The organism is Pseudomonas sp. MH10 (assembly GCF_034353045.1).
Lineage (GTDB): Bacteria > Pseudomonadota > Gammaproteobacteria > Pseudomonadales > Pseudomonadaceae > Aquipseudomonas.
Genome location: NZ_CP133783.1, coordinates 3,618,553 through 3,662,500, shown reverse-complemented (window position 1 = coordinate 3,662,500; position 43,948 = coordinate 3,618,553). Strand labels below are relative to the sequence as shown.

Annotated in this window: 35 protein-coding genes, 3 rRNA genes and 1 pseudogene (2 of these 39 running past the window's edge); 14 read left to right on the top strand and 25 right to left on the bottom strand. The window is 55.3% G+C overall.

Annotation, left to right across the window (positions count from 1 at the left end):
- From RHM59_RS16265 to rrf (RHM59_RS16255), 3 genes are all read left to right on the top strand, one after another.
- Positions 1-1,081: ribosomal RNA gene (locus RHM59_RS16265) — 23S ribosomal RNA — on the top strand; it begins 1,810 nt to the left of the window's first position.
- Between the two features lie 141 nt (positions 1,082-1,222).
- Positions 1,223-1,338, top strand: a 5S ribosomal RNA gene (rrf, locus tag RHM59_RS16260).
- Positions 1,339-1,445: 107 nt separating this feature from the next.
- Positions 1,446-1,561, top strand: a 5S ribosomal RNA gene (gene rrf, locus RHM59_RS16255).
- 68 nt (positions 1,562-1,629) lie between these two features.
- Here rrf (RHM59_RS16255) and RHM59_RS16250 read toward each other — a convergent pair.
- The 5 genes from RHM59_RS16250 to RHM59_RS16230 all read right to left on the bottom strand — a co-directional run bounded on the left by RHM59_RS16250 (position 1,630) and on the right by RHM59_RS16230 (position 8,897).
- The gene (locus tag RHM59_RS16250) at positions 1,630-2,115 is read right to left on the bottom strand and encodes an SRPBCC family protein (RefSeq protein WP_322224745.1); all 486 of its coding nucleotides are present in this window, start codon (positions 2,113-2,115) and stop codon (positions 1,630-1,632) included.
- Between the two features lie 19 nt (positions 2,116-2,134).
- Positions 2,135-5,605 (bottom strand): non-ribosomal peptide synthetase, encoded by a 3,471-nt coding sequence (locus tag RHM59_RS16245; RefSeq protein ID WP_322224743.1) that lies wholly within the window; start codon positions 5,603-5,605, stop codon positions 2,135-2,137.
- Positions 5,602-6,561, bottom strand: coding sequence for a diiron oxygenase (locus tag RHM59_RS16240; protein WP_322166938.1), 960 nt, complete (start codon positions 6,559-6,561; stop codon positions 5,602-5,604). The genes RHM59_RS16245 and RHM59_RS16240 overlap by 4 nt, the downstream gene beginning before the upstream one ends.
- Positions 6,558-7,334, bottom strand: coding sequence for a DUF3050 domain-containing protein (locus RHM59_RS16235; RefSeq protein WP_322166939.1), 777 nt, complete (start codon positions 7,332-7,334; stop codon positions 6,558-6,560). Before RHM59_RS16235 ends, RHM59_RS16240 begins: the two co-directional genes overlap by 4 nt.
- Before the next feature lie 825 nt (positions 7,335-8,159).
- Positions 8,160-8,897, bottom strand: a complete 738-nt coding sequence (locus RHM59_RS16230) for a GntR family transcriptional regulator (RefSeq protein ID WP_322166940.1) — start codon at positions 8,895-8,897, stop codon at positions 8,160-8,162.
- A gap of 319 nt (positions 8,898-9,216) precedes the next feature.
- Between RHM59_RS16230 and lapG the strand changes: the two genes are divergently transcribed.
- Complete coding sequence (gene lapG / locus RHM59_RS16225) at positions 9,217-9,927, top strand: cysteine protease LapG (protein WP_369124691.1); 711 nt, start codon at positions 9,217-9,219, stop codon at positions 9,925-9,927.
- A gap of 13 nt (positions 9,928-9,940) precedes the next feature.
- Positions 9,941-11,887 (top strand): cyclic di-GMP receptor LapD, encoded by a 1,947-nt coding sequence (gene lapD, locus RHM59_RS16220; protein WP_322224740.1) that lies wholly within the window; start codon positions 9,941-9,943, stop codon positions 11,885-11,887.
- A gap of 22 nt (positions 11,888-11,909) precedes the next feature.
- Here lapD and RHM59_RS16215 read toward each other — a convergent pair whose 3' ends face one another.
- The 4 genes from RHM59_RS16215 to RHM59_RS16200 all read right to left on the bottom strand — a co-directional run bounded on the left by RHM59_RS16215 (position 11,910) and on the right by RHM59_RS16200 (position 15,028).
- Complete coding sequence (locus RHM59_RS16215) at positions 11,910-12,248, bottom strand: tryptophan synthase subunit beta (RefSeq protein ID WP_322166942.1); 339 nt, start codon at positions 12,246-12,248, stop codon at positions 11,910-11,912.
- A gap of 255 nt (positions 12,249-12,503) precedes the next feature.
- Entirely contained in the window at positions 12,504-13,511 is a 1,008-nt protein-coding gene (locus RHM59_RS16210; protein ID WP_322166943.1) for an aldo/keto reductase, read from the bottom strand.
- A gap of 190 nt (positions 13,512-13,701) precedes the next feature.
- Positions 13,702-13,977 (bottom strand): hypothetical protein, encoded by a 276-nt coding sequence (locus RHM59_RS16205; RefSeq protein WP_322166944.1) that lies wholly within the window; start codon positions 13,975-13,977, stop codon positions 13,702-13,704.
- Positions 13,978-14,341: 364 nt separating this feature from the next.
- The gene (locus RHM59_RS16200) at positions 14,342-15,028 is read right to left on the bottom strand and encodes an HAD-IA family hydrolase (RefSeq protein WP_322224738.1); all 687 of its coding nucleotides are present in this window, start codon (positions 15,026-15,028) and stop codon (positions 14,342-14,344) included.
- 115 nt (positions 15,029-15,143) lie between these two features.
- Between RHM59_RS16200 and RHM59_RS16195 the strand changes: the two genes are divergently transcribed.
- A complete protein-coding gene (locus RHM59_RS16195) occupies positions 15,144-16,637 on the top strand; it encodes a YdgA family protein (RefSeq protein WP_322184447.1) in 1,494 nt (497 codons plus the stop codon).
- 211 nt (positions 16,638-16,848) lie between these two features.
- A complete protein-coding gene (locus tag RHM59_RS16190; RefSeq protein WP_322166947.1) occupies positions 16,849-17,787 on the top strand; it encodes a LysR family transcriptional regulator in 939 nt (312 codons plus the stop codon).
- Here the strand turns inward: RHM59_RS16190 and RHM59_RS16185 are convergent.
- Complete coding sequence (locus RHM59_RS16185) at positions 17,781-19,136, bottom strand: PLP-dependent aminotransferase family protein (protein WP_322224736.1); 1,356 nt, start codon at positions 19,134-19,136, stop codon at positions 17,781-17,783. The two genes, RHM59_RS16190 and RHM59_RS16185, sit on opposite strands and share 7 nt — an antisense overlap.
- A 99-nt stretch (positions 19,137-19,235) precedes the next feature.
- On the opposite strand from RHM59_RS16185, the gene RHM59_RS16180 reads away from it, so the two are divergent.
- Positions 19,236-20,192 carry a threonine dehydratase gene (locus RHM59_RS16180; protein WP_322224734.1) on the top strand — a complete coding sequence of 319 codons (957 nt, stop codon included), beginning with the start codon at positions 19,236-19,238 and terminating at the stop codon, positions 20,190-20,192.
- A 101-nt stretch (positions 20,193-20,293) separates the two neighbouring features.
- Here RHM59_RS16180 and cysC read toward each other — a convergent pair whose 3' ends face one another.
- Complete coding sequence (gene cysC, locus RHM59_RS16175; RefSeq protein ID WP_322166950.1) at positions 20,294-20,890, bottom strand: adenylyl-sulfate kinase; 597 nt, start codon at positions 20,888-20,890, stop codon at positions 20,294-20,296.
- Positions 20,883-21,581: a sulfotransferase family 2 domain-containing protein gene (locus RHM59_RS16170; protein ID WP_322185264.1), complete on the bottom strand. Its 699-nt coding sequence runs from the start codon at positions 21,579-21,581 to the stop codon at positions 20,883-20,885. The genes cysC and RHM59_RS16170 overlap by 8 nt, the downstream gene beginning before the upstream one ends.
- A gap of 393 nt (positions 21,582-21,974) precedes the next feature.
- On the opposite strand from RHM59_RS16170, the gene RHM59_RS16165 reads away from it, so the two are divergent.
- The 5 genes from RHM59_RS16165 to RHM59_RS16145 all read left to right on the top strand — a co-directional run bounded on the left by RHM59_RS16165 (position 21,975) and on the right by RHM59_RS16145 (position 30,238).
- A complete protein-coding gene (locus RHM59_RS16165; protein ID WP_322224732.1) occupies positions 21,975-23,426 on the top strand; it encodes a DUF3375 domain-containing protein in 1,452 nt (483 codons plus the stop codon).
- 2 nt (positions 23,427-23,428) lie between these two features.
- Positions 23,429-24,064: a DUF4194 domain-containing protein gene (locus RHM59_RS16160; RefSeq protein ID WP_322166952.1), complete on the top strand. Its 636-nt coding sequence runs from the start codon at positions 23,429-23,431 to the stop codon at positions 24,062-24,064.
- A gap of 68 nt (positions 24,065-24,132) precedes the next feature.
- The gene (locus tag RHM59_RS16155) at positions 24,133-27,495 is read left to right on the top strand and encodes an ATP-binding protein (RefSeq protein WP_322184446.1); all 3,363 of its coding nucleotides are present in this window, start codon (positions 24,133-24,135) and stop codon (positions 27,493-27,495) included.
- The gene (locus RHM59_RS16150) at positions 27,492-28,667 is read left to right on the top strand and encodes a Wadjet anti-phage system protein JetD domain-containing protein (RefSeq protein ID WP_322166954.1); all 1,176 of its coding nucleotides are present in this window, start codon (positions 27,492-27,494) and stop codon (positions 28,665-28,667) included. The genes RHM59_RS16155 and RHM59_RS16150 overlap by 4 nt, the downstream gene beginning before the upstream one ends.
- Before the next feature lie 155 nt (positions 28,668-28,822).
- The gene (locus tag RHM59_RS16145) at positions 28,823-30,238 is read left to right on the top strand and encodes an ATP-binding protein (protein WP_322224730.1); all 1,416 of its coding nucleotides are present in this window, start codon (positions 28,823-28,825) and stop codon (positions 30,236-30,238) included.
- A 123-nt stretch (positions 30,239-30,361) separates the two neighbouring features.
- Here RHM59_RS16145 and RHM59_RS16140 read toward each other — a convergent pair whose 3' ends face one another.
- The 8 genes and pseudogenes from RHM59_RS16140 to RHM59_RS16105 all read right to left on the bottom strand — a co-directional run bounded on the left by RHM59_RS16140 (position 30,362) and on the right by RHM59_RS16105 (position 38,539).
- Entirely contained in the window at positions 30,362-31,381 is a 1,020-nt protein-coding gene (locus RHM59_RS16140) for an ABC transporter substrate-binding protein (RefSeq protein ID WP_322224728.1), read from the bottom strand.
- Between the two features lie 124 nt (positions 31,382-31,505).
- A complete protein-coding gene (locus tag RHM59_RS16135; protein ID WP_322224726.1) occupies positions 31,506-32,360 on the bottom strand; it encodes an ABC transporter permease in 855 nt (284 codons plus the stop codon).
- Between the two features lie 43 nt (positions 32,361-32,403).
- Positions 32,404-33,285 (bottom strand): ABC transporter ATP-binding protein, encoded by an 882-nt coding sequence (locus RHM59_RS16130; RefSeq protein WP_322224724.1) that lies wholly within the window; start codon positions 33,283-33,285, stop codon positions 32,404-32,406.
- 16 nt (positions 33,286-33,301) lie between these two features.
- The gene (locus RHM59_RS16125) at positions 33,302-34,198 is read right to left on the bottom strand and encodes a TauD/TfdA family dioxygenase (RefSeq protein ID WP_322224722.1); all 897 of its coding nucleotides are present in this window, start codon (positions 34,196-34,198) and stop codon (positions 33,302-33,304) included.
- A gap of 209 nt (positions 34,199-34,407) precedes the next feature.
- On the bottom strand, positions 34,408-35,190 hold the full coding sequence (locus RHM59_RS16120; RefSeq protein WP_322166955.1) for a MetQ/NlpA family ABC transporter substrate-binding protein: 783 nt from the start codon (positions 35,188-35,190) through the stop codon (positions 34,408-34,410).
- A 194-nt stretch (positions 35,191-35,384) separates the two neighbouring features.
- On the bottom strand, positions 35,385-36,323 hold the full coding sequence (locus tag RHM59_RS16115; protein WP_322166956.1) for a sigma 54-interacting transcriptional regulator: 939 nt from the start codon (positions 36,321-36,323) through the stop codon (positions 35,385-35,387).
- A gap of 84 nt (positions 36,324-36,407) precedes the next feature.
- Positions 36,408-36,989: pseudogene (locus RHM59_RS16110) on the bottom strand (alpha/beta hydrolase).
- Between the two features lie 476 nt (positions 36,990-37,465).
- Positions 37,466-38,539 carry a fatty acid desaturase gene (locus RHM59_RS16105; RefSeq protein WP_322224720.1) on the bottom strand — a complete coding sequence of 358 codons (1,074 nt, stop codon included), beginning with the start codon at positions 38,537-38,539 and terminating at the stop codon, positions 37,466-37,468.
- Positions 38,540-38,665: 126 nt separating this feature from the next.
- Between RHM59_RS16105 and RHM59_RS16100 the strand changes: the two genes are divergently transcribed.
- On the top strand, positions 38,666-39,673 hold the full coding sequence (locus RHM59_RS16100) for an AraC family transcriptional regulator (RefSeq protein WP_322184442.1): 1,008 nt from the start codon (positions 38,666-38,668) through the stop codon (positions 39,671-39,673).
- 468 nt (positions 39,674-40,141) lie between these two features.
- Here RHM59_RS16100 and RHM59_RS16095 read toward each other — a convergent pair whose 3' ends face one another.
- The 5 genes in view from RHM59_RS16095 to cysT are tightly spaced (at most 45 nt apart) and all read right to left on the bottom strand, a layout consistent with a single transcriptional unit that may run on beyond the window.
- Positions 40,142-40,804, bottom strand: coding sequence for a response regulator (locus RHM59_RS16095; protein WP_322166960.1), 663 nt, complete (start codon positions 40,802-40,804; stop codon positions 40,142-40,144).
- A 37-nt stretch (positions 40,805-40,841) separates the two neighbouring features.
- Positions 40,842-41,525, bottom strand: coding sequence for a Crp/Fnr family transcriptional regulator (locus tag RHM59_RS16090; protein ID WP_322166961.1), 684 nt, complete (start codon positions 41,523-41,525; stop codon positions 40,842-40,844).
- 45 nt (positions 41,526-41,570) lie between these two features.
- On the bottom strand, positions 41,571-42,560 hold the full coding sequence (locus RHM59_RS16085; RefSeq protein WP_322166962.1) for a sulfate ABC transporter ATP-binding protein: 990 nt from the start codon (positions 42,558-42,560) through the stop codon (positions 41,571-41,573).
- Positions 42,561-42,563: 3 nt separating this feature from the next.
- Positions 42,564-43,436: a sulfate ABC transporter permease subunit CysW gene (gene cysW / locus RHM59_RS16080; protein ID WP_322224718.1), complete on the bottom strand. Its 873-nt coding sequence runs from the start codon at positions 43,434-43,436 to the stop codon at positions 42,564-42,566.
- A gap of 13 nt (positions 43,437-43,449) precedes the next feature.
- Positions 43,450-43,948, bottom strand: partial view of a sulfate ABC transporter permease subunit CysT gene (gene cysT / locus RHM59_RS16075; RefSeq protein WP_322166964.1) — the 3' portion only. It continues 320 nt past the right edge of the window; only the last 499 of its 819 coding nucleotides appear in the window; its start codon lies off the right edge, out of view; it ends in the stop codon at positions 43,450-43,452.

The following is a 43,948-nucleotide window of genomic DNA, read 5'->3' as shown; positions in this document are numbered from 1 at the left end:
GTGTGACGCCTGCCCGGTGCCGGAAGGTTAATTGATGGGGTTAGCTAACGCGAAGCTCTTGATCGAAGCCCCGGTAAACGGCGGCCGTAACTATAACGGTCCTAAGGTAGCGAAATTCCTTGTCGGGTAAGTTCCGACCTGCACGAATGGCGTAACGATGGCGGCGCTGTCTCCACCCGAGACTCAGTGAAATTGAAATCGCTGTGAAGATGCAGTGTATCCGCGGCTAGACGGAAAGACCCCGTGAACCTTTACTATAGCTTTGCACTGGACTTTGAATTTGCTTGTGTAGGATAGGTGGGAGGCTTTGAAGCGTGGACGCCAGTCTGCGTGGAGCCAACCTTGAAATACCACCCTGGCAACTTTGAGGTTCTAACTCAGGTCCGTTATCCGGATCGAGGACAGTGTATGGTGGGTAGTTTGACTGGGGCGGTCTCCTCCTAAAGAGTAACGGAGGAGTACGAAGGTGCGCTCAGACCGGTCGGAAATCGGTCGTAGAGTATAAAGGCAAAAGCGCGCTTGACTGCGAGACAGACACGTCGAGCAGGTACGAAAGTAGGTCTTAGTGATCCGGTGGTTCTGTATGGAAGGGCCATCGCTCAACGGATAAAAGGTACTCCGGGGATAACAGGCTGATACCGCCCAAGAGTTCATATCGACGGCGGTGTTTGGCACCTCGATGTCGGCTCATCACATCCTGGGGCTGAAGCCGGTCCCAAGGGTATGGCTGTTCGCCATTTAAAGTGGTACGCGAGCTGGGTTTAGAACGTCGTGAGACAGTTCGGTCCCTATCTGCCGTGGACGTTTGAGATTTGAGAGGGGCTGCTCCTAGTACGAGAGGACCGGAGTGGACGAACCTCTGGTGTTCCGGTTGTCACGCCAGTGGCATTGCCGGGTAGCTATGTTCGGAATAGATAACCGCTGAAAGCATCTAAGCGGGAAACTAGCCTCAAGATGAGATCTCACTGGGACCTTGAGTCCCCTGAAGGGCCGTCGAAGACTACGACGTTGATAGGTGGGGTGTGTAAGTGCTGTGAGGCATTGAGCTAACCCATACTAATTGCCCGTGAGGCTTGACCATATAACACCCAAGCAATTTGCGATGAAGCAAATTGAGGTGTGTGAAGACGACACAACCGAAAATTCGAAACCCACAGATCTATCACATCCCCATTCGCTGGCACGTGAACTCGCAGGAGGGCACGCACTGGCTACTGAATTTCTTGACGACCATAGAGCATTGGAACCACCTGATCCCATCCCGAACTCAGCAGTGAAACGATGCATCGCCGATGGTAGTGTGGGGTTTCCCCATGTGAGAGTAGGTCATCGTCAAGATTAAATTCCAGAACCCCTGATCGCTTACGCGTTCAGGGGCTTTGTTTTTGTGAGAGTTACCGAAATTAGCTGACACGTTACCTCGTAACGGATTGGCATCAGAATTTCTTGACGACCATAGAGCGCTGGAACCACCTGATCCCATCCCGAACTCAGCAGTGAAACGGTGCATCGCCGATGGTAGTGTGGGGTTTCCCCATGTGAGAGTAGGTCATCGTCAAGATTGAATTCCAGGACCCCTGATCGCTTATGCGTTCAGGGGTTTTGTTTTTTGCGCTTATTAAACCCAGCTCACGTGAATAGCTTGAGCACGTTGTTCATCGCGTCATCGGCAAACCCTTGCAAGAACCCCCGAAACTCTACAAGCGAACCTGACCACTCTGCAGAGGGTTCGGCCACGATGCTCCAGGTCGCGGAGCACTGCTTTTCTCCATCTGGTGCGACTGTCATGGATGCCCAAAGATTCCCGACGGGCAGCGTGGTATAGATCAACGACCACGTCATATAAAGCGCCGTGTCGTCTCGGGAATTGAGCTGCTCAATCACTACGTTCTTGTCTTTGAACAGCTTTCTGCGCACTGAGCGAACACCCGTACCGTCCATCTTGCAAGAGTCGAGAGCGGGGATGAACGCAGGAAATCCCCCAAAGTTTCCGACGACCTTCCACACACTTTGCGCGTCGCTTGCAATGTCTACGGTAGACACGACTGGCTCACTGTCCAGGTTCTTGATCAGCGTATCGGGCCGCAAAAAGCTAAAGGTATTGATCTTATTCATGGTGTTCTCCATCAGATGATTAGATAAAGTCGATTTCTTTCAGGTAATCGCAGCCTTTGCGCAACAGCACGTCGGTCTTCAACGGATAACGCTCGCCCATCTGCCAAATACCGGCTTGAGCGTTCTCGTACTCGATCATGGAGATGTCGCCGATGTCTTCTTCAAAGCCATCGAGATAGAACCCCAACACGCCGAACAGCGCGTTTTGGCTGTCCACTCGACTGAGCTGTTGTTGCCATTGGGCGACACTCACCATTTGGAACTCTCGGCCGGCTTCACGGAACGCAGCCACGTAGCGGCTCCAGCTCAGCGGCTCAGGATTGTGCAGATTGAAAACCGCGTGATCGGGGTGATAACGGCTGGCATGGAAGCCAATAAAGCGAGCAAGAAAATCCACCGGCATCAGGTCAAAATTCATGGAGAACTCTGGAACCTGGCCGAGCTGTATTGAGCCTTTAAGCATCAGCATCAGCCGATTTTTATGAGGCTGACAAACGCCGGTCACACTGTTGAAGGCAATATTTCCCGGTCGGTAAATATTCACCCAAGCGCCTTGCTCCCCAGCACTTCGAAGAATGCGCTCAGCAACCCATTTAGAAAGGTTGTAACCGTTCTTGATATAGATAGGTGGGGTGCCAGCGGCCGGTTGTTCCAGGACATTGCCTGCCCCATCGACCGCACTGGAGGCGGAAAGCGTCGACACGAAATTAAAAATCTTCTTGCTGCGGCCTTCACACAAACGCAAGCATTCAAAAATGGGCTCGACGTTGTCTTTGATGAGCGTTTCATAGTTCTGGACATGGTTAACGTTGGCCGCGCTGTGCACCAAGGCGCCGAAGTCACGATCAATGCGTTCATATACTTCAGGGCTTAGGCCCAGCAGCGGCTGCCCAATGTCTGCGGGGTAGACAATCACCCTGCTTAAATCCAGATGGTCCAGGCGATTTTCGCGTAACGCCTGCATGAAGCGAGCATTCGCGCTTAGGCCAACGCCCTCACGCACCAGGCACACGACTTCCGTTGCGCCCCATGCCAATAGGGCCTCGACAATGTGCACACCGAGAAAACCGTTAGCGCCCGTAACCACAACCTTGTGCACATCGCCTAACTGACTGACGGGAACGCTCGTCAAGCATAGGTTCGGGTTGGCGTCATGCAACGCTTGCGGGCTGACGGTATAAGCAGACGATTGAGTGCCATCGTTATCGATAAGCGCCGCCAACGTGAGCAGCGTAGGTGCCTCGATAAAGCGATTGATCGAGATACTGCGTCCAAACTGTTCGCGAATGCTCAGCAGCATCTGTGACAGCAAAATCGAGTGGCCGCCTAGGTTGAAAAAGCTCTCATCCGTGGAAATATCGCCCGCCGGCATCTCCAGCAGTTCAGCCCAAAGCTTCAGCAGCTGTCCTTCAATCAACGTCTCCGGCAAACGCCTTGGCAGCGCATCAACAACAGTCACGGGAAGGTCCAACAACGCTTTGCGATCAACCTTACCGTTACTGGCGAATGGCATAGTCATCAGTTCGGTGTAGGCAGTCGGTCGCATGTAATCCGGCAATAGCTGCTCGACGTGCGCCCTGAGCGCTTGGCTAGAGCGTTCTGTAGCGCCTTGAGGCTGGGCAACAAACGCCAGAATGCGTCGCTGGGTATCGATCACCACCGCAACCTGTCGATACAACTGACTAGCACGCAAGCAGTGTTCAATCTCTTCGGGCTCGACCCGAAAACCACGAATCTTCACCTGATTGTCGCGCCTGCCACACAGCTTGATGCCCTCGGCGGTCCACTTTCCGATGTCACCAGTGCGATATACCCGCACCCGTCGGCCGTCGGGCAGCTCAAGCGTGGGATAGCGCTCCTCGGTCAATGCCGGATTGTTCAGATAGCCCAGGCATACCCCCGGTCCGGCGATAAACAGCTCACCGGGTGTGTTTTCCGGTACTGGTTGAAATTGCTCGTCGAGGATGAAAATCTGGCTGTTGGCGATCGGCTTTCCCAAGGTGCGATTGTTGCTCCCCGCTTCGAAAAGCCTCGACGTAATGAGCACCGTCGCTTCGGTCGGCCCATACAGGTTGTAGAAATGACATTGCCCGGCAAGACGCTCAATAACGTAAGGCTCGCAGACGTCGCCTCCGGTCATCAGGTGCTCAAGGCCCAGCGGTTGATCCAGCGGAAGAATGCTCAACAATGCAGGCGGCAAAAAGGCATGGCTGATGCGTTGTTTAATCAGGCTGATCAGCAACAACGGATCCCGCCGCTGGTCCTCGGTGGGCACCACCAGTTCTGCGCCGCTAAGTAGCGTCGGGAAAATGTCGATCACCGACGAATCGAAACTCAGTGTCGAAAATTGAAGTACCCGGCTGTGCTCGGACAGGTTTACGTGCTCGGCGTACCAGGCCGTGAAATGGCTGAGATTGCGTTGGCTCAGCATCACGCCCTTGGGGTGCCCGGTGGTGCCGGACGTATAGAGCGCCATACACGGCGCTTCAGAGATAGGCCGCAGCCGCATTAACGAGCGGGTAGGATCGGTGTCGTCGGCCCCCAGCTCGCTTATATCCAATCCCGGCCACTGATCGCCGAGGGCATGTTGTCCGTCATGAAGTAGCAGCACGGCGCCTGCATTCTCCAAAATATAGCGCTGACGTTGGGTTGGCTGACTCGGGTCCAATGGTAAGTACACGGCGCCGCTGCCAAGAATGGCGAGAATGCCCGCAAATAAAGCAGGGGACTTCGGCAAGCAGATACCAATCACGGGCGGGTTTTCATCGGGCACTGCTGCGCGGTTTGCCAGCAAAGCCAACAACCTTTGTTGTATCGCCAAGCTTTGCGCATGCAGGGTGCCGTAAGTGATTTTACGACCTGCGATGTTCAGCGCAGTCCGCTCGACGAACCGTAAAAAGCTCAGATCCAGACGCTCCACCAAGGGGATTTCGGCTAGAGCTAACAGGTGCGGTCGAGCGGTATGGTTGAAGCGATGATCGAAGGCGAGCGGTTCAAGCCACTGCAAACCGTGTTGCTCGGCGCAGTGGGAAGCGTCAACAGTAGGCGCTCGCAGAAAGTACCCAGCGTCCCGAGATAAACGACCGATGTCTACCGCAACGGCGTCGACCAGCGTTGCAATGGCTGAATCGCGCAACATTCGGCCGTTCCCCGAGCGCTCTGCAGCTAATGGTAGCCGCGACACCAGGCGCTGCGCCTTGGCCGTCCCAAACCAGCAACGTAATTCCAGTGTCGGTAGACCTTCCTCGCAGAGCGGAACCGACCCAACGCGCAAGCTCAATCTAGCCAGCGTAGATAAAAGGGCTTCCTGCTCTGGGTTCGGGCTAAGGCTCTGGTCCTCAATGAGCAGGCACGCTTCGTTCAACAAGCATTGATCCAGGTCCTGCTCTTTCGTGAGGTGCAATACACAATGCCCGTGCTGCTCCAATTCCGTGGCCAGTTCGTTCAAGGCCAGGCTGCGACCCAAGAGTGCAATCTCCAGACGTTTCATAGTGGGCTCCCCTGGCGCGTCAAATCTCCCGGCAGATAGTCGGCCAACGCTTGCTGGACGCACTGCGAATCCAGCATCGAGCTACTTTTGAAGAAGCGCACAATATTGCCAACTAAAGGGTGATGACGATTGACCGGGAAGCTCACCGCCTGGGTTTCGTTCTTGAGTTGCTGCTTGATCATGTCGGCAATCGGCAGGTGATCGATCAGGTCGTAATCAAAGCCCTTCTGAATATCGTTTGTCAGGTAATGCCGGATAAACACCGGCATGATCTGCGCAATACAATCGCGGTCTGATTCCGGTGCGGCGCTCCAGTAAATGCTCACCAGCCGCGCCCAAAAACCGGAGTGCCGGCCTTCGTCGAGTAAATGGTCAGCCATCAACCCCTTGATCGATTGCTTCACTGAATCGTCTTTGGCAAAGGCGGCAACATCGTTAGTCACCGTGTTCTCGGCGATGGCTACGCAAATCAGCTCCACGGCGCTTCGCAGGTGCCCGGGGGCCAAGGAAAGGGCAGTGGGAATGGCTCGGCTCAATTCAATTTCGCCAGGCAGTTCGATCGGCTCAATACCGGTCAGAGCGATGGTTTGTTGCATGAAGTCCATGGCGACCAGCGCGTGATAATCTTCATCGACGACAACAGTCATGGCGTCGTACCGACACGCGAAAGGGAAGCCAATTGCAAAGGTGTTTTTGGCGATACTACGGGCTGTTTTGTCGACGATCTCCGTCTCGAAAATCACTATATCGTTGATGAATTTATAAAGGCTTTGCACCAACGCGAACTCACGCAGGTGGGCACATTCGCGGGTAAACGTTTCACTGAGAACCAAGGGTTGGCGGCTCAACGGATAAATCAGTTTCTCGTCGTTTTCGACCATCCGGCGAGGGCGCGTGCGAATCGTTGCGCGGCCCTCCCAGGCATCGGCAAAGGACACATAGCTTTGGGCGTTCATGCGCTGGCCTCCATTTGTTCGGCGCGCATGCTTACGCGCAGCCTGTCCCAAAACACGATCCTGCTTTCCACAGCGGCAATGGCGGATTCGTACACTTCGCGCTGACGTTGCTCGTCGCCGTTGACCAGGCTTGCCAATAGCGCTTCGGCTGCCGGGCCGTGGTCTTCGGCGTCGACTTCGATATGGCGTTTGAGGTAGTAACGAAAGGTCGGCGCTTGTTCGGCGGTAATATCCCAGTCGTCGAGGATGCGCTGGAACATCAGCGGAATGACGCTCTCCCGCCCATGCAAGAAAGCGGCGGCGACACGGTGGACAGGTTCATGCAACGCAGTGTCGAGGGTTTGTTTGACGAAGCCGCATGCGGCTTGCCCGGCATTGACGCTGTGCAGCGCGGTTTCATAGCTGACGCCTCTCTTTTGCAGCTCAATGAAACGCTCGACCTGTTGGGTGCTGGCGCCGACCTCTCGCATGGCATCCAGGTACAACTCGAAATGGCTGTAGTGGCCGTGGGCCAACGCGTTGTCTGACTCCTCACCCAGCACGATCTCATTGATCAGTCGCGCCGCTTTGGCGTCTTTCGGTGGCAGCCACGGCAGATGAATGCACGTCAGCTCTTGCTGCAGTCGCTTGGTCAAAGACATGAAGTCCCACACCGCAAATACGTGTGTTTCCATGAAGCGTCTCAATACAGCAAGCGAGTCGATTTCAGAGAAGATAGGGTGAGAACCAAGTTCAACTTTTTTTCGTTCGAGAAGATATTTTTGTCCAGTCATGAAAGAGTCCTTAGTTAGAGAGGCGAGTCACTGCCAAACACGGCAGTTCATGTTGGTGTAACGTTACCTGTCTGTAATACGGGCGAGCCTAGACCTCGGGGCGATACCCGGATCTGAATGGTGGTCTGGCGCAGAAGCCCTACCCAGAGCATTGCTGGTATTAATCAGCGTAGATCGTCACGACTCGCTTTCGGATTTCGATAACTACCGAATAAAACTAATGCACTTCAAAAGCATCGGGCAAGTATTTTTTAATTTATTTTTGAATGGGTGTTTTTCAAATAATAAGTGCCCGAATAAAACCAGTCAACTTGGCTTTATTTGGGCGTGAGCGCACCTTCCAACGTATTAAAGTCAGAACAGTTATTAATGAGTAAATACTTCACCCATCATTGCTCTTTGACGGAAAAGTTATAGTTTGATATTTCGGGCGATTGTCTCTGCCCGTTCGACAAGCTCCTTGGATGTATCCATGCGTTTAAACATCCTGCGGGGTGCCAGCGACATCTGCCCTTAGGCAACCACCCTCTGGCCATCCATGCCTTTCATTGCCAAGGTCCAATTTTGCCTGATTCCGGGCACACGCTTGCTTGCACGGAAATGAAGGCTGCGACGGTAACCAATAAATCAGAATCGAAATGTCGCCGATAGAGCACTGCGTGCAATGCCAAATGTAAAGATAGGAGTGAAGCTTGCTTATCGACAGGGCGCCGTAAATAGGGGGGCGCGCGCATTTTCGCAGGGTGAGATCAACAGAAAGCTCATACGGGCTCCAGCAATTTGCAGGCCCGTATGAGCATCATTACCGGTTGCGGGCACAAACAATCAGATACAGTTTCCTTTGAGGGCGCCGACGACTCGTGGCGCGACGGGAGAGTTATTCCTCAGGTATTGATTGATAGCTTCGACGCCACGATTAAGGTGTTGTTCGAGCAATTCCACGGCCTTATCGGTCGCCTTTTCCGAAGCCGCATTCAACAGCGCCCAATGGTCCTCCTGCGACAGCTTCCCAAGCCCCATGGCCGAAAGATTGAACCGCAGAAACCGTTCCTCCTCTTTCAAACTTTCGTCGATCAGGCGTAATAGTTTTTTATTGGGTGCTTTGGCATAGAGGGCCGAATGGAAAAGGCGATTTAATCGGCCCATTTGGCGGAAGTCGATTTCAACTTCAAGCTGTTCTATGTACCCCTTGGCGACAGCGATATCGTGCTTGTCCAGAAGCGGGATCGACAATCGCAGTGCTTCTGACTCCAGCAACCGGCGCAGTCCATAAGCATCTACCGCGTCTTCGCCTACCAACGGTGCAACGACGGCGCCTTTGTGTGGCTCGACGCGTAATAGTGATTGCGCCTCCAGTTGGCGTAGCGCTTCTCGAACCGGCATGCGGCTCACGCCGAACAAGGTTGCCAATGCTTGTTGGCGTAACGCCGTGCCGCTGGGAATTCGCCCATCCAGAATGGCGTTGCGCAGCTTCTCCTCGATCACCGCTCTGGCCAAGTGAGAGGGCGGGTGTTCGTGCCCCAGAATAGAACTCAAATAGCTTTCGTTATCGGGTTTTTGCATACCCATACTCCTACAACAACGGGGGTCGTGGATCGATCCACACTAGGAAGTGCCAGGATGCTCGTCGAGCCTTGTAAAAATAGTCGCTAAACAGTAAAGCGCCCGGTTTTAATTTATTGTTTTCGATTCAAAAAAATGCGGAATCGTTTCTGGCGCATCGCCCTCGCGATTGATGGGTGGTTGCGACATGTCGCAGGACATCCTTAGGTGCAGGAGCAGCAGACATTTGATGAGTGCTGATCGCGAGATGCCATTGTTTTTTTCAGGTCGAACCCGCACCATCAACCGGTTATCGGATTACCGTACGGGCTAACTCCAAGTGGCGGGACGTCTTCCTTTTAATTGGTCAAGATACGCCGGATATCTAGGGCGGTGGCTCTCCTTTGGGCTGCTTCTGACCTGCCTGCTGGCAGGCGGTCTCAATGCCGATTGGGATTTCTCCGTTATCAGCCGTAATGCCGAATTGTTATATGGCCCTTTGGGCGAGGGTCGTAATCGTATAGACGCATGGCAACGGTTACTGTCGACCGAAAAACAAATCAGTGAAAAAGAAAAACTCGAAGTGGTTAATCAGTTTTTTAACCATCAGATCCGTTACGTAGAAGACATAGATAACTGGCACGAGATTGACTATTGGGCAACCCCCATCGAGTCGCTTTGGAAGGGCGCCGGTGATTGTGAGGACTATGCGATCGCCAAGTATTTCAGCCTTCGGCGCTTAGGGGTATCGAACGATAAATTGTTGATCACCTATGTCAAAGCCCTGCGCCTGAACCGCGCACATATGGTGTTGACGTATTACTCAAGCCCAAACGCCGAACCATTAGTGCTTGACAGCCTTATCAATGAAATTAAACCCGCTAGCCAACGAACTGATTTATTACCGGTCTATGCCTTCAACGCCGAAGGTTTGTGGTTGCCAGGCGCTAAGGGCAACAAAAGAGTAGGCGACACGAAACGATTGTCTCGATGGCAGGATGTGTTGAGAAAGATGCATGCCGAAGGTTTTCCGGCCGAGCCTGATCTCTAGGAGAGGAGTTCTGATGTCTCTGTTTAAACAGTTATTGCTCGCAATCTGCCTGTTCCTGGTCGTCGCGTTCAGCGGCAGTTTCATGGTCAGCGTTGAAAGCTCACGGGCGCAATATGTTAACCAACTGCGTTCCCATGCGCAGGACGCGGCGACGTCGCTGGCGCTTTCGTTGACACCCAATATCGACGACCCAACGATGGTCCAGTTAATGGTCAGCTCAATCTTCGACAGCGGCTATTACTCGAGTATTCGCGTCATCGACCTCGCGACTGAGAAAGTCATCATTGAGCGATCCGGCGTAGCGGACAGCAGCTCCGTTCCGGCATGGTTCGTCAAGCTGATCGGCCTTGACGCGGCGGGCGGCGATGCCATTGTCAGCCGCGGCTGGCAGCAGGCGGCTCGCGTCGAGGTCGTCAGTCACCCGATGTTTGCGTTGGCCAAATTGTGGGACAGTGCGTTAGGCAGTCTTGGGTGGCTACTGGCCTGCGGTCTGGTCAGCGCAGTGCTGGGCGCCTTGTTGCTGCGCCGTCAACTTAAGCCGCTGGACTACATGGTCGCGCAATCGCAAGCCATCGCTCGGCGTGAATTCCTCAGCCTGCCGGAGCTGCCGCGTACGCCAGAACTGCGTCGAGTTGTTCAGGCCATGAACCAGATGGTTGAGAAACTCAAAGCGCTGTTTCAGGAGAGCACCGAGCGTAGCGAAAAACTGCGCATTGAGTCTTATCAGGACAGCCTTACGGGCTTGGCCAATCGTCGCTATTTTGAAATGCAGCTCAACGCCAGAGTGAGCAATCAGGAGGAGGCCCGCTCGGGTTATCTGTTGTTGGTACGGGTCAAGGATTTGGCCGGCTTAAACCAACGACTGGGCGGCAAGCGCACGGACCAATTGCTTCAGGCGGTCAGCGAACAGCTGCTTCGGCAATGCGCGCGCTACCCGGAAACCACTAACCTGATCACCCGTATCAGAGGTGGCGAGTTTGCTGTCCTGGTTCCCGGCATGATGCGGGCCGAGGCCTTGCAACTGGCGCAAGACCTGGAAGGCTCGCTGCTCAGCCTGCAGGCCACCGGTGCATCGGACGTTAGCCCCGTGGCTCATATTGGTCTAGCGCCCTATAGCCCCGGCGACTCGCCGCAAACCCTGTTGGGCCTGGGTGATCAAGCGTTATCTCAAGCTGAAATCGAAGGTGAGCGCAGTTGGAGTTGCATCGAACACAGCGCAGTCGTCAATTTAGGCGACGATCAGCATGCCTGGAACACATTGCTTGATCAGGCGCTGACTCAGCGGCGTTTCGAATTGTTTTTCCAGCCCGTCGTAAGCAGCAGCAGTCCAGAGCAGGTGGTGCAGTACAAAGTTCTGTCTCGCTTGCTGGATGATCAAGGACAGACGATTTCCGCTGGGCGATTCCTGCCGTGGCTGGAACGCTTCGGCTGGTCAACGCGCCTTGACCAACTCATGCTTGAATTGGTTGTGCAGCAGATGCTTCAGCATGAGCAAGCGCTGGCCTTAAACCTGTCTGCGGCAACGTTGGCGGACCCTGTGGCGCTGAATAAAGTGTTCGACATACTGAAGCAGCATTCGCGATTGGGAGACAGGTTGACACTTGAAGTAGGTGAAGAGCAGCTGCCCTCGCAGGCCGTTCTTGAGCAACTTTCCCGTCGCCTTCGGGAGTTGGGATTCTCACTGGCAGTGCAGCACTTCGGAGGTCGTTTCAGCATGATTGGCAACCTGGCCCAGTTGGGGCTCGCTTACCTGAAGATCGATGGCAGTTATATTCGGGCTATTGACGAGGAAAGTCACAAGCGCTTGTTTATCGAAGCCATTCAGCGCGCTGCGCACAGCATTGATTTGCCGCTGATCGCCGAGCGCGTAGAAACCGAAGGCGAGTTTCGGGTCATTCGCGAGATGGGAATACAAGGCGTGCAAGGCCAGCTATTTGGCCAACCCGCGCCATGGCAATAAATGGCTCCTGGTTGACGCGGTGTCAGATCAAACCTGTTTCATCATCGTTGATCAGATGACTCAGGCCGCCCAGGGTTTCTCGAGCGTGTGTCCGGTCCATCACTTTGGCTTGTGCGGCGGGCGGTAGATCGGTCACACGGATCACGCCCTTACGGGTCAACACCTGGATCAAGTCGTCGAGTACCCGAATCATCTCCATGTCGCTTTGCTTGAGTTGGCTCAAGCTGGTCTCAACCGCCTCGTTGGCGTACCACGTCTGAAGTTCTTGATCGTCGGGCGGCAACATACCGGTGGATTCTGGATACGGCGCGGCCTCTACGCGAACAAGCGCACCCTGAGCATCGCGTTGAACGTAAAACATTGGAAATCCCTCATCAGATTGAGCGAGTGACCGCGTCGATGCTCACCAGCATAGGCGTTTGGCGTGAGTATGCACGCCACCAACGGCCACGTGAACGGCCGACGTTTTAGCCGTGGTGTTCGACCTAGATCGCAGTTCACCTCTCTGTGGGAGCTAATCTTGTGGGCGAAGGGAACGGCGCGCTATGCCTGACACGTTGTGCCGTCCGCTTCCCGAATAAATTCGGTCCTTCAGCCTCGCCAAATCATTACCCTGCTAACGCACCACGCGTCCCGACACAAAATGCGCAACGTCGTTATACCCTGGCGTAGACGCATGGCCGGGTGTCACCAGCGAATCAATGAACGCCTCGTCTTCAGCGGTGATTTTTACGCTCTGGGCTTTGGTGTACCCATCCCATTGTTCTTCAGTTCGCGGCCCGACGATGGCCGACGTAACCGCCTGATTGTTCAACACCCACGCAATGGCGAACTCGACGATGCCGACGCCTTTCTCTTGGGTGTATGCCTGAATTTTCTGCGCGATACGCAGCGACTCGACTCGCCACTCGGTTTCCATAATGCGTTTGTCCTGACGCCCCGCACGGCTGTTGCTGTCGGGAGTGACATCCGGCGCATATTTGCCACTAAGGACGCCACGGGCTAACGGGCTGTAAGGCACGACACCCAGGCCGTGGAAGGTAGCAGCGGTGATTTGTTCAAGCTCGGCTTGGCGATTGGTGATGTTGTACAACGGTTGGCTGATCACCGGTTTATCCACACCCAATCGCTGGGCGATATTGACGATTTCCGCGATACGCCAGCCCCGGAAGTTGGACACGCCCCAATAGCGGATCTTGCCTTGACGCAGCAAGTCGCCAATCGCCGAAACCGTGACCTCCAGCGGCGTGTTGTGGTCCTCGCGGTGCAGGTAATAGATGTCCACATAGTCGGTGCCCAGTCGGCTCAAGCTAGCGTCGATGCAGTTGAATATGTGCTTGCGACTTAACCCGCTGTTGTTCGGCGTGGTGCCGGGGTGAGGCGAACCCACCTTGGTCGCCAGCACCCAGTCACTGCGGCGTGACGCAATGGCCTCACCGACAATTTCCTCTGAACGTCCGTTGTTATAAACGTCCGCTGTATCAATGAAATTCACACCTTGATCCCAGGCTTTGTCGATAATCCGTAACGACTCTTCGGTGCCGGTTTGCTCACCAAACATCATCGAGCCAAGGGTCAACGTGGACACGCGCAGGCCGGACTGGCCGAGAATGCGATAAGTCATGCTCAAGATCCTTTTCAAAGGGTTAAAGGAAAACCGAAATACGGCGAATTAACGTTACTACCGTCGTCAATCCCTCCACCTTTGTCAAATACCTGAAAGCGATCTTGACCAACGATTACGGCCATCCCACTTTTCTATCGCCCAAAATTAAGCCCGGCAAAAGCCGGGCTGAGAGGAATAGTTGAAACGATTAGCTAGTGCGGTTTGCACCAACGTGGTCAGCGCCATCAGTCGCAACACGGTTTGCACCAACGTGGTCAGCGCCATCAGCAGCAACACGGTTTGCACCAACGTGATCGGCGCCATCAGCAGCAACACGGTTTGCACCGACGTGATCAGCACCGTCAGCAGCAACCTGGGCTGAGTGGATATGAGCTGAACCGTCTGCGGCGTAAGCAGGAAGCGCGAAAGCGCTGCTAGCCAATACTGAGAAAGCCAAGCCGAAGATTAATTTTGAAGTTTTCATGTTGGTGCTCCGAATGTGTTGCTAGTGTTTAACTAGGTATGGGTTGGATTTTACGCAGCGCTGTTTTATTAAGAAGTTAATACGAGTGGTACCGGCCATCATTGAAAATGATAGTTCTATAAAGTCGATATATTTCAATAGCTTGAAGTGATTTTCGGCAAAAAGTGAAGGGCGATGACAGGTCGGCTTGGAAGCATTGAACAAGGCTAATTGCTGCGGCTAGACTTACAAAGAAGTCCCATGCTCTGCGACGGTCTTGATCCTGAGCCCGCTTAAAAAGCACAAGGTTCCACCCGCAGCTGTCAGGCCACTCAGAACGTAGAGCATGCTGGTCGGAAGACGTGGCAGCTTCTACGGAGTGTTGTTAAAACTTAGGCAAACCCCACGCTTCCAGCGGAAATTCCTCAAGCGACTGCAGGCACAGATCGGCATGAACGTACTGCTCGATGGGCATGTGCGAATCGGGTACCGCTACTGCGTACATTCCCGCCGCCTTGGCCGCCGTCACGCCAAATGGTGAGTCCTCGAACACCAAGCAATCCTTGGGATCAACGCCCAGACGGCGGGCCGCGACCAGGAAAATATCAGGCGCAGGCTTGGCGGCACCGACTTCCGGGTCGTCAGCCGTCACAACCGTTTCGAACAGCTCGAACCATGGGCGGTGCAAGGTGGTTTTGGCGTTGAAGTAATGAATCGATGAGCTGGTGCCAACGGCGATAGGAATATTGTGAGTCGCCAAGTGACGGACCAGCGCTTCGGCACCTGGCATTGCGGTAGCGCGCGGAAAGCGTTCGTCCAACAGCGGTTCACGGATGGTCAGGAACTCATCGATCGACAGCGGCAAGTCCAGCGCGCCAATCACGTAGCCGGCGAAGTCCCGCGCCCCACGGCCAATGGTGTTCTGTTTGAGCGTCCAGTCGAACGAGCGGCCGTAACGTCTTGCAATCATGTCGGTGACTTCGGTGTAGATCCCCTCGGTATCCAACAACAGGCCATCCATATCGAAAATAACGGCCTTGATTGGGCCAAAGTTCTTGAGTTGCTGAGTCATTTCATCTGATCCCGTTTTCAAATCCGAACATCAGCCTACCGTCTGAGGGAAGACCGTGGCTAGCCGCAGATGATAATCTGGCCCGCTTATGGATAGCCAAGCAGGTGGGAGAGAGATGAAAAAATCAGTAAAGGTTGCAGTGGGCGTTGTCATAGCAGTCGCCGCATTGAGTTCTGCCGGAGCGTGGTACACCGGCACTCAACTGGAAGGCGTTTTGCACACAGCAATCGACGAGGCCAATCGCCAGATCAAATCCTCCCTTAACGGTTTCGATGGCAGCGTGACGCTGGAACTGGTTTCCCTTGATCGCCATGTGTTCAGCAGCACGGCGCATTATCGGGTGAATATCAAAAGCGCAAAATTGGGCAAGGGTAACGAAAACGTTGAGCTGCTTTTCGTCGATAACGTCGAGCACGGTCCGTTGCCATGGTCACGCGTGAAGTCGCTGAACTTGATGCCGGTCATGGCCGCCAGTAACTACGAAATCGAAAAAAATTCAGTCACCGAAAAATGGTTTGCCCTGACCAACGGTGTCGCGCCGCTTAAAGGCCACACCAATATTGGTTACGACCACTCCACCGAAGGCACCCTTGAACTGCTGCCGCTGGATATCGACTCGCCCAATGGCACGCTTAAATTTTCCGGGCTTAACCTGTGGTTGCAGTCCACCGCCAACGCTGAAAAAGTCAAAGTCACGGGCTCGCTCGACGACATCAAGGCCAACGTACCTTCGGAACAGGGCCCGGTCAGTTTCAATATTCACAACCTGTCCTTCAATACCGGCGGCACTAAAGGCGCCTCAGGTTTTTACTTGGGGCACAGCGACTTCAAAATGGCCCAGTCGGGAATCCAGATCGGCGACAAACCGCCGGTGGAGTTCAAGAATTTCGTCAACACCAGCTTGATGCAAGAAGAGGGCGGCAACCTCGCGGCACAAGTGACCTACGACATCGACATGATCAGCTACGGCGGCAAGGACTTCGGCGCTGCGCAAATGTTATGGAAATTCGGTAACTTTGACGTCGCATCGACCCAAGCGCTGTACACGCTTTACCAGCAAAAAATTCAGCCCCAACAACAAGCCGCCGCGTTGGCTGGCGTACCGGTGAAGTTGCAACTGAGCGATGCCGACCAGACGCAAATGAATGCTGAACTGGCGAAGCTTCTGGCGGCCAAACCGCACATCGAACTGGAAAAGGTCTCACTTAAAACGGCCAATGGCGAAAGTCATTTCAGTCTCGCCATGGATCTGAAGAACCCAGGCCCGCTTGACCAGCCGGTGCCTGATTTGGTCAATAAAATGCTCACCGAACTGGATGCCAAATTGCTGGTGTCCAAACCGATGATTAAAGACCTTGCGACTCAGGCAGCGGCCCTCAATGGCCAGACCGATCCTAAAGTCATTGAGCAACAGGCACGGGACGCGAGTGAAATCGTGGACGGCGTGGCGGTCATGTCACAGTTGGCCAAGGTCGACGGTGACAACGTGGTCTCCCACCTGCATTACGCCGACGGCATGGCAGACTTCAACGGCCAGAAAATGACCGGCATCCAGTTTGTCAGCCTTATTGCCAGCAAGTTTTCCGCGATGAGTGGTGCAGGGCAGTAAGCCGGCAACGCAAGTACTGTGTGCGAATTTACTCGCGAATACGGCTTATCAGGCACCACGGAGTTGAATGTGCCGACGCCTTCGCGAATAAATTCGCTCCCACGGATTGGGGCGGGCCCGTCCACAGACTCCAAGTGCTACGCCTTAGGTATCAGTGTCAAAAGTTGTCTCATCAGGTAACATTTTCCCGCGTTCGACTTACGGGAATCCGATGGACACCTTTCAAAATATGCGTGCTTTCAGTCTGGTTGCCCAGACAGGAAGTTTCACTGCTGCAGCTGAGCTTATGGACAAAACAACGGCCAATATCTCCAAGGCCGTTTCCCAATTAGAAGCTCACCTTCACACCCGACTGCTCAACCGAACCACACGACGTATCGCGCTGACCGAAGCCGGTAAACGATATCTGGCACGTTGCGAGCGTATCCTTGAAGACATTCTTGACGCTGAAACCGAAGCCAGTGTCGCCCAAGCCAAACCGGCCGGTAATCTGAAAGTACATGCGATGTCTGGCATTGGTACGCACTACGTAATCGCTGCTATCGCGCGTTACCGTGAGACCCATCCGGAAGTCACCTTCGACCTGACCCTCTCCAACAAGCTCCCGGATTTGCTGGAGGAAGGCTATGACGTGTCGATACTGATCGCCAGCGACCTGCCGGATTCCGGGTTCATCTCGCAACGGCTCGGCATTACCTACAACATCCTTTGCGCATCGCCCGGCTACATTGAAAAACACGGTCAACCAAGCACGCCTGCCGAGTTGCTTGAGCACGATTGCCTGCGCATTGTTAACGCAGCGATTCCTCAAGAAAAGCTGATTTTCGACGGCCCGGACGGTGAAGAAACGGTGATTCTTTCCCGATTCCCATTCCACGTGAACACCGCCGACGCCATGACAGTGGCCATCCAAAGTGGCATGGGCATAGGCGTTCAGCCGGTCTCTTCGGCCATTGATGGGCTACGCAACGGAACGCTGGTTCGAATCCTGCCTAGGTATCGGTTGCAGGAGACCAACCTCTACGCGGTCTACCCGTCACGGCAGTTTCTGGATGCGAAAATCAAAACCTGGGTCGAATATTTGCGCGAATCTGTGCCGCTGTTTTTGGCCGCGCATGAGGGCGACTTGATGACCCACACGGTTTATTGAGCGGGCTGTTTGGCGATGATTGTCGCGACCCGCTCAAGTGCGATTTTTAACTGCGCCCGATCCCCTGCCGCACACAAGCTGATGCGTATCGCGTGGACGTCGTTTTGCTTGACCGCGAACACCTCCGCTGGCACCACGTCGACGAGATCAGCGCGGCAGGCCTGAGTCAGCGCCATCGACGGCATGTCGCTGGTGATCCACGCGTGGGGTGAAGGGCTTTCCTGCTGGTACAACGCGGCCCCGAGAATCTTCTTCGCCAAGCGCCAACGCTGAGTGGTTTCTTCGGTCTGCCACGCCAATCGGCGCAGCGCGGTGCCGTCACTTATCCACTGACTGGCGATGGCCAGACACAACGGTGAAACGCCCCAATGCGTTGCCTGGGCGTGGGGATCGATTAATTCGAGCAACGTCGGGTCAGCAGCGATCCAGCCAACACGCAAACCCGGTGCTACTGTTTTTGACAGGCTGGTGACTAGCAAACCGCGGTTGCCCAGCAGTCGGGTCAGCGGCGGCGTGGTGGTCAATGCGCCGTACACATCGTCTTCAATGATCAACAGATCATGCTGGCGAGCGACCTCGGCGATTTCCAATTGGCGTTGTGGCGACATAATGGTCGATGTCGGGTTCTGCAGAATGGGCGTCAGCACGACGACTTTTGCACCGGTTGCACGCGCCATTCGATCAAGCTCGTCCGCAATGATGCCTTGGCGGTCAAGGGCAATGCCGTGCAATGGCAAACGCAATTGTCGACCCGCCGCCTTGATTCCCGGTGCAGTGAATGCTTTCACTAATACCGGGTCGCCAGGCTGACAGAGCGACAATAACGCCATGAACAATCCATGTTGGGCTCCGTTGCAAAGCATGAGGTGTTCTGGCGGCAGGTTCAGGCCGCGAAGGTTTAGCCAGGCCGCGCCTTGAGCTCTACCGAAGGCCAAGTCATCCGCACTCAGGTAGTTTTGTAAGCGCTGCGCGTGTCCGCCGTTGATCAGCGCGGAGAGGGCGGCCACTTCGTCTGCGCTGTTTTCGTGGGTTACCGGCACATTGGTCGATAGATCAATGACGGCCGAGCGCTCAGCGGGTTGTTTGAGGCGGAACAGCGTCGCTTCCTTGCTCCCTGCCAGCACATAGGTGCCTCGTCCAACTTCCCCCGAGACCAAATGCCTGCGCGCCGCCTCGCGATAGGCTTGCATCGTCGTGCTCGGGTTCAATCCTAAATTCCACGCCAGACGTCGTTGCGGTGGCAGTCGCTCACCCACTTTAAGCTCGCCGCTTTCAATGGCTTGGGTAATGGCCTCTACCAACGCCAAGTATTTTGGCTGGCCTGAATCCGTTAGCGTCGGCGTCCACATTTATTGTTGCTCATGCAATATAAGATTTAACCCATACAATGCTCTGCGCCTAAGATCAGGTCAAACCCGCCCAACACTTACCTAAGAGCACGGTGCTTTATGTTTGACCTGATCGCGTTGCGCCACGCTACACACACCATCCGCCCCTTGATTCCAGCAACTGCGCAGTACGCCTGGCCACGCTTGGCCGAACGGTTGGGTTGCGAGGTGTGGGTCAAACACGAAAACCACGCACCGACCGGCGCTTTCAAAGTACGCGGCGGTCTGCTCTACGTTCAGGGTTTGCTCAAGCGCAAACCAAACGTGACCGGGCTGGTGACGGCCACGCGGGGCAATCATGGACAAAGCCTGGCAACAGCCGCACGAAATGCAGGACTGCCCATCATCGTCGTCGTGCCCCTTGGCAACTCCCAGGAAAAAAACGCCGCCATGCGTGCAATGGGCGCCCAACTGATTGAATACGGCCAAGACTTCGACGAAGCCCGCACCGAAGCGGCCCGCCAAGCTGAACAACACGGCTATGAAAGCGTCCCGGCGTTCCACCCGGATTTGATCCTCGGCGTCGCAACCTACGCCTTGGAATTGCTCGAGGCGGTGCCAGACCTGAAAACTGTCTACGTGCCCATCGGCATGGGTTCAGGTATTTGTGGGCTGATTCAGACCCGTGATCTACTGGGCTTGAAAACCGAGATCGTCGGGGTCGTCTCCGAACACGCCGACGCCTATGCCCAAAGCGTCGAGCAAGGCAAAATAATCACCACCGAAACCGCCAACACCTTCGCCGACGGGATGGCTTGCCGCATTCCCCTGCCAGAAGCGTTCGAAATCATCCGCAACGGCGCGGCGCGGATCGTCCGTGTCAGCGAGCACGACATCGCCAGCGCCATCCGTATCTTTCACGAAGACACGCATAACACCGCAGAAGGCGCCGGCGCGGCGGGGTTGGCGGCGTTGGTGAAAGAGCGCTGTCAGCAGAGGGGGCACAAGGTCGCAGTGATATTGAGCGGGGCAAATATTGACCGTGAAATGTTTGGGCGGGTGTTGGGCGGGATGTGAGTTAACGCCATCCCTGAAGAGCCAACTGGTTGGCGAAGGCTTAATGCGATGTATCAGTTACATCGCTTCGCCAACCCGTTGGCACTTTCAGGTTTAAGCTTCTAAAAACCGCCACGCAACTGCCTGACCAACTTCTCAATAAACGCCTCACAGTCACTCAAGCTGGTATCAATCACAAACTCGGGTGTCAGGGGCGCTTCGTATGGACTGTCGATGCCGGTGAAGTTGGTAATTCGTCCTTCTTTCACGGCTCGATACAGACCTTTTGCATCACGGCGGACACATTCCGAAAGCGGAGTGTTGACGTGAACTTCAAAGAACTCATCTTCGGCGAACGAATCTCGACTGGCGTCACGATCCGCACGAAAGGGCGAGATGGCCGAGACGATAACAATTAACCCCGCGTCGACCATGAGTTTGGCCACTTCAGCAATGCGCCGCACGTTTTCATGGCGATCAGCGTCAGTCATGCCCAAATCTTGGCAAAGGCCTAGACGGAGCCGATCACCATCCAACAGGTAACTGTGCATGCCTCGAGATTGCAGGGCTTGATCCAGTTGGTTACCCAGTGTGGATTTTCCAGCACCCGACAAACCGGTAAACCAGACGCAACATGCGCGCTGTTGCTTCATGCCTGCACGCAACGCTTGTCCGACCGCCAACTTCGGCGCAATGATCAGGGGCCGCACATTAGTCATAGGCGAAGAGTTCGTAATCACGGGCGTATACCTCGCGCACTTTGCGTCGGGTTGCAGCGGAGCAGAAGTCGCGGTTCTCGTCGCCATCTCGCGAGGTACGGTTGATGTGTTGGAGTTCGGCTTTGACATTCAGATGTTCACACAGTGCCAGGAAGTCGGGAATAAGGCTTTCTTGCCGCCCAATGAAATCGACGTCTATGGAACCCATCGAATTTTCCAGAAAACAATGTTGCGGTACAAAATGTATCTGTTTGGTGATGTTTTCCGGGTGCAGCCAATTGTCGATAAACGCGTCGAAACTAGGGTACTTATTGACGAGCTCGTTGGCGGCTTTATCACGCCGTTGAGTATTGGTTAGCAAGTAGCTGTACGCCGACCACGCGCGTTGCAGTGGGTCACGCACGAAGCCAAATTTGAAATAGTGTGCGTAACGTTCAGCGAATTCTTTCTCATACCAATACAGCGGCAGATGGCCGGTTGGGGTGTCGCCAAAAAGCGACATGGCGACACTGCTACCCGCGCATTTTGGGACGTGGATAAATACGCACTTAAGCTCGTCGAAGACCTTAGGAAATCGAATTCTCCCAGACAGCGCTTTGTCCACAACCTGCCGGTCAACTATCGAAAGTCGCTCAAGCAAGAGTTCTCGCTGCACCTTTGGAATTAACTTCCAAAACAACCTGGTCATTATGGCAGCCTATAACTTTTTGATAATCAGTGACTCAGGATACAGCTGCGAATATTTAATCCCACAATATTTTCACACTATTTACATTAAAAAACAGTCGATTGGTTAATGTGAATTTTGTGTCAAGAATTGTAAGTTAATTGTAAATTAATTGTAAGTTAATTGTAAGTTAATTGTAAGTTAATTGTAAGTTCGGGGTTGCGGGCGCGAATATACGCCCAGTCTCCTCAGGCGCGCTATTGGGTAATGTCGAGTGTCTTCTCATTGCCTCAAATTCCACGGCGTTGGGCACTACTCGATAACTATCCGAATGAATAGTGAATCAATTCAGCGCTGGAAAAAAATGCCGCGCGGCTACATTGTTTCTTGTTCCCGCCCCGGTCTAGAAAACAATCAATGATTGATTACTCCACTCTCGAAGCCATGCTCACCCATCATCCCGCGTGGCGATTATTGCGTTCGGGTCATGCGCCGCTGGTGGCCAGCTTTCTGTACCAAGCCTTCGTAGTCACGAACGTGCGGGTTGTCTCTGCTGCTGATCTGGCTGAGGCCTTGGAGGATGAGCTGTACGTATTGCGCAGACGGTTGGGGGACGATGCGTTTCCAAAGTCGGCGCTTTTTTACCTGGATGAATGGGCCAACCCCGACAAGGGTTGGTTGCGTAAGTTTTACCGCCAGGGGTCTGACGAACCGCAGTTTGATTTAACCCCTTCGACGGAAAAAGCCATTACTTGGTTGGAGTCGCTCACCGAGCGTAGTTTCGTAGGCACCGAATCACGCCTGCTCACCTTGTTTGAGCTCTTGAAGCAAATGAGTGAAGGCAGCGAGGCTGACCCCGCCAAACGTGTCGCCGAATTGCAAAAACGTCGAGACGATATCGACGCAGAAATAGTCCAAATTTTGGCTGGCGATGTTCCCTTGTTGGACAGCACTGCGCTAAAAGATCGCTTTCAGCAGTTCACCCAATTGGCCAGAGAGTTGTTGTCTGACTTCCGTGAGGTCGAGCATAACTTCCGTCTGCTGGATCGACGCGTGCGCGAGCGCATTGCGTTGTGGGATGGGGCCAAAGGCGCTTTGTTGGAAGAAATCATGGGTCAACGCGATGCCATTTCGGACTCGGATCAAGGACGCAGTTTCAAAGCATTCTGGGCATTCCTGATGTCGAGCCGTCGTCAGGAAGAACTCACCGATCTGCTTGATCGAGTGCTGGCATTGGCGCCTGTTGTTGAATTGAAACCGGACATCCGGACGCGACGGGTGCATTACGATTGGTTGGAAGCGGGAGAGCATACGCAGCGAACGGTCGCGCAGTTGTCCCATCAATTGCGGCGCTTTTTGGACGATAAAGTCTGGTTAGAGAACCGACGCATCATGGACATTCTGCGCGGTATCGAAGCGAAAACCTTGGGTGTACGTGATAACCCGCCGCCTGGGAACTTCATGGACATCGCCGAGCTGGTGGCGAGCTTCGATTTGCCGATGGAGCGTCCGCTGCACACGCCAGCCCTCAGCGCTGTGTTCGCCGACATCGCCTTAATGGCAGGCGACGAGGATCTGGATGCCGGGGCGCTGTATTCCCAAGTAGTAGTTGATTGCGCGCAGTTAGCGGCTCATATCCGGCATGCCCTGCAAGACCGGACGCAGATTAGCCTGCGTGAACTGACCCAATTGCAGCCCATCGAACAGGGCTTGGCGGAACTCGTCGCTTATCTGCAACTCGGTACTGAATCATTCAACACCGTCATTGATGAAAACACACCTGAGACGATTTATTGGGAGGCCCTGGCGAGCGATGGCACGTCCGTGAACAAACAGGCTTTGCTGCCACGCATTATTTTCGTGAGATGACCATGAACGACGAGCCATCTGACCTTGACGTTGCAACGCCGCCTGCACAATCGGACCTTTCGACGTTGGTGGTGTCGCTCCTGAAAGGGGTGATTTATCGGGAAGCGAACGAGGGGGTGTGGGTCGCGCTACTCGGCTTGCAGGCGCGGGTTCGCGATTACGTCGCCGTTATTGGGCTGGACCTGACACTGGATGAGTCCGAAGGCTATGCTTTTCTACAGAGCCGGGCTGAACCGTCTGAAGAAGAGGGCGCTTCCAAAGTGCCGCGGCTGATTGCGCGGCGTCCGTTGTCCTTTCCCGTCAGCTTGTTACTGGCGCTGTTACGCAAAAAACTGGCCGAATTCGACGCCAGTGGTGGCGAGACGCGAATGATCCTGAACCGCGACGAACTCGTCGAGTTGGTAAGGGTATTCCTGCCCGATAGCAGCAATGAAGCAAAGCTCATCGACCAGATCGACACGCATATCGGCAAAGTGGTTGAGCTGGGATTTTTGCATCGTCTGAAGGGGTCAAGCGCGCCCGTCACGTATGAGGTCCGGCGCATTCTCAAGGCCTTTGTCGACGCGCAATGGCTAGCGGAGTTCGATATTCGGCTGGCGCAATATCGCGCACGACTCTCGGGCGAGATCAGCAATTAAACAGGCACTAGAGCACAAGCACATGGACGTGGGGTTGCCGCACGCTAATGGCATAAGGGAGATAAGTCATGAATGAACCGCAATCGTTAGGGTTGGACTTTGTCGCTGATGACACGTTGTCGGGCTTCCGGTTACAGCGGCTGGAAGTTTTTAATTGGGGCACCTTTGATGACCGTGTATGGACGTTATCGCCCAATGGGAAAAACGGTTTACTCACAGGCGACATAGGTTCTGGAAAATCCACGTTGGTGGACGCCATCACGACCTTACTGGTACCGGCCCATCGCATTGTTTACAACAAGGCGGCCGGCGCCGACAACAAAGAGCGGACATTGCGTTCGTACGTGCTGGGCCATTTCAAATCTGAACGCAATGACGCAACCGGCTCTGCCAAGCCCGTCGCATTGCGCGATCACAGTAAGTATTCAGTCATCCTCGGCGTGTTTTATAACGCCGGCTACGATCAGACCGTTACCTTGGCTCAAGTGTTCTGGATGAAGGAAGGGCACGTTCAGCCCGAGCGTTTTTTTGTAGGCGCCGAACAGGACCTATCCATCACCAAAGACTTTGCCAACTTCGGCTCGCAAATGCCGCAGTTGCGTAAAAGACTGCGAGCATCGGGCGCCGAAATTGAAGATTCTTTTTCCAAGTACGGCGCCTGGTTTCGGCGACACCTGGGGATCGACAACGAACAAGCGATGGAGCTGTTTCATCAAACGGTGTCGATGAAGTCGGTGGGTAATCTGACCGACTTTGTCCGCAGCCATATGCTCGAACCCTTCGATGCCGCTCAACGGATCAGCGCATTGATTGCGCACTTCGACGACTTGAGCCGCGCCCATGCCGCAGTGCTCAAGGCCAAGCGCCAAGTGGAGTTACTGGTGCCGCTGGTGGCCGACTGTGACAGGCACCGTGGGCAAGTTGCTGAACTAGAATCTTTACGTGAGTGTCGAGAAGCATTAAAGCCCTGGTTCTCAGAGCTGAAACTGGGTCTGCTGGATCGACGCTTACAGCGTTTGGCCGAAGAGCAGGCGCGTTTGGTCAGTAAAAAAGAACACTTTATTGAACAGCGTGACAGTCAGCGCAAAGACGTGGAATCGCTCAAGCAGGCAGTGGCAGACCATGGCGGTGCGCGGCTGGAGCAGTTAGCGGCTGAAATTCGTGAGCAGCAGCAGGAACTCGGACGACGGCAACAACGTGCGCAGCGCTACGCAGAACTGTTGGCGTTGTCGGGCGAGCCTTGCGTCAATGATGAACGTGAGTTTACTCAGGTGCGGCAGCGTACCTCGGCTCGCCGCGAAGACGTCAGCCAGCAGGAGGCAGAGGTCCAGAATCAGGTCATGGAGTGTGGCGTGTCGCTGCGCGAAGGCCGGCGTGAGCATGAGCAGCTGTCTCAAGAGATCAACAGCCTCAAGGCACGGCGCAGCAACATTCCGTCAGCTCAAATCAAAATGCGCGCGGCGCTCTGCGATGCGTTGGCGATCAGCGAAGAAGCCATGCCGTTTGTCGGCGAACTGCTTCAGGTTCGCTCAGAACACCGTGAATGGGAGGGCGCCATTGAGCGCGTTTTGCATAACTTCGGTCTCGCCTTGTTGGTCCCGGACGAGCATTACGCGCAGGTTGCCGCCTGGGTTGATCGCACCCACCTGGCCGGGCGTTTGGTGTACTTCCGGGTCCGCGCTGCACGTCAGGCTGATAAACCAGACTTACACCCGGAATCGTTGGTTCGAAAGTTAAGCGTCAAACCCGATTCGGTTTTTTACCCGTGGTTGGAGCGTGAACTGGCTCACCGCTTTAATTACGCCTGTTGCGAAACACCTGAGCAATTTCGCCGTGAAGTTCGCGCTATCTCTAAGTCCGGTCAGATCAAAGCCGCGGGGGAGCGCCACGAGAAAGATGACCGTCATCGCCTGGATGACCGTAGCCGGTATGTGTTGGGTTGGAGCAACGCCGAAAAAATCTCGGCGATGGAGGCGACGAAAGCCAGTCTGGAGTCCCGACTGAGTGCTATCGGATCAGAGATTGCTAGCGGTGAAAAACATCAAAAGCAATTACGAGAACAACTCGACGCACTTGGGCGGCTCAGTGAGTTCAATGAGTACCGGGAGCTGGATTGGGCAGCTTGCGCGTCATCCGTTGCACGCTTGCAAGACGAAAAAGCCGAGCTGGAGGCCGCCAGCGACACTTTGCTGCAACTCAGTGCTCAGCTCACAAAAGTAAAAGGCGAGTTGGAGGACACAGAAAAGCAACTGTTGGCATTGGAACGAGATCTTGGAAATCACGAAAGCAAGCATGAAGCCGCCACCGCACTGCACGTCGAAACCAGCCAGTTCCTGATCGATATCCCGGCTGCAACACGCTCGCGCTTGGAGACGCTGGGAAAGGACGTATTGAACGATCATTCGCTCAAAGTTGAGTCGTGCGATGGCCGCGAGAGTGACGTGCGCAAAGTTCTGCAAGGGAAAATCGACGCTGAGGAAGCCGTGTTAAGACGGCTCGGCGAAAAGATCATCAAGGCGATGACCGACTTTAAAACCGCCTACGTGCTTGAAACCAGTGAATTCGATGCCGATCTGGACGCAGCGCCTGAATATCGATTGTTGCTGGACCAGTTGAACAGCGACGATTTGCCAAGATTCGAGGCCCGTTTCAAAGAGCTGCTCAACGTCAACACCATCAACGAGATCGCCAACTTCAACGGCCAGTTAGCCCGCGAACGAGAAACCATCAAAGAGCGTATTGCCAGAATCAACGAATCGTTAGGGCAGATCGACTACAACCCAGGCCGTTATATCGTGCTGGAGTCCCAGGTCAGTCCGGACGCTGAAATTCGAGATTTCCAGACGGAGCTGCGCGCCTGTACCGAAGGCGCGCTCTCCGGCTCCGACGACGTTCAATATTCCGAAGCCAAGTTCCTCCAGGTGAAGTCCATCATCGACCGGTTTCGCGGCCGCGAAGGCCTGTCAGAGCAAGACCGGCGCTGGACCGCCAAGGTCACCGACGTGCGCAACTGGTTTCTGTTTGCAGCCAGCGAGCGCTGGCGCGAAGACCACCGTGAGCATGAGCATTATTCCGACTCGGGCGGTAAGTCCGGCGGGCAAAAAGAGAAACTGGCCTACACCATTCTTGCCGCCAGCCTGGCTTATCAGTTCGGTCTGGAGTGGGGGGCTGTGCGTTCGCGCTCGTTCCGTTTCGTGGTCATCGATGAAGCCTTCGGTCGAGGCTCTGATGAGTCGGCGCAGTACGGGTTAAAACTGTTTCAGCAACTCAACCTGCAACTGCTGATCGTCACGCCGCTGCAAAAAATCCACATCATCGAGCCGTTTGTTTCTAGCGTGGGGTTCGTCCAAAACGACGGGGGGCGGGCGTCCAAGCTGCGCAATCTCACTATCGAAGAGTACCGCTTGAACAAGGCAGATTTTTTGTCATGAACTGGACTACGGCAAACGATCTGAAAGAGCAGCTTCGGCGACTGTGGGCGCGTGGTGATCTGTTGCGTCCGCACGTGACGGGCGAGGCTTGGGTGCCGAAGCGTCTGACGCTGAAATCGCCCAGCTCCACGGAGTTGAGTAGCCAGTTTGAGGTGGTCAGACCTTGGATTAACGCCATTGCTACGATTCCGCACATTCGGGTTGAGTGGCGCGAAGTGAACCATCGCATCCTGGGCGCCCAGCGCGTGCCAACGGCTGCGTGGGTGGACACCCGCGAGGCGGCAATCGTGCTCATTGGTAAAAGCGAGGACTTGAAACTGTTTTCCGAGTTGGTCGCCATTACCCGTGAGCAACACCCTACGCTACTGACCTGGTTGGCCGCGCGGCCACTGGTGGCCATAGGGCTTGCGGCGCAATGGGGTCATCTGCTTAACACCGTGGCTTGGATCATTGAACATCCGCGTCCTGGCATTTATCTGAGGCAAGTCGATATTCCGGGTATCCACAGCAAGTTCATCGAAGGGCACAAGGTAACGCTTAGCGAACTGTTTGATCTCGTACTGCCTGAGCGAGCCATTGCTCCTGAGCACTCCGGCGTAAGCAACTTTGCTGCTCGCTACGGTTTTCTCGATAAACCCGTCCGAATCCGTTTCCGCGTGCTCGACGATTCAATCCCGCTGTTGCCCGGCTCAGCCCTTGCGGACATCACCCTGGACGCAGGCAATTTCTCCCGTCTCAACTTGCCCGTTGCACGCGTATTCATTACCGAAAACGAAACCAACTTCCTCGCCTTTCCCCCTGTAGCCAACGCCATCGTTATTTTTGGCGCGGGCTACGGCTGGGAGGCGTTGGGGCGCGCCAGTTGGCTGTCACGCTGCACAATTCATTACTGGGGCGACATCGACACCCACGGCTTCGCCATCCTCGACCACCTCCGCCGCCGCTTTGATCACGTCGAATCGTTCCTCATGGACCGGGAAACGCTGATGGCCCATGAAGACTTGTGGGGGGTGGAGAAGCAGCAAGTGCTGCATGACCTACCGAACCTCACGGATGAGGAGCGGGCGCTATTCGATGAGGTACGGGATAACCGGATTCGGGGCGGGTTGCGATTGGAGCAGGAATGGATTGGGTTTGGCCGGGTGGAGGAGGCGTTGAGGAAGGCGGGGTGATGTGGGTCGCCTTTATATGTAATGCACGATGTGAGTGTTAGGAATGGGTTGGCAACAGACGGTTTTCAATCGCGCTAAAATGCCGAGCTGCCGTTTAAAGCCCGCTGCATCAAGCAAGGCATGATGCAGCAACCACATCGGAAGGATTCGAAAGTATGAGTGAGCACCAGCAGCGGGAATGGAAAGCCTCGTGGCGAGACGAATATTTGAAATGGATATGTGGCTTCGCCAATGCCGAGGGTGGCGTGCTAGAGGTTGGCCGCAACGATGCGGGTATGCCGGTTGGGCTGGTCGATGCAGTACGGTTGTTAGAGGAAATCCCCAACAAGGTGCGGGATGTGCTTGGCATCATGGTGGACGTGAACCTGCGTCAGGAAGAGGGGAAGGCACTGCTGGAAATTGTGGTTCCGGCCTACCCCAGTCCAGCTAGCTATAAAGGTGAATATCACTACCGCAGTGGTAGTACCAAGCAGGAATTAAAAGGCGCGGCGCTGACACGGTTTTTGCTACGCAAACAGGGTTTGCACTGGGATGGCGTGCCGCTTCCCGGTCTCTCACTCGACGACTGTCAGCCCGCCGCGCTGGAGGGTTTTCGGAGCAGAGCGGCCAAAAGTGGGCGGGTGGACACCGCCGTCCTGGAAGACGGCGACTACGCTCTGCTGGCCAGTTTACAACTGGACGAAGGCCAATACTTGAAGCGCGCCACCGCTTTGTTATTCGGCACTAAGCCTGAGCGATTTATACCTGGCGCGTCCATAAAGATAGGGTTTTTCTTAACCGATGATGACCTACGTTATCAAGACGAGATCCGCGGTAATCTATTCTTCCAAGTGGAAAAAACGCTTGAGCTGATGCACAGCAAATACCTCAAGGCGTATATCAGTTATGAAGGTATTCAGCGCGTAGAACGTTATCTATTTCCCTTACAAGCCCTGCGTGAGGCGTTGCTCAATGCCGTCATCCACAAGGACTACGCCAGCGGCATTCCGATCCAGATCAGCGTCTATGAAAACCGGGTTGTGATTTGGAATCCTGGCCAATTACCCAACCACTGGACACAGCAGCAACTGTTGGCCAAACATCCGTCTCATCCTTTTAACCCATTGCTGGCTTCGGCTTTTTTCCGTGCGGGCTATGTTGAGTCTTGGGGGAGAGGCATTGAAAAAATTCTAAGCGAATGCCGCAAACACAATATTCCACCACCCCTTTTCGATACGGGCCTGTCGGGTCTGATGCTGACCTTCTGCGCCGAATCAGGGCAGTTAGCCGAGGCGCTAGGGGGTAATGTGCTCCCCCATTCGGTGCAAACTCCAGCAGAAATACCGTCAGCTACCCAAGAAACTACCCAAGAAGCTACCCAAGAAGCTACCCAAGAAACCATATCGGGATCGGTGTCCGAAAAAGTCGTGGCTCTGTTACGCCGTCACCCAGCTATCACTCGCCGTGAACTGGCAAAACAGCTGGGCCTAAGTGAGGATGGAACCAAATACCATTTGGATAAGTTGCGAGCGGCCGCGATGATCCGGCATGTTGGCCCCACTAAAAGTGGGCGCTGGGAGGTACTTAAATAAGTCATATGGCACCACAATCGCTACCAGATGCCTAGGTCGTCGGGTTGTGCCTACCATCGCCGTTAGGAGCTTCCGATCCGTCATAGACACAGCAACTGAAGGCGTCCGGGCAGCCATGAAAACTCAGCTGCCCGGCGTGCCATGCACTTCTTCGAAGAAGTAGTCTTTCCAGCTGTCAGCCTTGTTTTTCAACACGCCCAGTTCCTGCAATTTGCTGGCGTAGATGAAAGTGCGCTGCGGGGTGATGGTGAAATCGATTTCGGGATCCGCGACGATTTTTTCGACAAGCGCCAGCGGCAGTTTCGATTGCTCTACACGGATGTAGGTCTGTGCGGCGGCAGGCTTGTCGGCCTTGATGATCTGCTCGGCTTCGGCCAGCGCGTCGTAAAAGGCTTTGTAGGTTTTGGGGTTTTCGTCGTGGAATTTCTGGGTGGTGTAGAGCACGTTAAACGTGGCCTGACCGCCGAGCACGTCGTACGAACTCAGCACTTTATGGACGTTAGGATTCTCCAGTTCCTGGTACTGGAACGGCGGGCTGGAGAAGTGCGCGTTCAACTCAGAGCCACCGGCAAGCAGCGCGGCGGTCGCATCCGGGTGCGGCAGGCTGATCGAAATGTTGTCGAATTTTTTAAAATCAGCATCGCCAAACACCTTGGCGGTTTCGATCTGCAACGTCCGCGACTGGAAGCCTACGCCCGCAGCAGGAACGGCAATCCGGTCCTTATCGGAGAAGTCCTTCAACGTCTTCACGTCAGGGTTGATGCTGAGCAAATAGTTAGGCATCGAACCCAACGAGGCGATGGCTTTGACGTTCTGCTTGCCCTTGGTGCGGTCCCAGACCGTGAGCATCGGCGGCACGCCGGCGGATACCACATCCAGCGCGCCAGCTAGCAAGGCTTCGTTCATGGCGGTGGCGCCTGAGATGCTGTTCCAGTCGACAGCGATGTCCAAGCCCTGTTCTTTACCGTGCTTCTCGATCAAGTGCTGATCGCGCACCACGTCAAGAATCAGGTAACCGATACCGAACTGCTGGGCGATGCTGATTTTGCCTTCCGCTTGCGCGCCGCTGCTGAGCAGTATGCCCAGTAAACCGAATGCGATTGCGAGTGGGGTAAGCGCCGGACGCTTGAACGATGTGGCCATGAAATTCTCACCATAAAGAATGAATACAACAGGCCGGTCGTCCGGCGTTGCATATAGCTTACAGTTATCGAATTGCGATAAATAAATAGTATTTTGGAATAACGATAGGTTTAAAAAACCGGCATCAACGCTGCATGCCCCACCGCTTTATGGTCAGGCGTTCGATGTTGTTGAACAGCAGGTTTTCCACCAGCAACCCAATCAAGATGACGGCAATCAACCCAGCAAAGACTTTATCGGTGTAAAGCTCATTGCGGTTTTGGTAGATGTACCAGCCTAGGCCGCCTTTGCCAGATTGCGCTCCAAATACCAACTCGGCGGCAATCAACGTGCGCCAAGCGAACGCCCAGCCAATTTTCAAACCGGACAGAATCGAAGGCAGCGCTGCCGGAATCAGGATGTAGCTAACGAAGCGCAGGCCCTTAAGACCGTAATTGCGCCCAGCCATGCGCTGAGTTTCCGACACGCCGAGAAATCCAGTGTAGGTGTTCAGCGCCAAGGCCCACAGCACCGAATGCACCAGCACGAACACCAGGCTGCCTTGACCCAGGCCGAACCACAGCAGTGACAAGGGCAGCAGTGCAATGGCGGGCAGCGGGTTGAACATTGCGGTGAGGGTACTAAGCAGATCGCGGCCCAGTTGGGTAGACACCGCGAGGGTGGTCAGGGCAAACGCCAGCACGATGCCAATCAGGTAACCCTTGATCAGCACCGACAGGGAGATCCACACCTTGCTCAGCAGTTCACCGGTGATGATGCCGTCATAGAACGCACTGGCGGTTTGCGACACGCTCGGCAACAACAGGTCGTTGTTGGTGTAGCGCGCGGCCAGTTCCCAGATCAGCGCCAGGGCAAGCAGAATCACCGTTTTGCGCACCCAGCTCAGTTGCCAGATTCGCTGCGCCAACGGGATGTCATGCACCAGATCCTCTTGGGTAAACGCCTCCAGCGTGACTTCGTATTCCTGTCGAATGGTCATGTTTCGAATTCTCTTGGGTGGCCCTCTACAGAAGTAAGGGACATCAGTACGCGATGTGAACATCCTGGAAGCGCAAGTCGCGCTCGACGGGTTCAGGTTCACCCTCATCAAACAGCAGGCGATGAATGCGCTGCGCGGTGCGTTGAAAATCCGCGCCGCCGAGGCTTTTCAGGCCGAATTGATGGCTGTTGATTTCCGCACGGACCCGGCCGGGATGGGGTGACAGCAAGAGGATTCGATTTCCAACGATCAACGCTTCTTCGATGGAGTGGGTGACAAACATCAAGGTAAACCGCACCTCTTCCCACAACTCCAGCAGCTCTTCTTGCATCTTGCGTCGGGTCAACGCATCAAGCGCGGCGAAGGGTTCGTCCATCAGCAGGATTTTTGGCTGCATGGCCAAGGCCCTGGCAATGGCGACCCGGGCTTTCATGCCACCGGACAAGGTGTGCGGGTAGGCATCGGCGAAGGCACTGAGGCCCACTTTTTCCAGGTAATAACGCGCCCGCTCTTCGGCTTCTCGACGCTTCAATGCGCGCGAGGCCAGCAAGGGAAACATCACGTTCTGGATCACGGTTTTCCAGGGTGGCAACTGATCGAACTCCTGAAACACCACAATCCGATCCGGTCCCGGTTCGGTGACTTGCACCCCCGCCAGGCGGATCTGCCCTTCGCTGGGCTGAATGAACCCCGCGACGGCTTTAAGCAGTGTCGATTTGCCGCAACCCGAGGGGCCGAGCAAAACAAATCGGTCAGCGGGATCGATTTCAAAACTCACTTGATGAGTCGCCCGCACGACCCGCTCAGGCGTGCGGTATTCCAGGCTCACGCCCTGGACGTGCAACAGCGCTTGAGCAGTCGGCTGATTGATCTGTGGCAGGGTCAAGCTTTCGCTAGCCGTGTGGCTTTGCAGAACAGCATTCATCAAGCGGTTCCTCCGATCAGAACGATGCATCACCTTGAATGGTAGTGCGCAGCAGCTTGCGGCGCAGTTCAGGCGGGCAACCGGTGGCCAAGTGAATCAATGAGCGGTTATCCCAGAACACCAAATCATCTGGCTGCCAGTGGTGCCGGTAGACATTCTCTGGACGAGTGCTGTGGGCGTAGAGCTGGTCCAGCAAGGCGCGGCTTTCGTCTTCGGGCAAGCCGACGATGCGTGTGGTAAAGCCTTCGCTGACGAACAAGCCTTTACGCCCAGTTTCCGGGTGCGTGCGGACCACCGGGTGGGTGACTTCGGCGACCTGCGAAAGCTGCTCGCCGGTCAGTGTCGGGCGCCAGCTGGCGGCGTTTTTACCTTCGGCGTAACGCGCGGTATAGGAGTGAACCGCCACCTTGCCTTCAACGGCGTCACGCAGCGCTTGCGGCAGCGTGTCCCAAGCCCGGTGCATGTCGGCGAACAAGGTGTCGCCGCCTTCGCTAGGCAACTCTTGCGCGTACAGCATCGACCCTAGGCTTGGCAGTTCTTTGTAGGAAAGGTCTGAATGCCAGTATTTGCCGGCATCGCCCAAACCTACCGGCTGACCGTTCTCGACGATGTTCGAGACAATGAAAATTTCCGGGTGATTGGCCAACAGAAACTGTTTGAGCACGTGGATTTGGAGGATGCCGAAACGACGGCTGAAATCGATCTGCTGCTGCGGCGTGATGTGTTGGTCGCGGAAAATCACGACGTGGTAATCCAAATGCGCCTGATGAACACGGGCGAAGTCGGCGTCGTTGAGTGGACGAGACAAATCCAGCCCGACGATTTCCGCACCGACTTTCCCTTCAAGGGGACGAACGTCGAATGCCTGGCTGGCTGCATTTATGGCTGAGGAAACAGGGGAGGCTGCTGGCATGGAAACTCCGACTCCGAACGACTGGGTGAATAGGAGCTGGAACTTTATAGGCATAAGAAACTTAATTTAAATACTTTAAGTGCATATCAATAGCACTGGAAACGCTAGGGTCTGAACGCGACGAGACATTCGTTCCTACAGATTCAGAATAAAAAACGCCGACGCTGTGTAAGCCGTCGGCGCAAAAAACGGTATCGCTTAAATCTGTATCAGAACGCCGGCAGTACCGCGCCGTCGTACTTCTTGGCAATGAATGCTTTGACTTCAGGGCTGGTCAGCGCTTTGGCCAATTTCTGAATCGCGTCGCTGTTCTGATTATCAGGGCGAGCCACCAGGAAGTTCACGTAAGGCGAATCAGCGCCTTCGAGAATCAATGCATCCTTCTTAGGATTTAGCTTGGCTTCCAGCGCGTAGTTGGTGTTGATCATGTCCAGATCAACTTGATCCAGCGCACGTGGCAGCAACGCCGATTCCAGCTCGCGGAATTTCAGGTGCTTGGGGTTGGTCGCGATGTCTTTCGGCGTTGCCAAGGCGTTGGTTGGATCTTTTAGGGTGATCAAGCCACCTTTCTGCAGCAGCAGCAGGGCACGACCGGCGTTGCTGCCTTCGTTAGGAATGGCAACGGTGGCGCCGTCTGGCAGATCAGCCAGGCTTTTGAATTTTTTCGAGTAGCCGCCGAAGGGTTCAACGTGGACGCCGATCACCGTTACCAAGTTAGCTTTCTTGCCGGTGTTGAAGCCGTCCAGGTAAGGCTTGGTTTCGAAGTAGTTGGCGTCCAGGCGTTTTTCGAAGACTTGTACGTTCGGTTGAACGTAGTCACTGAAAACCTTGATTTCCAGGTCCACGCCTTCTTTGGCCAACTGAGGCTTGATCAATTCAAGTATCTCGGCATGCGGAACGGCTGTTGCGCCGACAACCAGTTTTTCACCGGCGTGAGCCAAGCCGATCGAAAGTGCAGCCGCCAGAGCGGTCATTAACAACGTCTTTTTCATGCAGAGTCCTTAGCGAAAATCGCGGTCGCCAATTGACGGCGGTTAGGTAGATTTGCCAGCAGTCTAGCTTCATAACGAAAGACCGGCGGCGTGGAGCGGACATTACCGACATTTGTTATTCCATGACAATAATTTTTGCTGCGATTGTTATGCCTTTTGGTGCTAAATACGGCGATGCGCCATTATCTTCGCGGCTAAGCGATGCGCTTGGTCAGCTCATCAAGTAATTGTTTTAATTCAGCCAGTTGGCCAGTGTCGGTGCCGGTGAACAATCGCTCGGCCTGCCTTTTGATCTGGCTCAAGGGACCCGTAGCGTCGGGTAGGTTGAGGTGCTCGGGAAGTATCTCGTCGCCGCTGCTCACCAAAAGTGCGAAGTGGATGACATTTTCCAGCTCTCGGGTGTTGCCCGGCCAGCTGTGCAACTCAAGCACCTGCTGGGCGGTTTCACTGATTAACGGAACGGGTAGGTTCAGTCGATGGCTGTAAATTCCCAAAAAATATTCCGCCAACGACAAAATATCCCCCACCCGCTCGCGCAACGCCGGCAGCTCAAGGCTGCCTTCGCTCAGGTAATGGAATAACCGTTCGTTGAATTTTCCGACCGCCACCGCCTGCGCCAGATCAATGCTGGTGGCGGCCACTAAGCGCACGTCCACCGGGCTCGGTTGCTGGGCGCCGACGCGGGTCACCTCATGGTTTTCCAGTGCGGCCAAAAGCTTGGTCTGGATCGGTAACGGCAGATCGCCAATCTCATCCAAATATAACGTCCCGCCATTGGCTGAGCCAAACCAGCCCGCGCGGCTGCTGACCGAGCCGCTGTGGGCGCTGGCGGTATAACCAAATAATTCTGCGTCGGCGTAGTTTGGGCTAATGGCGCCACAGTTGACGGAAACAAAGAGCCCCGCCCGATCGCTGCTGCGGTGAATGTGCCGGGCTAGCAATTCTTTGCCGCTACCGGTCTCGCCGCGAATCAACACCGGCAGGCTCCGGGGAGCGAGGCTTTCCATCTCTTTGCGCAACTGACGTGAGCGCGGATCGACAAAGACCAGTGCTTTGGCACGAATGCTCAGCGGGCTTTTTTCGGCATCGGGGAAGGTCAGCAGCGGCTGGCCAAAGGTTTCATCAAGGCTCATGGCGAACTCCCGCCTGAGCCTTTACGACGACTCAAGCGTAAAAAGTAGACAGTCGGACCAAGCGGTCCGACGAGAAATTTGAATTCAAGCGCGGCGAAGCGTGTGCAGTTCGATGCTGTTTTGCAGGCGGTATAAATAGGCGAACCCTTGCTCCCAGCGTTGATGCCCGGACTTCACATTGATGTGCCCGGCACCGCTGAGAATGCTGACCTCAGCGCCCCAGCTAAGCGCCAGCTTCAGGGCGCGCTCCATGCTAACCGCCGAGTCGTTGTCCGAACTGATCACTTGGGTGGGAAACGGCAGCAGTTGAGCCGGAATCGGCGCAAAGTTGCGTAAGGCGGGCGAACACGTCGGCCGCTCGACATCAGCCGGTGCGACCAGCAGGGCCCCCCGAACTTGTTGAAGCGACTGCCGTGGTGCCAACCCGGCCCAGTGCGCCACCGTGACGCAACCCAAGCTGTGAGCGATGAGAATCACCGGCGTACTGTCAGCGGCAATCGCACGCTACAATTCACCCACCCAATCTTCAAGGCGCGGTTTAAGCCAGTCGGCCTGCTCCACACGCGTGCTGTTGGGCAAGCTGTTCTGCCAATGCGTCTGCCAGTGATCGTCTGGCGATCCTTGCCAGCCTGGCACTATCAGATAACGGATCGACTCATTACGCATGGGATGCGTCTCCTGCACGTTGCGTTCAAGGGCAAAGTATAGAGACGAGGGGTATATTCGTTAAGGAATAAGAAGCTATTTATTAATACCTTAAAGGAATAACAAGGAAGTGAGAGTTGTCGAAGAATGCGATGCGATGCGACCCGGCACCGGTCGTGGTGGTTAGCGCCTTGAAGACCTTTCAGGCCTAATCACAGCCTTCGGCAGCGGGGTGAAAATGCAGAATAAAAAAGGGCCGCACCCTGCCTAAGGAGCGACCCACAAAACCTTTAATCAGATGCTATCTACACTCTGTGACAGAAAAACTACTTGGCGGTGATCACGGACAATTGGTAATCCCATCCTTTTCGATGGAGGCCATGGCACGGTTACAGATCTTTAGGCGCTAACGTGTTGGCGAAAGATTTCACGCGGGGCGTCAGGTGAACCGCCTCGCAAACAAGTTCGCATCCTAAAGATGCGGTATGTCAGGCACATCAAACCTGCGCCGCTCGTACCCCTTCATCGGCCGTTTCTTTCACCCGAACAAACCGGTTTGCCCGGCTAAACGTACCGAAGTCATTAAACCGTACGCCCATTTGCGCCATGACTTTATGCGCGACCGGGCTGGTCATCTGGCGGATGTAGAACGGTTCTTTCACGACGAAGTGGTGGATGCCGTGGGTGCTGCCGAAGTTGAAGCAGAATGCCTGCAACGGCCACATCCATTTTGAATTAAGCACTTGGCATTGCTGCATCACGTTGCCCAGCTCCACATCGCCGTAGTAATGCATGTTGGAACTGACGAAGTGCAGGCAAAACGTGCGCAGCACATTGGGGCCAACCAGCACCACCACGGCGATATCGATCACGTGCATTGCCGCCAGGGTATTCGCCGACCAATCAATGGGCGCACCGAAAACATGAGCAATGCCATTGGCCGCGTGGAAACCAAGGAACACGTACCAGGTTCCCCAATTCAGCAGGGCCAACGGCGCGTAAACCCGCAGCGTGCGTTTGAGGATCGAAAACTTGTGCGACCAGGTTTTCGCCCGGAGCATGCGAATCAGCGACGACATGACGTTATCGCCCACCATCAGCAGCCGCGCAAGACCCCAAGGCTCACCGTTGGTGATGGCGCGCTCTTCCATGTCGGTTTCGGTGCCGGACACTTTGTGGTGGTTGAGGTGCAGGTGGCGTCTGATCCACGGGTTGATGGTGCTTGGGCGTGCCATCCAGACCAGCGCCAACATCAAGTTGTGCGGGATGCGCTGCTTGCGGAAATACATGCTGTGAATCAGGTCGTGTTCCAACTCATGGGTCAGTGAAGCGAGAAAGGCATTCAGCAGCAGGCAAACCCACCACGCCATGTAACCGGCGATATACAGCGCTGCGCTGGCGAGCATGCCGCTCAGGGCAACCGTCAGAATGCCAACACCAATGGCGTCTTGGTGCTTGAGGATCGGGTAGCGTTGGCGCAATTCGTCGCCACGGGCCATCACCACCGCGCGAATATGCGCTGATCGCTGTTGTGCATTCAGTCTGTCAGGACTTGCAGAAGTACCCAGCATGCTTCCATCCTCTGATTATTGAGCTAGCTTTATCGAAGGGGTTACCGATGGATGACAGAGTGCACTCCTGGGTGCGACCCCGCCCGCCCGCAAACGCCAACCTATTGACCGCACGCGCCAATCGTTATGACTGAACCTACGACTCTCGCCAGTTGGACCCGCGCCCTGCGCAAGCAACTCGACGCCCTTGGCCTCGACAGTGCTGCGCTGTGCCAAACCGCCGGGCTGGATCCACAACTGATGGACGACCCGAATGCGCGCTACCCGGTAACCGCAACCACGCGGCTGTGGCACTTGGCGGTGCAGGCCAGCGGCGACCCGGCCATTGGTTTGCGGGTATCGCGCTTTGTCAGCCCAACCACGTTTCATGCGCTGGGCTACGCGTTGGTGGCCAGCGGCACGCTCCAGGAAGTGTTCGAGCGCATCGTGCGTTATCACAAGGTGGTCAGCGATGTGTTGGCGTTGGACCTGCGTCGCACGGCTGAGCGCTATGAGTTTCGCTTCAGCGCCGCCGAAGGCAACCCCGCGCCCGCTGCCGAGGCCATTGATGCCTTTGCGGCGATCTACGTGCGTACCTGTCGCAACCGGTTAGGCCGTGATTACGTTCCGCTGGCCGTGCACCTTCAGCGCCCCGAACCGTTGGACCCGCAGCCTTGGCACGATGTGTTTCGGGCGCCAATCGTGTTTTCCGCTAAAGAAAATTTGTTGGAGTTCGCATCCTCCGACTTCGACAGTCCGCTGGAAGATGGCAATCCGGAACTGGCTGAGCACAATGAAACGGTGCTCAAGCGCACCCTCGAACAGCTCAAGCCGATGACCTGGGAACGCCGGGTTCGCGCCGCGATAGAAGCACAATTGCCCGATGGTGAACCGTCCGCCGAGTACATTGCGCAAACCCTGCACCTGAGCTTGCGCAGCTTGCAACGGCATCTGGCCGACGAAGGCTTTCGGTATGATTTGCTGCTGAATCAGTGCCGGCAGAATCTTGCGATCCAGCACATGCGCGAGCCGCGCACATCCATGAGCGAAATCGCTTACCTGCTGGGGTTTGCAGATACCAGCAGCTTCAGCCGCGCCTTCAAACGCTGGACTGGGCAGACGCCGAGCCAGTTCCGGGATAGGTTAGGCAAGTAATCAGAGTCCCTTAATCAACTACCTCTCTCTGTAGGGGCCAACGTGTTGGCGAGGCGATAGATGCGGCGTGGCAGAAAGCTTCCCGAATCCATTCATGCCCTGAAATAGTCCGTCGACGTGTTGTCGCAGCAACCACTTTCATTGATACGGTTGGTAGCAAGCGGCCACAAATCCCGTGGGAGCTTGCCTGCGAAGAGGCCGGTCATCGCGCCGCTGATGTCGACCTGAAACCTAAGGCGTTTGTAATGACGCTTTCGTTGGCAAGCCAACTCCCACAAAGATTTCGGCAGACACGGAAGAGGGGGCACTGAAAATATGATCGCAGCCTTCGGCAGCTTGCTCCTACAGAAATGTGTGCATTGCCAAAGCCGGTGGGACCGAATTCATCGGGAAGGCATTGCGCGGTACTTCAGATAAACCGCGTCGACTTTTCGCCAACACGTTGGCGCCTACAGAGAACCGGCTTATTCAGTCGTTTAGCACCGCCAACTGATACCCCACGTTACCCATGGTGTGGATCAGTTTCGGCAAATAGCGTTCGTCGATTTTCGAACGCAGGCGGTGTATCGCGATCTCGACTTTCTGGCTGTCGTTGTTGAAGACTTGCGAAGCAATCAGTGAGCGAGAAATCACGTCGCCTTGGCGGCTTGCCAGCAATTGCAGCAGTTCGAACTCTTGATCGCTTAGGGAAATCCGTTGCCCGCCACGACTGACCCGCTGGCGTTGCACGTCGATCTCCAAGTCGGCGATGGCGTAGCTGTCGGCAGTGCCGGTCGGGCCGCGTCGCAACAACGTACGCACCCGCACCAATAGCTCTTCAAAGGTGAAGGGCTTGAGCAGGTAGTCATCGGCGCCCAGTTCCAACCCACGCAGCCGGTCTTCGATGGCGTCGCGAGCGGTCAGAAACAATACCGGCGTGGTGCCTCGCTGACGGATCAGTTGCAGCAGTTGCCAGCCATTAAGGCCCGGCAACATGACATCGAGGATCACCAGATCGTACGTTTGCTCTTCGACAAAGTGGCGACCTGACAGGCCGTTAAGCGCGACATCCACCACAAAGCCGGATTCGCCAAGCCCCTTGGCCAGATGATTGGCCGTATTGGCATCGTTTTCAACTAACAGCAAACGCATGGCGCACCTCATTCATCGTGCCGTTAGGCTAAGCCGATTAACTAGCTGCCGCACGCAGTTTATTAAAATCCATAATTTCGATTTCGTCGGGGCTTAGTTTCACGACTCCCCGTTGCTGCAAATCGTTCAAGACACTCACCAGCGTCGGCTTTGAGAGGGTGAGCCAGCGCGCCAACTGAGTCGATGGCAGCCGCATGAACCAGGGCGACCCATTGATCGGGCCATAGCCCTGACTGATCAGCAGCAGAAAAAAAGCCACGCGGGCAACGGTGGTCAATTGGCCGTGCTGCTCCAATTGCGCGCCAGTCACACGGAGTTTCTCTTCTAACAGCGAGGCAAACTGACGCCGATACGCGGGGTTATTTCCCAATATCCGCTCCAGATCCGTTTGCGGTATATGCAACACGATGCTGTGAGCATGGGAAAAGACATCTTGGGTACGAGGCAGTCCGTCAAACAACGACACTTCGCCAAACCAGAAAGGCAGATCGGTCGAAGAGGGTACGGTCAGTTTAATGTGCTCTTGGTCGTTGCCGACCCGAACCGCCCCTTCAACCACTGCATACAGACCGCACGGAGGATCACCGCGGCGGAACAACATCTTGCCAGGCGTAAGGCGACGCAGTTTTGCCGCGTCGAGCACGCCATCTTGTAAAGCTGCGGGTAAATTACTGAACCAATAATTGGTCAGCAGTCGGCCTCGCCATAACGCTCCAGTCATGCCATCTCCCTGATTTTCTAATTACGGCTAACCACTCAAGATCGATTAGCTGTCGGTCAGCTTCTGCCAGACCTTGGGTTTGAAAAACAATGTTTCGCCGCGCGCCAGGCCGGTGAGGCTGTCATGGTCTTTGACCACTTCGGCTTCGATCAACTCGCTCTGGCCTTCGACCTTCAACGTCACACGGGTGGTCGCGCCCAATGGCCGGATGTCCCGCACTTCAGCCGCGTGGTGGTCTTCCAGCTCGTGGCGCGACAGCGACACTTCGTGGGGACGGAACAATACGTGATTGTCTTCGCCAAGGTGTAACCGGTTGGAATCGCCGAGGAAGTGATACACGAAATCGCTGGCCGGGTTTTCATACACGTCGCCCGGCGAGCCAATCTGCTCGATCACGCCTTTGTTCATCACGACGATGCGGTCTGCCACTTCCATGGCTTCTTCCTGGTCATGGGTCACAAATACCGAGGTCAGGTTGATGTCTTCGTGTAAGCGCGCCAGCCAGCGGCGCAGCTCTTTACGAACCTTGGCATCAAGCGCACCAAAGGGTTCGTCGAGCAGCAACACTTTGGGCTCAACCGCCAGGGCACGGGCCAGCGCGATGCGTTGACGCTGACCACCGGACAATTGCTCCGGGTAGCGATCCGATAACCAATCCAGCTGGACCATGTTCAGCAGCTCATGAACCTTGACCGCAATCTGGCTTTCGGTCGGGCGCTGCTTCTTCGGTTTCATTCGCAGACCGAACGCAACGTTGTCGAACACCGTCATGTGCCGGAACAACGCGTAATGCTGGAACACAAACCCGACATTGCGATCACGCACATCGTGCTCGGAAACGTCTTCACCGTGGAAAACGATGCTGCCTTCATCGGGGGTTTCCAGGCCGGCAATAATGCGCAGCAAGGTGGTCTTGCCACAGCCAGATGGGCCGAGCAATGCGACGAGTTCGCCACTCTGAATATTCAGATTGATGGAATTCAGCGCTTTAAAGGCATTGAAGTTTTTGCTGACATTACGGACTTCGATCGACATGAATTATTCCTCCGCCGCGCTTTGGCGCAGACGGGTAATGCGCGACTCGCTCCACTGCTTGAGCAGCATGATGAACAGCGCCATGATCAGCAACAGGCTCGCCACGGCAAACGCTGCGACGTGATTGTATTCGTTGTAGAGAATCTCAACGTGCAGCGGCAGGGTGTTGGTGACACCACGAATGTGCCCGGAAACTACCGAAACCGCGCCGAACTCGCCCATGGCCCGCGCCGTACACAGCACCACGCCATAGATCAGCCCCCACTTGATGTTCGGCACGGTTACGTACCAAAACATCTGCCAGCCATTGGCGCCCAGCAGCCGTGCGGCTTCTTCTTCCTGGGTGCCCTGTTCCTGCATCAGTGGGATCAGTTCACGGGCCACGAACGGCACGGTGACAAAAATCGTCGCCAACACGATGCCCGGCAACGCAAACACGATCTGAATGTCGTGGTCCTGCAACCAGGGGCCGAACAAGCCCTGGGCGCCGAACATCAGCACGTAGACGAGACCGGCGATCACCGGCGAGACCGAGAACGGTAAGTCGATCAAGGTCACCAGAATGCTTTTGCCCCGGAACGAATATTTGCTCACGCACCACGCGGCGCTGACGCCGAACAGCACGTTGAGCGGCACCGAAATCACTACGGCGATGACTGTGAGCTTGAGCGCCGATAAAGCGTCCGGCTCAAAGATCGCGGTGAAGAACGCGCCAAGCCCTTTGCTCAATCCTTGGGACACCACGATAAACAGCGGCAGCGCCAAAAACAGGATGAACACCAGCCAGCCCAGGCTGATAAAAATACGTCGTGAAACCGCGCTGCCACGCCGGGCAGCGTTGGCGGTGGAGGCGGCAATAAGCGTTGAATTGGACATGCGGTGCGCCTCCTTATGGGGTTTCGATGCGGCGCTGCAACAAGTTGATCAGCAGCAGCAGAATGAAAGAAACCACCAGCATCATCACGCCGATGGCCGTTGCGCCGGTGTAGTCGTATTGATCGAGCTTGACCATGATCAACAGCGGCAGAATTTCGGTTTTCATCGGCATGTTACCGGCGATAAAAATCACCGAGCCGTACTCGCCAACCCCACGGGCAAAGGCCAGGGCGAACCCGGTCAGCCACGCTGGAAGCAACGCGGGAACCAAAATGTAGCGGAAGACTTGCAGCGGCTTGGCGCCAAGGCAAGCGGCGGCTTCTTCGACTTCACGGGGAAAGTCTGCCAGCACCGGCTGCACGGTCCGCACCACAAAGGGCAGCGTGACGAAGGTCAGCGCCAGGGTAATACCGAAGGGTGCGTAAGCGATTTTGATGCCCATGTCTGCTGCGAACTGCCCGACCAGACCCGTTGGCGTATACAACGCGGTCAGGGCGATACCGGCAACGGCG

Coding starts and splice junctions, on each gene's coding strand:
- RHM59_RS16200 (WP_322224738.1), bottom strand. CDS start 15,028: ATGACTCAGCAACTCAAGAACTTTGGCCCAATCAAGGCCGTTATTTTC.
- RHM59_RS16195 (WP_322184447.1), top strand. CDS start 15,144: ATGAAAAAATCAGTAAAGGTTGCAGTGGGCGTTGTCATAGCAGTCGCC.
- RHM59_RS16240 (WP_322166938.1), bottom strand. CDS start 6,561: ATGAACGCCCAAAGCTATGTGTCCTTTGCCGATGCCTGGGAGGGCCGC.
- RHM59_RS16155 (WP_322184446.1), top strand. CDS start 24,133: ATGAATGAACCGCAATCGTTAGGGTTGGACTTTGTCGCTGATGACACG.
- RHM59_RS16235 (WP_322166939.1), bottom strand. CDS start 7,334: ATGACTGGACAAAAATATCTTCTCGAACGAAAAAAAGTTGAACTTGGT.
- RHM59_RS16180 (WP_322224734.1), top strand. CDS start 19,236: ATGTTTGACCTGATCGCGTTGCGCCACGCTACACACACCATCCGCCCC.
- RHM59_RS16165 (WP_322224732.1), top strand. CDS start 21,975: ATGATTGATTACTCCACTCTCGAAGCCATGCTCACCCATCATCCCGCG.
- cysW (WP_322224718.1), bottom strand. CDS start 43,436: ATGTCCAATTCAACGCTTATTGCCGCCTCCACCGCCAACGCTGCCCGG.
- cysC (WP_322166950.1), bottom strand. CDS start 20,890: ATGACTAATGTGCGGCCCCTGATCATTGCGCCGAAGTTGGCGGTCGGA.
- RHM59_RS16145 (WP_322224730.1), top strand. CDS start 28,823: ATGAGTGAGCACCAGCAGCGGGAATGGAAAGCCTCGTGGCGAGACGAA.
- RHM59_RS16250 (WP_322224745.1), bottom strand. CDS start 2,115: ATGAATAAGATCAATACCTTTAGCTTTTTGCGGCCCGATACGCTGATC.
- RHM59_RS16150 (WP_322166954.1), top strand. CDS start 27,492: ATGAACTGGACTACGGCAAACGATCTGAAAGAGCAGCTTCGGCGACTG.
- RHM59_RS16105 (WP_322224720.1), bottom strand. CDS start 38,539: ATGCTGGGTACTTCTGCAAGTCCTGACAGACTGAATGCACAACAGCGA.
- RHM59_RS16130 (WP_322224724.1), bottom strand. CDS start 33,285: ATGAATGCTGTTCTGCAAAGCCACACGGCTAGCGAAAGCTTGACCCTG.
- RHM59_RS16160 (WP_322166952.1), top strand. CDS start 23,429: ATGAACGACGAGCCATCTGACCTTGACGTTGCAACGCCGCCTGCACAA.
- RHM59_RS16245 (WP_322224743.1), bottom strand. CDS start 5,605: ATGAAACGTCTGGAGATTGCACTCTTGGGTCGCAGCCTGGCCTTGAAC.
- RHM59_RS16140 (WP_322224728.1), bottom strand. CDS start 31,381: ATGGCCACATCGTTCAAGCGTCCGGCGCTTACCCCACTCGCAATCGCA.
- RHM59_RS16100 (WP_322184442.1), top strand. CDS start 38,666: ATGACTGAACCTACGACTCTCGCCAGTTGGACCCGCGCCCTGCGCAAG.
- RHM59_RS16115 (WP_322166956.1), bottom strand. CDS start 36,323: ATGAGCCTTGATGAAACCTTTGGCCAGCCGCTGCTGACCTTCCCCGAT.
- RHM59_RS16095 (WP_322166960.1), bottom strand. CDS start 40,804: ATGCGTTTGCTGTTAGTTGAAAACGATGCCAATACGGCCAATCATCTG.
- RHM59_RS16120 (WP_322166955.1), bottom strand. CDS start 35,190: ATGAAAAAGACGTTGTTAATGACCGCTCTGGCGGCTGCACTTTCGATC.
- RHM59_RS16190 (WP_322166947.1), top strand. CDS start 16,849: ATGGACACCTTTCAAAATATGCGTGCTTTCAGTCTGGTTGCCCAGACA.
- RHM59_RS16090 (WP_322166961.1), bottom strand. CDS start 41,525: ATGACTGGAGCGTTATGGCGAGGCCGACTGCTGACCAATTATTGGTTC.
- RHM59_RS16210 (WP_322166943.1), bottom strand. CDS start 13,511: ATGACTTATCGCATTCTCGGCCAGTCCGGCCTGCGCGTGTCCACGTTG.
- RHM59_RS16215 (WP_322166942.1), bottom strand. CDS start 12,248: ATGTTTTACGTTCAACGCGATGCTCAGGGTGCGCTTGTTCGCGTAGAG.
- RHM59_RS16125 (WP_322224722.1), bottom strand. CDS start 34,198: ATGCCAGCAGCCTCCCCTGTTTCCTCAGCCATAAATGCAGCCAGCCAG.
- RHM59_RS16185 (WP_322224736.1), bottom strand. CDS start 19,136: ATGTGGACGCCGACGCTAACGGATTCAGGCCAGCCAAAATACTTGGCG.
- RHM59_RS16085 (WP_322166962.1), bottom strand. CDS start 42,560: ATGTCGATCGAAGTCCGTAATGTCAGCAAAAACTTCAATGCCTTTAAA.
- RHM59_RS16205 (WP_322166944.1), bottom strand. CDS start 13,977: ATGAAAACTTCAAAATTAATCTTCGGCTTGGCTTTCTCAGTATTGGCT.
- lapD (WP_322224740.1), top strand. CDS start 9,941: ATGTCTCTGTTTAAACAGTTATTGCTCGCAATCTGCCTGTTCCTGGTC.
- RHM59_RS16135 (WP_322224726.1), bottom strand. CDS start 32,360: ATGACCATTCGACAGGAATACGAAGTCACGCTGGAGGCGTTTACCCAA.
- RHM59_RS16230 (WP_322166940.1), bottom strand. CDS start 8,897: ATGCAAAAACCCGATAACGAAAGCTATTTGAGTTCTATTCTGGGGCAC.